Origin of the sequence: Klebsiella sp. KE9456, assembly GCF_043832615.1 — a bacterium.
Taxonomy (GTDB): domain Bacteria; phylum Pseudomonadota; class Gammaproteobacteria; order Enterobacterales; family Enterobacteriaceae; genus Klebsiella; species Klebsiella indica.
In genome coordinates, this window is sequence record NZ_JBDYQK010000014.1 from 1 (window position 1) to 57,671 (window position 57,671).

Below are 57,671 nucleotides of genomic sequence, written 5' to 3' on the forward strand. Positions count from 1 at the left end.
TCTCGACCCGCCCTCTGGCCGCCGTCCTGGCGGCCAGTCCTGGATGCGCGCCTGCGTTCCCGCCAGGTTTCCTTGATGCGCCCAACCCCCATGCGGTGAGTCCGTTATTCGTCAGGGGCTTTTCAGAAGCTGAAAGTCATAAAAAAGTTATATCCTTTATATTTCAGCCCGTATCAGCTCAGTTAGTGAATCAACCGAATCAGATTTTCGTTTAAACCACCGATTAACGGAACCGCTCAGCCAGCCATAAACACAACTGACAGCCCTTAACTGACCCGCATTACGGCAAGGCCTGGGGATCGCTACGCTCGCTTCTGGCGGACATCAACCAACGTGGGCGCGTGCAGATGGCGATGAACGGCGGCATTTACGCAAAAAACGACACGCCGCTGGGACTGTATATCGAAAAAGGACGACGGTTGGCTTCGCTTAACCGCGCCTCCGGCAGCGGCAACTTTTTTATTCGTCCTGGCGGGGTATTTTACGTGGCAGGACAAAACGCGGAGATTGTCACCTCAATAAATTTAAACCGTCTCCAGCCATAGAGTACGCGGTACAATCCGGACCGGTGCTGATTGAAAACGGTAAGATAAACTGGCGGCTGAAGCCATCCGCCGGCTCGCGCAAACTGCGTAACGGAGTGGGTATTACCAGCGATGGCAAAGTCGTGTTTATGCTCAGCGAGCACGAAACCAACTTCTATGATTTCGCCTGCTACGCACAGTCAACGCTCAACATACGCCAGATGCTCTATCTCGATGGCACCCTTTCCAGGATGTATCAGAAAGGCGGCAGCGTGCCGTGGCAGTACCATCCGTTCGTTACCATGATCGCGGTGGAGAGCAGGTAGTCGGCATAACATCGTCTGCGGTTTTGTAGCCTAGCGCGAGCTGGGGAACAAAACCGCAGTGCACCTACATCCGGCGATGCCCCCACTCACGCAGACGCTGGAACAACACGTACAGCGACGGAATAAACAGAATCCCGATCGCCGTAGCGACCAGCATGCCGCTGAATACGGTGGCGCCAATAATCCGTCGACTCTGCGCCCCGGCGCCGGTCGCAAGCATCATCGGCGCAATCCCAATAATGAAGGAGACCGCCGTCATCATCACCGCACGAAAACGGTGAGTCGCGCCTTCACGAGCCGCATCGACTATCGACATCCCCTCTTCGCGCTTCGCCCGCGCAAACTCAACAATCAAAATCGCGTTTTTTGCCGCCAGCGCAATCAGCAATACCAGACCAATCTGCACATAGACATCGTTGGCATAACCGGCCCACCATAGCCACAACAATGCTCCGCCAATGGCAAACAGCACCGACAGCATCACGCTCGCCGGGAGCGTCCAGCTTTCGTACTGGGCGACAAGGAACAACCACGCCATCACCACCGCCGCCAGCACGATCCACATCGCCTGATTGCCGGTCTGCTGCTCCTGCCACGAAATTCCGCTCCAGGCATAGTCATACCCCTGCGGTAAATGCGATTGTAAAATCTGCTCCATCACCGCCATCGCCGTGCGACTGCTAACGCCTTCGGCGGCTGAACCACTCACCGATACCGACGGGAACTGATTATATTGCTGAATAAATGGCGCGCCGATCGTCGGCGTAATTGTCACCAGGTTGCTCAAACGGACTCGCTCGCCGTTGTCGCTACGCACATACAGTTCGCTAATCTGCTCCGCCCGCTGACGCCACTGCATCTCATTTTGGATAACGACAGGGTAAACGCGGTTATTTAGGCTGAAATCCCCGGCGCGGGTGCCGCCAAACGCGGTTTGCAAGTTACTGAAAATCCTTGAAGTCGGTACATTCAGCCGCGCCGACTGATCGCGGTCAACGTTGAGCGTCAGTTGTGGCACATTGCTGCTCCAGGTCGTAAAGACCCGGCTCAATTGCGGGTGCTGATTGGCCATCCGCAGCACCTGATGCGTCACCTGCTCCAGCGCCGCCGAAGATTGCCCGGCCTGCGCCAGAATACGTAAATTAAACCCCGAAGCATTGCCCAGCCCCGGCAGCGTCGGCGGCGCAAAGGTCATAATCGTCGCTTCCGGCAGCCCCATCAACTGCCCTTGTAGTTTTTCCATCACCGCCTCCAGCGGCGGTCGCTGATGCCAGTCTTTCAGCATCACCGAAATAAAGCCGCCGTTCGAGGCGCTGGTGCCGTTAAGAATATTAAAACCGGACACCTGAATCACATCCGCCACCGCCGGATTCATCAACAGCAACTCCCGCGCCTGGGCCATCACCGCTTCGGTACGCGCCAGCGAGGCGGCTTCAGGCAGCTGCACGCTGGCGAAGAAATAGCCCTGATCTTCCTGCGGCAGAAACCCCTTCGGCATGCTGGTGAAGCTCAGCGCCACCAGCCCGGCGGCCATAACTGTTGCGGCCAGCGCCAGCCAGGGATGGCGATTCATTCCGCCAACCAGGCGGCCATAGCCGTCTCGCACGCGCTCCAGCCCGCGGTTAAAACCGCGCCAGATGGCGGCTGGCTGCGCTGGCCGCGGGCGCAACAGCAGCGCGCACAGTGCAGGCGTTAAGGTCAACGCCACAACGCTCGACAGGGTCACCGCCGTCGACAACGTGACGGCAAACTGGCGATACAGTTCGCCGACAATCCCGGACAGCATGGCTACTGGAACAAATACCGCCAGCAGCACGAGGGTCGTGGCAATCACCGGTCCGGCAATTTGCCGCAGGGCTTGCGCGGTGGCCTCCCCGCGCTCCAGCCCCTCCGCCATTTTGCTTTCAACATTTTCCACCACCACGATAGCGTCATCCACGACCATGGTCAGCGCAAGAATAATGGCGAACAGGCTCAGGGTATTGGCGCTATAGCCCAGCGAATAGAGTACGGCGAAAGTACCGATAAGCGAAACCGGGATCGCGAGAGCAACAATCAGCGTCGCCCGCCAGCTTTGCAGAAACAGCGACACCACCACCACCACCGCCAGTAGGGTTAGCATCAGCGAAACGCCGATCTCTTTGATCGTCGCCGTCACAAAGCGGGTGGTATCAAACTTCACTTCCCAGGTGAGATCGGCCGGAAATCGCGTGTGCAGCCGGGTCAACTCGGCGCGCACCGCGCTGGCGACCTGCAGCGCGTTGGCGGTCGGCGTCGGATAGATACCAAGATACGCGGAGTCTTTGCCATTAAGCTGCGCGCCGGAACGGTAGCTGCGCGCGCCCAGCTCAATGGTTGCCACGTCAGACAGACGCACCAGTTGCCCACGCTCGCCGCTTCGAATAATAATCCGTCCGAAACTGGCGGCATCGCTCAATCGACCAATACCGTTGATGGTCAGGGTCTGCTGCTGACCGTTAAATACCGGCGGCGTCCCCACCTGCCCCGCCGCGCCCTGCACGTTTTGTTCGTACAGCGCCCGGGAAATATCATCGGAGGTAATATTAAGCGCATTCATACGGTCGGGCCGCAGCCAGATGCGCATACTGTAGTCGCGGGCGCCAAACATCTGTACGTCACCAACGCCCGGCAGACGCGCCAGCGCCTCGCGCACCTGGGTACTGGCGTAGTTGCTGACGAACAACGGCGATAGCGTACCGAGCGGCGAGTAAAGACTCACGCCCATCAGCAGGTTCGTCGCCCGTTTGCGCACCTGCACGCCGTTCTGCTGCACTTCCGCAGGAAGCTGCGCCACCGCCTGCGAAACCCGGTTCTGTACATCAACCGCGGCTAAATCGGCATGGGTACCGGCGGCAAAGGTCAGGCTCAGGCTGTAGGCTCCCTCATCAGAACTGGTGGATTCCATATACAGCATATGGTCAACACCATTGAGTTGGGTCTCCAGCGGTGCGGCAATGGCCTCAGCCACATCCGCCGCGCTGGCCCCCGGCCAACTGGCGCTCACATTAATAACCGGCGGAGTAATCTGCGGATATTGTTCGACCGGGATCAGCTTCAGCGACACCGCGCCGATAAAAGTGATCAACAACGCAATCACCATGGCAAAGCGCGGACGACGGATAAAAAACGTCAGCATCCTTTCTTCCTCATTCATTCAGCCACTGCACAGCGGCGCCGTCACGCAGGCGTTGAGCGCCTTCCGTCACCACACGTTCGCCCGCATGAAGTCCTTCCGTCACTGCCAGTCGCGGCCCCTGCTGGCCGCCAGGAATAATACGCCGCATCGTTACGGTATTGTTTGCCGTCAGTATCCAGCAGTAAAAACCCTGCGCGTCCTGCTGTACCGCAGAAACAGGGATCATCGGTTTTTCCTGACCCGCCAGCGGCCGGAAGAAAATCATCACGTTGCCGCCGGGCAGCAGACGGTGTTGCGGGTTAGCAAATTCGGCGCGCAGCGCCACGCTGGCGGTACGGCTATCAATACGGTTATCGACGGACGTCAGTACGCCATCTTCACGTTGCCCATCAATATCAACCTGCGCCAGCCACGCCTGTTTCAGCGCGCTAATATCGGGATATTGTCCCGCTTTAGCAAAAAATGCCGTCTCATCGAGTGAGAACGCAATGCGAATCGGGTCAAGCTGCACAACATCGACCAGCACGCCGCTGGCGGGATTGACCAGGCTACCGACATGAAACTGGCTATGGCCGACACGGCCGGTAACCGGGGACGTTATGCGGGTATAGCCGAGGGTAATCTTCCGGGCGGTAATCCGCGCCTGTGCCTGGTCCACGGCAGCCGCGGCGACATCGCGTTGCATTCGCACGGTATCAACATCGTTGCGGCTAATCGAATGGTTATTTTTTAATTGCTGATAACGGTTCAGTAGCTGTTGGGCCTGGCGTAATGACGCCTGCGCGCTTTTCAGTTCCGCCTGCGCCAGCGCCAGTTCGGCTTTTGGTTGCGCATCATCAAGCGTAAACAGTACATCGCCTTTTTTTACATACTGCCCGTCCTGAAAATGGCGCAGCACGATTGTCCCTTCGGTGCGGGCGCGAACAGCAACGGCATGAATGGCCTCAACGCGGCCGGAAATTTGCCGCTCATTGACATGCGGCGCGTGTTCAACGGTGGCGATACGGACCGGAATCGCCGGAGCGGCTGCGACCGTTAGCGCAAAACCCGCCAGGCCGCAGGCCAGTAAGGCGGAGCGGATCATCTTGTTCATGGGAAATTCCTTACGATGGCCCGGCCTCCCTCCCCTGGGAGAAGGGAGGCCGGGCGGAGCGGACGAACTAGGCGGCTTTGCGAAAACGACGGGTCAGGCGTTTCTCCACTTCCACCACCAGGAACATCGCCATACCGCTCGCCAGGGTGATAAACCAGTAGCGCAGCGGCAGCCCTTCGGTGCCAAACATCGCCTGCATTACCGGCACGTAGATGATGACCAGTTGCATCAGCAGCAGCACGCCGCTCACCAGCCAGATCCCTTTGTTACGCAGCAGCCCCATGTTCAGCGAGAAGCTGTCGCTGCTACGGCAGTTGATCATGTAGACCCACTGCGCGGTGACCAGCATCTGCAACAGCACGGTGCGGATAAACTCCGGGCTGTGGCCCCGCGGTGCCAGCCAGGCTTCAAGAATAAAGGCGGCGACGGCGATCATCGTGCCGACAAAAGCAACGCGCCAGATAGCGAAAGCATCCATCACATGCTGACCGGTTTTACGCGGCGGACGGTGCATCACATTACGCTCGGCGGCTTCAAATGCGAGGCCGAAGGAGAGCGTGGCGGAGGTCGCCATGTTCATCCACAAAATCAGTACCGGCGTCAGCGGAATAATGTTCCCCGCCAGCAGGGCGATGATAATCAGCAGCCCCTGCGCGAGGTTGGTCGGCATAATGAACAGAATGGTCTTCTTCAGGTTGTCGTAGACCCGACGCCCCTCTTTCACCGAACTGGCGATAGTGGCAAAGTTATCATCGGTGAGTACCATGTCGGCCGCTTCTTTGGTCACCTCAGTCCCTTTGATCCCCATGGCGATACCGACGTCGGCCTGACGCAACGCCGGTGCATCGTTAACGCCGTCGCCAGTCATACCAACCACTTCACCGTTATCCTGCAGGGCTTTCACCAGGCGCAGCTTATGCTCCGGGCTGGTACGGGCAAAAATATCGTACTCAACGGCGGCTTTCGCCAGTTCGGCATCATCCATGTGCTCCAGTTGGTAGCCGGTCATCGCCTGGCGACTGTTGGCGATCCCCAACATCCCGCCAATGCTCATGGCCGTCTGGGGATGGTCGCCGGTAATCATCTTCACGCGGATCCCCGCATTCTGACAGGCGTGAATCGCGTCAATGGCTTCCGGACGCGGCGGATCCATCATCCCGGCGATGCCGAGGAACACCAGGCCTTCGCGCAGATCGTCATGGGTCAGCGTGGTGCTGCCGACGTTGGCTGGTTTGTATGCGGCGGCGACCATGCGCAGCCCCTGACGGGCAAAGCGCGCCATCTCCTCTTCCCAGTAGTGAGCGTCGAACGCCACCGGCCCCTGTTTGCTCATCTGCTGACGACACAGGGAGAAAATCACGTCCGGCGCGCCGGTAATCAGCACCCGCTCCTCATTGCCGATTTTCTGCCGGGTCGCCATATATTTATACTGCGAATCAAAGGGGATTTTCGCTACCAGTTGGGCGTCAACCGGTTCCAGTTGCGCTTTTGCCGCCAGCACTTTCAGCGCCCCTTCGGTTGGCCCGCCGGTAATGCCCCACAGACCGCGCTCATCCTGGATAATATGGCTGTCGTTACACAGGTCGATAGTGCGCAGGTACGTTTCCAGCACGCTGCCCGCTTTAATCTGCACCGGCGCATCGCTGCCCTCCAGATAGATACCGCCTTTCGGCTCGTAGCTGTCGCCTTCAACGCGATAGCAACAGTCGGCGGTGATAACCGCTTTAACGGTCATCTCGTTCATCGTCAGGGTGCCGGTTTTATCCGAACATACCACGGTCATTGCGCCCAGGGTTTCTACCGTCGGCAGTTTGCGGATAATCGCCCGCTGCCGCGCCATCGCCTGGACGCCAAGAGAGAGAATAATTGAGATAATCGCCGGTAAGCCTTCCGGCACGGCGGCAACCGCCAGGCTAATCAGAGAGAGCAGCAGCTCGCCGAGAGGAATATCGCGCAGCGCAAGGCTGAAGACAAACAGCGCCGCCATCATCGCCAGGATGATGACAAAAATCGCCTTGCCGAGTTTATCCATTTGCACCAACAGCGGTGTGCGATGCTTCTCAATGCCCGCCATCATCTGGTTGATGTGGCCAAGTTCTGTCTCCTGGCCGGTGGCGGTCACCACGCCAACGCCGCTACCGGCGCTGATGGTGGTGCCGGAAAAGAGCATATTGGTGCGGTCGCCCAGCGGCAGTTCCCCGTCCAGCACGTCGGTGGTTTTATCCACTACCGTCGATTCTCCGGTCAAAATCGCTTCTTCAACCCGCAGATTATGGGTTTCAATCAGGCGCATATCGGCCGGCACGCGGTCGCCGGCGCGCAGAATCACGATATCGCCAGGAACCAGGTCGCGCGTCGGGAGGGTTTCATGCTTACCGTTACGCTGTACGCGCGCATCGCTGGAGAGCATATTGCGGATGCTCTCCAGCGATTTTTCAGCGTTGCTCTCCTGGATATGGCCGATCAGGGCGTTGATGACCGTGACGCCAAGAATAACCAGAGTATCAACCCAATGGCCCATCACCGCAGTGAGCGCCGCGGCAACCAGCAGAACATATATCAGAACATCGTTAAAATGGGCGAGAAAACGCCGCCAGGCGGGCTTGCCCTTTTTCTCCGGCAACGCATTCGGGCCGTAAGTCCGCAAACGCTCAGCCGCCTCGGCGGCGCTGAGCCCGCCGGGATGGCTCTGTTTCTGCGCCAGCACCACATCAATCGTCTGCTGATATACCTGCCGTGGCGCAGCATTTCCCGAGGGGGTGGTATTATTTGTATTGAGCATTTTGGTCAAAATATCTCTCCCTTAAAATTCCGTGAGTCGGAAAGCCTGGCGTCATTCCGGGCAGTGAGAAAATTCAAATAAGCGCGAGAAAAATTGAGCAAACGCAATATTTAATCTCTCGCAAAATTCAAAAACTATGCTAAGTTAATTCTATGAAATAACTATTGCAGAATATGAATAAACAGTAATTAAACGAGGTTAACTATGTTTGGAATCTACCGCGGACGCCGTCTGGCGCTGTATATCCTGCTGGCGATTATTATCGCCACGTTAGTGGGATATAGCACCTATACTTTTGTAAAATCGCTGGCTTAATAATGACGCTAATTTACATTTCAGCGCAATTAACTTAATTACAAATAAGCCTCAATTAATTAACAAAGAAATTAACGAAGGGGATCATATATAATATCTTAAGGCGAAATTTAATTTCGTATGAAACAATATTGCATTCATTTCCCTTTTACCGGACAATATGTATTTAACCGATGATTAACAAATAATGAAACATCCGCTAGAAACGCTCCTGAGTGCCGCTGGCATTCTCCTGTTGGCTTTGCTCTCCTGCCTGTTGCTACCGGTGCCGTCCCCGGGACTGACGCTGGCGCAAAAGCTGGTTGAGACGTTCCACCTGATGGATCTCAACCAACTTTATACGCTGATCTTCTGCCTGTGGTTCTTAGCGCTGGGCGTAATTGAATACCTGGTGCTGCGCTGGATCTGGCGCCGCTGGTTTTCCCTTGAGCGCTAAGCCAGTAAAGTCGCGCATGCCGTCCACCAGCGCTTCGCACCAGGCGGCGTAATCGTGGCCGCTGGAAGAGGGATGGAAGCTCACCGCATAGCCTTTATCCTTCAATACCTGCTCAAATTCGCGCGTATTGACATAAATACCGCCATCCGGCCCGTGGGTTTCGAATTTACCCGCCTGTAACCAGAAGCGTACCGGATAGCGTGGCGATTGCTGATACTGTCGCGTCAACCAACTGGCCTCTTCCCCCGTTGGCGCCCACCAGTACGAGCCTGACAGACTCAACACATTGCCAAAATGCCGCGGATAACGCAGTGCCACCCATGATGCGGCCAGGCCGCCATAGCTGGAGCCTGCCACCACCGTTTTATGCCGACTCAGGCGGAGCCCCTGCCGATTCAGCCACGGTAGCAGCTCATGAGCCATAAAATCGGCAAAATGGGGATTCGGCGGCAGCTCTTTCGCCCGACGCGGATGATCGAGGCTATCGATAAACACCACGTTAATCGGCGGCAACTGATGACTGGCAATCAGGCTGTCCAGCACGTTGGCGAAGTGATATTCGTCCTGGTAAGTTTTGCCATCGAACAACATCAGGGTCCAGCGTGCAGGCTGGGGCAGACGCGGACGGTAAATCATCACTTCGCGCGTATTCTGCAAAAAGTCGCTGCGCATCTGATGACGGGTTAAAGTTCCGTAGCGCAACGGCCGTGCCATACGCTGCGCCGTGCAGAAACGCACGGGATTAAGCGCCAGCAGCGAGTAGCGATTCCAGCGGTCGTGAGCCGCATTAATGCTATGCGGGTTGAGCGGGTCCGCCTGAGCGCTGACCAGAATCGCTCGCCGCTGCTCATGCCCGCTGCCGGTCACCTGCGGCACATCCGGAGCCAGCTTATACTGCATTAAGGTATCGGCAGGGACAACATAACTACGAAACCAGACATCAGAGTCGCCAAGACGAAACAGCGCATCGTGCTCTCCCGCGGGGGAGCCGAGAATAAACACATTCCGGCTCGCTCCGCGCCACAGGAAAGTAACCCGCTTATGGGTCGCATCAACCGGTTCCACCATCGGCGTGCCTTCCTGCGCGCGTTCCAGCCAGAAACGTGCCGTAGACCCTCCCGACGCCAGCTCGCGCATCAGTTGCTGCAGGCGCGGGCTGGCCGGGTCCTGCATCTGAATTTTCGTCAGCGCGATGGTTTCGCGCATCTGCCACTGAAAGCGCCAGCGCGCCCCCTCTTCGCCATGCAGCACCAGCGAGGAAGCACGGTTCACCGGCAAAGAAAACAGTAAGGTTTGCTCCCCGTCCGGTGGCCCCCCCGCCAATAGTGTGCGCAGACGACGGTTATGTTCATCCAGCAACCGGGCATCGGTGACGCCGGAAATGATCGCCGCGACGTAGTTCTCACCCAGCCTGGGCAGGTCAAAACAGACTTCGCCGCTGGCGTCGAACTTCCCCTGTAGTTCCCCCTGTAACGAAGGAGATTCGCAGTTTATCGCCGCTGCCGGTAAAGCACTCATGCCAATCAGCAGGCCGCTCCACGCCGTCTTCATTGCCCGATAGCTCCCTGTGAGAATTTGCCAATAACGTTAATGCAAATAATAACCATTTACAATGGTGTTACCACTGTAAACAGGCGCCACCGCAGTAATCCCCTCTCAGCTCGCGTTTTTGGCGACGGCCCGGCCAGGAATAGTCATAAGAACATTTCGATAGATGAATCATGTCCATGAATTTCACGGTGTTAACGCTCAACGCAGACTCGTCGCAGCACACCGACGAGCCAGACGCCCCGCTAAAAAGAATAGCGGTAACAAAGACGCTATCGGCGACGGAAAACGACGCCCGAGATGCCCGCTAAGAGTAAATATCCGCCGACAAAAAGGCCGGCGGAGGGTTTTCAGTGAGTACGACTGTGATTCTCTTTACGATAGGCACCCGGCGGCTGATTAAACGTGCGGGTGAAGATGCGGGTAAAGGTTTGCTGCGAGTCAAAGCCGTATTTCAGGCAAATATCATAGACTCGCTGATCGGTATCGCGCAGATCCCGTGCCGCCAGCAGCAGTTTACGCGCGCGAATGTAGCGCCCCAGACTCTCCCCTTTGTACTGTAAAAACAGTCGTTGCAAATGCCATTTCGAGTAACCGGCATGGCGCGCAATATCGTCAATACGTAGCGGCTGATGCAAATTATCATCAATCCACTCGACGATCGTATCAATAACCTGAGCGGAAATAGTCATATGTCCTCTCTCCTCCAGAACCACTCTCATCGTTACCGCCACCAGGCGTTAAATGATTGCGTTTTATCAGCGACCCAGACCGGCTCACCCAACACTGGTGTCAGCAGCCGCCATGGTCGCCCTGTACTGGCCTCCGCCAGCCTTTTATACGGATCATCCCATGTGTGTTTTGCCAGCACGAAGCGCCCGGCATGGCCCGGCAGCACCGCTCGTGCATGAACATCGTCAGCGGCTTGCGCCGTCTCTTCCGGCGTCATATGGATGTACTTCCAGTCCTCGTCATACTGACCATTTTCCATAATGGCGAGGTCCACTTCGCCAAACTGTTCGCCGATAGCGTTAAAGTGCGGCCCGTAGCCGCTATCGCCGCTGTAGTAAATTTTCTGCTGCGAGGTAACCAGCATAAAGCTGGCCCACAGGGTCTGGTTACGTTTCAGGCCGCGGCCGGAAAAGTGGCGCGCAGGTAACACGTACACCGTGAGCTCATCGCTCACCGGCAAAGACTGATTCCAGTCCGCTTCGCTGATAATCGCGCTATTCATTCCCCAGTAGCGCAGGTGCGACCCGACGCCCAGCGGCGTCACCACCCGCTTGATTTTCGGCATCAGCGCCTTGATGGTGGCGTAGTCGAGATGGTCGTAGTGATCGTGCGAAATAATCAGCAGATCGATATCGGGCATCCCTTCAGCGTGCCACGGGTAATCACCAGGAAACGCCTTATTAATAAAAGAGAATGGTGCAGCATAGTGACTAAACACCGGGTCAATCAGAATGCGCTGGCCCGCCAGTTGCAGATACCAGGAGGAGTGTCCCAGCCAGACCAGAACGTCCTGACCTGGCGGCAGGCGGGCCAGGTCAGTTTTCACCAGCGGCAGCGGACCGGCGGGCCTGGCGTTTTCTCGCCTGGCGACAAGAAATGCCCACCACGCGGCCAGCATACTCTTTTTCCCGGTAAACCCCGGCGTTGGCAGCGCGTTATGAAACTGACCGTCATGATAGTGAGGCGACTGTTCCACCAGGCTGAGCTGCTCGCCATGCGGCGCCTGCCCAAATCCGGCACTGAGCGCAAACGGCAAAGTTGTTGCTGACGCTAATAACATGATGGCGACCACGCTAAAGATGACAGGGTTTATATCCTGCCCCCTGGAAACCGTTTTTCTGACGGTTTTCGCGGCAGGACTTGATTATGAGTGAGTAAGCACTCATTATTAGGGCGAAAGCTGAAAGTCGTCAAGACGATTTTCAAATTTTGACAGACACCGTTGCAGTGCCTGTATCAGACATGCTTAGATCGTCGTTTTATAACCTGTGAGGTAAAGTGTAGTGGCTCGTCCTAAGAGTGAAGATAAAAAACAAGCGTTACTGGAGGCTGCAACTGCCGCTTTTGCCCAATCGGGAATCGCGGCGTCGACCTCGGCCATTGCCCGTAGCGCGGGCGTCGCCGAGGGAACGCTGTTTCGTTATTTCGCCACCAAGGACGATCTGCTCAATGAGCTGTACCTGACAATAAAATCCGACCTGGTGAAGTCAATGATTGCCGGTCTCAATCCTGACGAACGTCGGCCAAAAGAGAACACGCGCAATATCTGGAACAGCTATATCGACTGGGGCGTGCGTAATCCGATGGAGCATAAAGCGATTCGGCGGATGGCGCTCAGCGAAAGGATCACTGACGAAACCCGCAACCGCGTCAAAGAGATGTTCCCGGAGCTAAACGAATTGTGCCAGCGTTCAATCAAGACCGTTTTCCAGTCTGACGAGTACCGTACCTTCGGCGACGCGTTATTCCTTTCGCTCGCTGAAACCACCATTGAATATGCCAGCCACGAGCCGAAACGCGCCGTACGTTTTGTTGAACTGGGTTTTGAGGCGATGTGGCAGGCGCTTGCCGAGGACAATCGCTGATGGATCCCCGCTCGCTCCACCGCCATGCGCACCGTATCGCGCTGGCGCTTCCCTTTGCCGATCACTGCTGGCCATTTGGCCCGGAGTACGATGTGTTTAAGGTCGGCGGGCGGATTTTTATGCTGACCATGACGGTACGGGGCCGGGCGCTGGTCAACCTGAAATGCGATCCGCAAAAATCGCTGCTGTATCAGGAGATTTACCGCAGCATTAAGCCCGGCTATCACATGAATAAAAAACACTGGATCACCGTGGTACCCGGCAGTGATATCAGCGAGGACCTGCTGGCTGAGCTTATTGGCGATTCGTGGCATCTGGTGGTCAATAAACTCAGCAAAAAAGAGCAGTTACGATTGCGCCCGGCCTGATTTTCAGCGTAGCGCGATAAGTGTTATCGCATTTTTACCCCTTATCATTTTCCCGGCATCGCTGTACTCTTCCCTCACCAGACGCACCCGCAAGGGGTTGTAAATAGTGAGGAAGAGTATGGATATCATATCAGTTGCCTTAAAGCGCTACTCCACCAAGGCATTTGACGCCACTAAAAAACTGACTGCCGGGCAGGCAGAAAACCTGAAAACGCTGCTTCAGTACAGCCCATCAAGTACCAACTCCCAACCGTGGCACTTTATCGTTGCCAGCACCGATGAAGGCAAAGCGCGCGTCGCCAAAGCGGCCAGCGGCACCTATGTGTTTAACGAACGTAAAATTCTCGACGCGTCCCATGTGGTGGTTTTTTGTGCCAAAACCGCGATGGATGACGCCTGGCTGAATCGCGTCGTTGACCAGGAAGAGGCCGATGGCCGCTTCGCCAATGCGGAAGCCAAAGCGGCAAACCATAAAGGCCGTACGTTCTTTGCTGATATGCACCGCAAAGATCTGCACGATGACGACCAGTGGATGGCAAAGCAGGTCTATCTGAACGTGGGCAACTTCCTGCTTGGCGTCGCGGCGATGGGCCTGGACGCCGTGCCGATTGAAGGCGTCGATTTCGCCATTCTGGACGCCGAATTTGACCTGAAAGCACAGGGCTACACCAGTGTGGTCGTCGTGCCGGTCGGCCACCATAGTGTTGAAGATTTTAACGCCGCCCTGCCGAAATCTCGCCTGCCGCAGGCGACAACCATCACCGAGATTTAATCCTCTCCTTCTGCCCCCGGGCTGCGGCGTGAATGCGTCCCGCCCGGGTTACCGATCCGCTCTCCGGCATGCCAGATACGCTCCGCATATCGGGGACCGCCAGCGCCTGCCACGCCCCCAGCGCGCGCGGAATAATACGCTGTTGCCGACGGGTAACGTTCATCAGCCCGCTTTGTCATTATTGCTTATTCAGCCACGCCAGCGCCTGCTCCCCCGCCGGGTCCATCGGCAAATAGACCAGCAGACGCGAGCCATTACGCGGGGCGGAATACCAGTACATCTGCTGTAAGCTAAATCGCCCAATCTGCGGATGTTTAAAATTTTTAACCTGATTCTCCACGCCGCGCACCTCATAGCGCTGGTGCCACAACGCCTCAAACTCCGCCGACGCGGCGAAAAAACGCGCCAGCTTATTCTCCCACGCCGGGTCACCACGGTGCTCCGCCATTGCCGCACGAAAATAAGACGCAAATGTCGCCAGTACATCGCGATTTTCGATGCGGCTTCGCCAGGTTTCATTGGTCAGATACAGATAAATGCAGTTGCGATCGTCTTCCGGGATCGTCGCGAAATCGATGCCCATCAGGCGGCAAAAGCTGTCGTTCCAGGCGACAATATCAAAGCCCGGCGTCTGAATGCTGGCGGGCTGCGGCATCAGGCTATCCAGCATTCGTCTGGCGCCGGGGCTAATACCTTCGCATACCGTGGTCTCTGTGGATTCCGGCGGCGTCAGCCCGGCCAGCACAAACAGATGCCGGGTTTCCAGTTGACTGCACTGTAGCGCATTCGCCACCCCCGCCAGCACCGTCTCCGACGGATTCACTTCCCGTCCCTGCTCCAGCCAGGTATACCAGGTGACACCGACATCCGCCAGCATCGCCACCTCTTCCCGCCGTAGCCCCGGCGTGCGCCGCCGCCCGACGCGAGGCAGCCCCAGGCGCTGCGGGTCAAGGCTTTCGCGCCGGGCGCGCAAAAATGCCCCGAGCTGTTTACGACTGTCATCGGTGATGAATCCCCCCGATTCACGTTGCGGTATTGTGGCCATAACATCTCCAGCATGGTAGTGCTGATACCAGTATAGACAGGAACTGGTACCCGTTTAATTTATCGGTGATGCTACGACCATCCGCTGAATGACGCAATGGAGAGTCTCCGATGAATTCGTCTGCTGTTTCACCCGGTCACGCCGGTTTATTCCTCCTGTTAACTGGCCTGATGTTGCCACAAATCGATACATCGATAACGAACGTCGCCCTGGATTCCATCACTCAGTCGCTGGCAGCCAGCGCCACGCAGCTGGAACTGATTGTCGCCCTGTACGGCGTCGCCTTCGCCGTGTGTCTGGCAATGGGGAGTAAACTTGGCGATAACTACGGTCGTCGCCGTCTGTTTATGTGGGGCGTGGCGGTTTTTAGCGTAGCCTCGCTGTTGTGCGGGCTGGCCACATCGATGACCACGCTGCTGATCGCCCGAACGTTACAAGGAGCCAGCGCGGCGCTGATCGTGCCGCAAATCCTTGCCACCCTGCACGTCACGCTAAAAGGTACCGCGCATGCCAGGGCCATCAGCTTATATGGCGGTATCGGCGGTATCTCTTTTATCGTCGGGCAAATGTGCGGCGGCTGGCTGGTGTCGGCGGATATTGCCGGCTTAGGCTGGCGAAACGCCTTTTTTATCAATGTGCCAATTGGCCTGCTGGTGCTGGCCTTTAGCCGCCGCTATATCCCGGAAACCCGGCGTGACGAGCATTCGCCAGTTGACTGGCAGGGCACCTTTAGCCTCGCGCTCATCCTCTGTTGCCTGCTGTTTCCGATGGCGCTGGGGCCAGAGCTGCACTGGCCTTTAACCCTGCGTCTCTCCCTCATCGCGGTATTCCCGCTGCTGGCCTGGATGTGCGTTAGCGCTCAGCGTAAACAACAGCGAGGCGAACAACCGCTGCTACCGCCGCGCCTGCTGAAAACGGGCAGTATGCGTTTTGGTATCGCGATTGCCCTGCTCTTTTTCAGCGCCTGGTCGGCGTTTATGTTTTGCATGGCGCTAACCCTGCAATCCGGGCTGGGAATGGCCCCCTGGCAGTCAGGCAATAGCTTTATCGCTCTCGGCATCGCCTATTTCCTCTCTGCGCTTTACGCCCCCAGGCTGATCGCCCGCTACAGCATCGGGCGCATATTACTGACGGGTCTTGCGGTACAGATTATCGGTCTGTTGCTATTGAGCGTCACGTTTTATCGCTTCGGTATCCACACCACGACGCTGTGCCTGATACCGTCGACAGCGCTTATTGGCTACGGGCAGGCGCTGATTGTGAATACGTTTTACCGCATTGGCATGCGCGACATTAGCGCGAATGATGCCGGGGCCGGGAGCGCAATCCTCAGTACTCTGCAACAGGCAACATTTGGCCTCGGGCCAGCACTGCTGGGATCGCTCTTTTTAAGCTTCGCCCGACGCAGCGGAGGAAGTTATCCCCTCGCCTTTATTGATTTTTTAGCGGTAGAGATGGTGATGATGGTGCTGCTGGGGATTATCGCGTTGCGCTTCCGCCGTCACCTTAACGCATGCCCGACGGCGATAACGTCGTAATTCACCTCTGCGTAACCTGAGATTTGCATAATAGACATCCAGCGGTCATCATAAGCGCTGGATGTAAAGGAGACGTTATGCAGGAATTAATCTCGGAAATCGCCGCGTTAGGCATCGAAATAACCCCAACCACCTCACTTATTATTATCTTCGGCATTATTCTTCTGACGGCGGCTGTCGTTCACCTTATTTTGCATAAAGTGGTGCTGCGCACGTTCGAAAAACGGGCGCAGGCCAGTAGCCATTTGTGGCTGCAAATTATTACGCAGAACAAACTTTTTCACCGTCTGGCCTTTACCCTGCAAGGGATAATCGTCAACGTGCAGGCGGTATTATGGCTACAAAAAGGTAGCGAGGCCGCAGAAATACTCACCACCTGCGCACAGCTGTGGGTGATGATATACGCGTTAATGTCCTTCTTTTCGCTGCTGGATGTCGTGCTTAACTTATCGCAAAAATTCGCCTCCGCCTCTCAGCTTCCGCTTAAAGGGATATTCCAGGGAATTAAGCTGGTCTGTGCGATTATTGTCGGCATTTTGGTTATCTCATTATTAATTGGCCAGTCTCCGGCGATCCTGATTAGCGGCCTTGGCGCGATGGCGGCGGTCCTGATGCTGGTGTTCAAAGACCCGATCCTTGGCCTGGTGGCCGGTATTCAGCTCTCCGCCAACGATATGCTAAAACTCGGTGACTGGCTGGAGATGCCGAAATATGGCGCTGACGGCGCGGTGATTGATATCGGCCTGACCACGGTAAAGGTGCGTAACTGGGATAATACCATCACCACCATTCCGACCTGGTCGCTGGTTTCCGATTCGTTTAAAAACTGGAGCGGGATGTCCGCCTCCGGCGGTCGGCGAATCAAGCGCAGCCTGAATATCGATACCACCAGCATTCATTTTCTTGATGAGCAGGAGCAGCAGCGCTTGATTCAGGCCCGACTGTTAAAGCCGTATATGGATTCGCGTCATCAGGAAATCAGCTTGTGGAACCAGCAAAATGCCGCTGACCAATCGATACTGAACCAGCGCAAAATGACCAATATCGGCACCTTCCGTGCCTATTTACAGGAGTATTTACGCAACCATCCCCGCATTCGACAAGATATGACCCTGATGGTGCGTCAACTGGCACCAGACGCCAACGGCCTGCCGCTTGAGATTTACTGCTTCACGAATACTGTGGTGTGGGCAGAATATGAAGGCATCCAGGCGGATATCTTCGACCATGTCTTTGCCGTGGTTGACGAATTTGGCCTGCGGATTCATCAGTCGCCAACCGGCAACGATATTCGTTCCCTGCGGGAGAGCTAATCAGGTAGACTGAGATACTGGCGCAGAAATTACGCGCCAGTCCATTTCAGCATCGACCCTTTATCTGGTCAGCACGTCATAATGCAAAAATACGAGCAGGATGCTCAAAATACATCTCTGCTCATTTTTAAAATTAATGATTAGGGATGATATCAACAATGAAATTAAACATAGCAATTATCGCACTCAGTTGCGCTCTTGCCGCGCTCGTCGGCTGCAGTTCATCAAAATCCTCACCGGAACGCCACGCGTACTATTTCGTCTCGCACCGTTCTGATTTTGTCGGTGGTAATTTCGCCACTAACCGTCAGGAAAATTACCGCTTAAACCTGCCAAACTTTACCGGGATCTATGCCAGGGGCCAACAGGACAGAAAGTCAGGCGTAAGCGAAAGCGACGCCCGCCGTATCGCCGACGGCATTAAGCAACAAATGGCGCAGGGCACCAGAATACAGCACACGTTCAACGGTAACGCCAGCGATAAGTGGGAAAACGAGATGGAGAATAAAGATGCCGTGTTACTCGGTAACGAACTGGCTGGCGCCTATCTTGACGGCTATCTTGGGGTGAAATAAATGTTAAAAGGTGCCCTTCATAAAACACACAGGGGAGTGACGTGAAAAACGCACTAACGTCGTCGGATGTCGTAGAGGGAAACGGCCCGGCGCTTCATCGTGGTTTACAGAACCGACATATCCAGCTTATCGCTCTCGGCGGCGCCATCGGAACCGGCCTGTTTCTCGGTATTGGACCGGCAATTCAAATGGCGGGACCGGCAGTCCTGCTCGGCTATGCCATCGCCGGGATCGTCGCCTTTCTGATTATGCGTCAACTGGGCGAAATGGTTGTCGAAGAGCCGGTATCTGGCTCTTTTGCCCATTTTGCGTATAAGTACTGGGGGCCGTTTGCCGGCTTTCTGTCCGGCTGGAACTACTGGGTCATGTTCGTGCTGGTGGGAATGGCGGAGCTGACCGCCGCGGGTATCTATATGCAGTACTGGCTACCGGATGTTCCGACATGGATCTGGGCCGCTGCATTCTTCATCATTATCAACGCCGTTAACCTCGTTAATGTTCGCCTGTACGGTGAAGCGGAATTCTGGTTCGCGCTCATTAAAGTGCTGGCAATTATCGGCATGATTGGCTTTGGTCTGTGGATGCTGTTCAACGGCCACGGCGGCAGGAAGGCGGGGCTCGGTAATCTGTGGGAGTACGGCGGCTTTTTCGCCACCGGCTGGCACGGCCTGATGATGTCGCTGGCGGTGATCATGTTCTCCTTTGGCGGTCTGGAGCTTATCGGCATTACCGCTGCGGAAGCCCACAACCCTGAGAAGAGCATTCCCAAAGCGGTTAACCAGGTAGTGTACCGTATCCTGCTGTTTTATATCGGCTCTCTGGTGGTTCTGCTGGCCCTCTACCCGTGGGTGGAAATCAAGTCCGACAGTAGCCCATTCGTGATGATTTTCCATAATCTTGACAGCAACGCGGTGGCTTCAGCGCTGAACTTCGTGATCCTGGTAGCATCGCTATCGGTCTATAACAGCGGCGTTTATTCCAATAGCCGCATGTTGTTCGGCCTGTCGGTGCAGGGTAATGCGCCGAAGTTCCTTGCCAGCGTCAGCAAGCGTGGCGTGCCGGTAAATTCCCTGCTGCTCTCCGGGGTGATTACCTCGCTGGTGGTGCTGCTTAACTACCTGCTGCCGCAGAAAGCCTTTGGTCTGTTAATGGCGCTGGTGGTGGCGACGCTGCTGTTGAACTGGATTATGATTTGCCTGGCGCACCTGAAATTCCGTGCCGCTCAGCGGCGAGAAGGGCGCGAGCCGAAGTTTAAAGCGCTGCTGTCTCCGGCCAGTAACTATTTATGTATCGCCTTTCTGGGGCTGATTCTGGCGCTGATGTGCACGATTGACGGTATGCGTTCATCGGCGATTCTGCTGCCAATATGGATACTGTTTCTGTTTGTCGCCTTTAAAGCTTTACGCCGCCGGGCGTAGCGCGTGACTGACCCGCCTGGCGAATGGCGCTAAACCCATTAGCATTATCCCATCGCCAGGCTGGCTTTTATTTCGCAGTCAGATCAATACGGACAACGCTGTCCGGTCCTTTCGTCGAGTGATCTTTATTAAACGCCTGTTTAACGGTGACATACAGCGTCTGACCATCGGCAGAAATCAGCAAGCTGTTGGGATTCACCGGCAGATCCCACGTCTTTTTCAGCGCATAGCTGGTGCCATCAAGGCTGATAACCTTGCCTGCTTCACGCCGGGAGATATAAATTTCGTTGCGCTCAGGGTTGAATAGCACCGCCAGCGAATCGCCCACATCCAGTTGCTTAATCACCTTGCCGCTGTGGATATCAAGCACCAGCGTGGTTTTAGCTTTTGAATTGTCGGTGACGAACAAACGACCGGTGGCGCTATCTTCAGCGATATTCAGCAGCAAGGCCGGTTTATCGCCCAGCGGCTTCCAGCGGTGTTCGATGCGGTTATTACGCGGGTTAATCACCAGGATCTCTCCGCTGCCGTTTGCCGCATACAGACGTTGGGTTTGCGCGGAATAGTGCAGGCCGGTCACCCATTTACCCGCGTTTTTGATGCGCGCTTTCAGCTTCAGGTTTTTAGCATCGACCACCCAGATGAGCGCCGGATCGGCAACAGCGCCAACATAAAGGGTGTTATCAACCAGCAGGATCTGCCGTGCGCCGTAGGGGCGATCTTTCTCATTACGCTCGCTAAACAGCAGGCGTTTTTTTACTTTGCCACTCGCGGTGTCAATGGCGCTGATACCGCCATCCAGCGAATTGGTGACGAACAAGGTGCTACCGTCCGGGCTAAGCTGTACAGCAAAGTTTTTCAGATCGGTATGGGTCATACCGGTGGTTTTCAACGTGGTCGGATCCAGCTTATATACCGCCCCGCCCTGCACATCTTTAAAGCTATCGGCGCTGGCGACGTATAGCGCATCGCCTTTCGGACTCAGCGCCATCTCATACAGCCCGTCCGCCAGCTCGCGCCTGAGTGGCTGTACGGTGGTTTCCGCGCTTTTGGCGGCAACAGGTTGAGAAACGGGAGTGGTGTGGGTGGCGGCACAGCCGCTTAAGATGGCAGAAATAACCAGCGTCAACGCCGGGAGTGTGTGTTTCATAGATCAATCCTGGACAAAATCAATGATCCGATGGTAACTCCGCGGCCGAGATTCTCTTTTCGGTCCTGCGCGAACGAGTCCCACCCTGTGCCTTCGCCGTTTCCCTGTGATCGCGCCACTGAGGCAGGTAGTTCCCTGAAACCCTGCAAACAAAAAGAAGAATGAGAACTATACGCATTACATTGTTATAAGCAAGCCCGGCGTTGTCCCGGACGAAAACATTTTATTTTTCGGGGATAGCCAGTCAGAAGACGGGGATTTGCGGAAAATAATCGGGAAATATCCAATAAAAAATACGAATAAAAAACGCCGGAACCGCGGTGGCCCCGGCATACAGGGTTACGCGCTGGCAATATCCAGTTGCGTCCGTTGTTTACTGTTCAGGCTCAACGTCGCAGCGTGGGCAAAACTTTCTACCTGAGCAATGCTGGTGGCGCTGGCGACAGGCGCCGTCACGCCTTCACGGCTCATCAGCCAGGCTAATGCCACTTCCGCCGGTTTGGCATCCAGTTGTTCCGCCACGTCAACCAGCGTATCAACAATGCGCAACCCACGCGGATTGAGATATTTAGCGATACCTGCGCCACGCAGGCTTTGCGCCAGATCGGACTGCTGGCGGTATTTTCCGGTCAGAAAGCCCGACGCGAGACTGTAATAGGTCACCACGCCAATATCACGGCTGATGCACAGATCGCCCAGCGCCCCTTCGAAGGCTGAACGATGATAAAGATTATATTCCGGTTGCAGCACCTGCCAGGCCGGCAGGCCGCTTTTACGCGACACCTCCAGAGCGGCGGAAAGCTGTTGCGCATCAAGATTAGACGCCCCCATCGCACGAATCTTCCCTGCCTGCTGTAAGGCGTGGAACGCTTCCAGGGTTTCGGCTACCGGCGTTTCCGGGTCTGGCCAATGAGCAAAGTAAAGATCGATATAATCGGTATTCAGGCGACGCAATGAATCCTCTACCGCCTGCTGGATCCACGCCTTTTTCAGCCCTTTATGACCAGGAAGGCCTAAATCGGCCCCCACTTTGGTGAAGATCTTCACCTTCTCACGCATGCCTGGCCGCGCCTGTAACCAGCGGCCGATAATGGTCTCAGACTCGCCGCCCTGATTACCGTCGGCCCAGCGGGCGTAAACATCCGCCGTGTCGATGGCGTCAAAGCCGTGATCTATAAATGCATCAAGAATGGCAAAGCTGGTTTTTTCATCAATGGTCCAGCCAAAAACGTTGCCGCCAAACACCAGCGGAGCGATGGAAAATCCGGTTTTACCTAAGGGACGTGTCATCATGCCGTTCACTCCTTATTTGCCCGCCACATGTCACGTTGCCTGTGCGTCGACGTTGGTGACCCGGCTAATCCCTGAGCCTCGCCCCTGACGGGGCGCCTGCCGGCAACCTGTCACTCCGCTCCCGGCGAATGTGTCACTCTCTTGTCGGCGCCATTCAACGCAAATATGTAGGGGATCGCTTATATTCTGTGTCCTTCTAAATCGATCAAGGGTCAGAAACAATAGTAAGAGAAAAGGAAGCCTGAAGCGGGCTGTCCATGCCCGCCACCTGCATTACAACATTATGTCCCGGAATAGACGTCAAAGCTAAAATATTTCCCTGCTAACTTTTTATAAGTGCCGTCAGCGAGAATTTTGGCAATCGCGCCGTTAATCTCCTGGCGCAGCGCGTCGTCCCCTTTGCGCAGGCCAATCGCCGCCCCCGCGCTGAATAGCGCGTCATCGCGCAATGGCCCGCCAACGAAGGCGAAATCTTTACCCTGCGGCTGCTGCAGGAAGCTGTAGTCGGCCATCATTCCGGAAAGCACCGCGCCATCAATACGCCCGGACTCCAGATCCTGTACCACACGATCGGCGCCCTGATAAGCGACGATATTAATTCCCGCCGGTCGCCAGTGCTGGTTGACGTAAGTTTCCTGCGCCGATCCCTGCTCTACGCCAATGGTTTTGCCCTGCAGTTGCTCAATGCTATTGCCGGTGAGGGTATTTTTACGCGCCACGAGGAACACCGGGCCGTTATATAGCTTATCGCTAAAGGCTATCTGCTCTTTTCGCTTCTCGGTCATATACATTCCGGAGAGGATCGCATCGAACTTACGCGCCTTCAGCGCCGGGATAATGCCATCAAAATTACTTTCCACCCACACGCACTTCGCCTGAAGCTGCTGGCAAATCGCATTCCCCAGATCAATATCAAAACCCATCAGCTTGCCCTGCGGATCTTTCCATTCAAACGGCGCGAAAGTCGGATCGACGCCAAAACGAATTTCCTTATTTTCTGCGGCCAGGGCTGAAGTTGAGGCCATCAGCGCGACCCACAGCAGAAGAGATTTTTTCATTATTTACGGACTCCAGAGTTCAACGACAGTGTGTTTCAACTAACCGGGCGAACAACGTCGCACCGGTGGAAATAATGTCATCATTAAAGTCATAGCCGGGGTTGTGCACCATACAGCCGCCCTTCCCGCCTTTTTCACCATTACCCAGCAGGAAATAGCAGCCGGGGCGCTCCCGCAGCATAAAGGCGAAATCTTCGCTGGCGTTCATCGGCGCGACCGACTCCAGCACCCCCTCTTCGCCAAACACCTCCAGCGCCAGCGCTTTGGCGAACGCGGTTTCCTCGAGGCTATTAGTGAGAACAGGATAGGAGTCAAAAACCTCGACGTCGCTACTGGCGCCGTAGCTTTTGGCAGTAAAATCAGCCAGCTCCTTGATGCGTTTTATCAACAAATCGCGGATCGCCGGCTTCATCGCCCGCACGCTGAGCTCCATTACCACCTTCTCCGGGATGACATTAGAGGCAATACCCGCCTGGAAAGTGCCGACACTCACCACCGCGGTTTCTCCCGGTGGCACATTACGCGCGACGATACTCTGCAGATTCATCACCAGCGCCGCGCCGGTCACAATCGGGTCAACGGTGCGCTCAGGGTGGGCGCCATGCCCACCGTAACCGGTAAGGGTGATTTTCACCGTATCCGCCGAGGCCATAAAGTTGCCGGCGTAAAAACCCAGTTTTCCTACCGGAAGACCGGGCATATTGTGCAGGCCGAAGATCCGTTCGCAGGGGAAGCGCTCAAACAGACCGTCTTTAATCATTAAATCCGCACCGCCAATCGCTTCTTCTGCGGGCTGGAATATCAAATGCACCGTGCCGTTAAACTGACAGGCCGGAGAGGCGATATACTTCGCTGCCGCCAGCAGGATAGTGGTGTGACCGTCATGGCCGCAGGCGTGCATCTTTCCGGCAATGGTGCTGGCCCACGGAAGATCGGTGGCTTCGACAATCGGCAATGCGTCCATATCGGCGCGCAGGCCTATAGTGCGCGGTGAATCGCCCTTGCTCAGCGTTCCCACTACCCCGGTTTTTGCCAGCCCTCGGCTCACCGTATAGCCCCACTCAGTCAGTTTCCCGGCAACCAGTTCGCTGGTATTAAATTCCTCAAGGCTTAATTCAGGATTGGCATGTAAATAATGACGGATCGCAATCATTTCATCTTCAGTGGCCTTGATTTCGGGAATTACAAAGTCGGTCATGCCGGTCTCCGGGAATAGAATTAGGTATTAAGCTTTAATAACTTAACCTGCCAGGGCGTTAATGCAAGCAGGATTTGTTATTCCGGAGAGTGTTTTATCTTATTTATTAATATTGGGTTATCGCGGATAAATTGACATAAAACTGCTATGACCATCACACAATGGCGCTTTTTCTTTTTATTTTGTTTCCTGTGTTAACTATATTGCCTCCACTTAATCAATCATTAACTTAGAGCCTATCCCACCAGGCGTTATTGGCGCAGCCAGTTTGAACACGGCCAGCGCGGAAGAACCGGAGCGTACAGGTAGTACGTGAGGATTCTGAGCACTGCCCAGGTTCAAAATGACAAGCAAAATAGCCCTAATGGAATAGGCTCTTAATGTCGAGAGCGGAAGATGAAACAACACCACAACAACCTTGCCCTGGGCGTCATGGCGGGCCTGCTAGCGCTGTTCGCACCACTGGCGGTTAACGCGGAGGCAACCATCAGCGAGATGGCCAGTAAAACTCTACCCTATCAGGAAAAGCCGCGGGTCTTCGTGCTGACCGATATCGGCAACGAACCGGACGATCAGATGTCGTTAACCCGTTTTTTGCTCTATGCCAACGAGATGAATATCGAAGGGGTGGTAGCAACAACCTCCACCTGGCAGCGGGAAAAAGTCCATACCGATATGATTGATTTGGTGCTCCGTCATTACGGCGAAGTCCAGCCTAACCTGCTTAAACACGCAGCCGGATTCCCGACGTTCAATCAGCTCAAAGCCGTCGTCGCCCCAGGCCTGGCCAGCTATGGCATGGCGGCAACCGGAGAAGGGAAAAATACCGCCGGGTCCGACCTGCTGCTTAACGCCATTGAAAAAAGCACTGATGCTAACCACCCGCTGTTTATTAATCTGTGGGGCGGCGCCAATACCCTGGCGCAGGCGCTAAAAGACCTGTCGAAAAAACATCCGGCCAGCGTCGTTAAGGCGCTGACGCGCAACCTGGTGGTTTACGCCATCTCCGATCAGGATGATGCCGGGTTCTGGGTACGCGAGCACTATCCGGAAATCACTTATATCGTCGACCCTTCCAGCCAGAACGGCGAAGATTATGCCCGTGCCACATGGACCGGTATCAGCGGCGACCGGTACTATCGCAATGCGCCGGGGGCAGACTTCACCACCGTCTCCCAACATTGGCTGGATCAAAACATCCGCAACGTCGGACCAATGGGCAAAGGTTATCTGCAATATCTGTTTATTATGGAAGGGGACACCCCGGCATTTCTCGGTCTGATCCGCAACGGCCTGGATAGCGAGCAGAACCCGGGCTGGGGCGGTTGGGGCGGGCGCTATATCGTACGCCAGCCGCAGCATGAAACGCGTCCCATCTGGACCAACGGCGGCGATTTTTATCCCGGTAGCCCCAACGCCGCCGATACGGTCACTGGCGTCGACGGCAAGCGCTATACCTCAAATCAGGCCACCATCTGGCGCTGGCGCGAGGCGTTCCAGCACGATTTCGCCGCTCGTATAGCGTGGGGAATCAAAGATTATGCCTCAGCCAACCACAATCCTCAGGTGGTAGTGAACGGCCAACAGGGACAGCAGGTAGTATATCTTGATGCCAAAGTGGGAGAGGTGCTGACATTAAACGCCGCAGGCAGCAAAGATCCTGACGGTAATCAGCTTAGCTATAACTGGTTCCGCTATCCGGAAGCCGGTTCCGCCAGCGCTCAACCGGTGGCGTTCAACGATGTGCAGGGTCGGTTCGGGGAAGATTATTTGCAGGCCCCCGCGATCCTCTCATTAAGCGACAACGGCAAACCAACGGTTAAAGTCAAAACGCTGCGCCACGGCACGGAACATATCATTCTGGCGGTTACCGATAACGGTAAACCATCACTCACCGCTTACCGACGGATTATTGTTTCCGTGAAATAACCGACTTTGATCGGCGCCGGGTGGCTCGCGTTGCCGCCCGACAATGCAACGTGGCGGTATGATGAATGCCTACGTATTCCTGCAGGCAAAGGCGAGACAGCATGGATTACAAACAGCAGATCCTCAATATATTGCATAGCGAAGCGAAATCCCGGACTGAGATAACCAAACGGCTGGGCGTGACTAAAGCGTATATCACTAAGCTGACAGCACGCCTGTTGGATGAACAGCTCATTGAGGAGCGGGAAATCAAAGATCCGACTTTTGGCCGCCCGCAGCAGCTACTGGCAGTGAAAACCGGTCAAGCCTGGAGTGCCAACATTATGCTACGTAAAGGCAGTTTCCAGGCCACGCTCAATGATTACAATACCCAGCCGCCGCCGCTGGCGACCCTGAGTTTTCCCCTGCCAGAGGAAATGACCCCAGATCAACTGATGCGCTTTATTACCGCTGGCGTGGCGCAGTTATGCGAACTGGCCAGACTGCCCCGAACTTCGCTCACCGTTGCCAGCGTTGCGCTGCAGGGCGGGATCGAACATTTCACTGGCATCGTGCGTTATTGCCCGCTTTTTCAGGAAAGCAATGTCAATCTCGCCGCCTTACTTGAGAAAAATCTCCGCCTCCCGACCCGCATCTATAACATTGCACATTGTACCAATTATCTGCTGGCTAAACGCTCACCCGGCGACGCCTACGTGGCGTTTATGCCCGGATTCGGCAGCCTCGGTTACGGTTACTGTACCCACGGTGAACCCGGGCTGGGCGAAAACGGCTTCTACCCGGAAATTGTTCATCTCCCCTGGCCCGGGGGGCTGGAACCGGCATTTAATGTTGCGGAGAACAATAAACCCGCCACCGTGCTTACCACTGCACGCGCACTCTATTTTGCGATTTGCTGTACCGCGCCGATTCATAATATTAAGCGGGTGATTGCTACCGGCGAATTATTCGAAGATTACGGCGAGGATATTCTGCCGCTTGCACAGAAAATGCTGGATGAAAGTCCTAATGCGCATATTCGTGAAATACGCATCCACCATTATAAGACCGGACACAATTACGGATGGAAGGGATTAGTACAGCTCAGTTCAGACAATATTACCAGACTGCGGGTATAGTGCGAGTATTGCGCTTCTTCCCCAGAGACGCCCGTTAACAAGGCCGGTCCGCACGATGCTGGCTGGATGGACAAACGCCCAATGCCGCCTCCGAAGAGAGGCAGCATTGCGGCGTGTATGGGAAGCCCGGAAAGCATACGCTCCCGGGGTGATAAAGGGTTAGTGGCTCAGCGCGCCGTTGATCAGGATCGAGGTAATAATCCCGGTCGCGGCGGCAATCAGCACATAGTTGCCGTCAATATATGACCAGTGCTGCCCGCTCGGCGGCGGCGGCAGTCCGCGATCGTTCCAGTCATCGACCCGATAATCCTTGCCGCGGAAACGTTGCGGAGCGGGTTGACCTTTACGGAAATCATGCCCGTTCCACGCAAAGTGATCCTGCTCATGGCGTTCCTGATGGCGGTTATCGTGCGCTCCTCTGCCGCCGGGGCCACCGCGATCCGATCCTCGATTACCGCTATTCCCTTGATGATTGTTGGCCTGCGCGCCATTACCCGGCCCCTGCTGGCGGTTACCGTCCGGGCCGCCACGTCCAGCATTCTTTTGCCAGATCTGCTGCTGACCCTGGTCGTTGCCGCCAGGGCCATCAGCCCAGGAGACAGAAGTAAACGCACAAGATAAAATAATCGCCAGTGAAAGAATTTTTTTCATAGTACACCTCCTGATATATTTCTTTTTTAACGGATAAATGTGGAGGAATAGTGAATAATAAAACATCCAGGACAATTCCTGGCATATCCGTGATGATACGTTAAGAATATTAGCCTGACGCTAAATAAGCGCTCCAGACAAAAAAGGCCGCTTTCGCGACCCGTTTGTAGAGAATTGTCAGTGATTATTCAGTGACTTTATTTTTTAACTCTTCGGCACCTTGTTTGGTTTTATCCCAGCCTTCTTTACTGACCTCTTTGGTTTTATTCCAGCCCTTCTCAGCGCCCTCTTTGGTTGCATTCCAGCCTTTCTCCGAGCCTTCTTTGGTTTTATTCCAGGCCTTTTGTGCGTCTTCGCTGACCTTGCTACCTACGCTGTCGCTTTTCCCTTCCGCAGCGTGTTTGGCTTTCAGCTTCTGCTCTTCACCCTGATGCTGGGCTTGATGCAGTTTTTCCTTCGCCGTATTGGCCGTTTCGTGAGCCGCCGCGACGGTATCGTCGGTTGCGTGTGTCGTGGCAGCAAAAACAGGTGCGGCTACCAGAATCGCAGATAATGCAATCATTGCTTTTTTCATATAATGTCCTCTCTCTAACTTACTTCATGTTATGAGTTGCATTCAGCATGGCACAAAATTCTGTTATCTGGCTTTAGGGATTGTTCTTAAAACTGGTTTTCTCCGATTCAATCGCCCTTTTCCCCGCGCTCCCCCAATTCGGGCAGCGCGAATAGATGTCAACAAGTTTGTTACATTTTATGTCATTTCCTGCTGATATACTTACCGTTTATGTTTGCACAAGAATAATTCTCAGAATCATTATATTTATACATCCTGACTAATTCGAATTGTATAAAGGCGGCACGTAAGCGAGCCCCCCGGTGCTTGACTTCCGTCATTAACTGGAATGAGTGGCAAATCTGCCGGGAGCAGATTTGAACGCCGCTTGCGACGGCCCGTGGGAGGGCCGAGTAATCCGCAGCCAACACACATGCAACTTGAAGTATGACGGGTATCAATCAGCAAACGGAACGCATATATTATGGCAAGAAAACCCGCAGCAAATTCACTCCGTCTTATTAGCGCAGCACTACTCTTCGCCCCATTTTTCAGCCATGCCACGCAATATCCACTCACCGTAACCGACCTTGCCGGCCGCAGTATTACGCTCAGCCATGAGCCGCAGCGTATCATCCTGCAGGATGGCCGCGATATTATGGCGTTGGCCCTGCTTGATCGCGATAACCCCTTCAGACGGCTGGTCGCATGGAATAACCTGGCGAAAAGACAGGATATCAACACCTGGAAAATGCTGAAAACGAAGTGGCCTCAGTCGGTTAAAATTCTCGATATGGGCTTTAGCGATAAGGGGAACGTCGACCTTGAAAGCGTGATCTCCCGTCATCCGGATCTGATGATTGCCCAGCTTCGCGCCAAACCGGCGCTGGAAGAAAGCGGTATTATCAACAAACTCAGCGCGCTGAATATTCCGGTGCTGTTCGTCGATTATGAAATCAATCCCGGCAAAGACACGGCGCCGAGCATTGACCTGTTAGGCCACGTTCTCAATCGCGAAGAAAACGCCAAAGCCTATACCGACTACTATCGTCAGCAACTGGATACCATCCGCCAGAAAACCGCGACGATCACGCCGAAAGCCAACGTCTTTGTCGAGGCGCTGGCGGGCAATAGCGATGCCTGCTGCTTTACCCACGGCCACAGCGGTTGGGGCGCACTGGTAGAAACCGTCGGCGCAAACAATATCGGCTCGCAACTGCTCCCCGGCGCATCAGGTTTTGTCTCCCTGGAAAAGGTGATCAGCATGAAACCTGACGTCTATATCATGACGGGCTCCAAACGCGGTAATAGCCAGGTACTGCCGCTGGGTTATCAGGTCAATGCGCAGGCGGTCAATCGCCAGGCGCAGGTGCTGCTGTCACGTACCGGGGTGAACGACATTCCGGCGGTTAAAGCGCAACGCGCGTACGGCATTTACCACCACTTCTACAACCATCCGTGGAATATCGTCGGCATGGAGTATCTGGCGAAGGATATCTATCCGCAAACCTTCCGCAACCTGAATCCTGACGATACCTGGCGCTACATCGTCCATCATTTCACCACCCTGCCTGACCTGCCGTTCGTTTTTTCCTGGCAACAAGGTGAGTAACGCCCCATGAGTTCAACGACTGAACCCGGTATCGGCGCGCACCGCGTCGATAGCCATGGCGTGATGGCCAACTACCGCAGCATCGTTCGTCGTCGTGTCACGATGATACTGCTGCTGGTGCTGCTGATTGCCGCCTCGCTGCTGCTTGACTTCGTCATGGGGCCGGCGGGCCTGTCGCTGCGTACCCTGTGGCAAACGCTCATTGACCCGGCCAACGCCAGTGCCGGAACCCGGGCTATCGTCTGGGATATCCGCATGCCTTATGCCCTGATGGCAATTGTCGTCGGACTGGCCCTCGGTCTCGCCGGGGCAGAGATGCAGACCATCCTCAATAACCCGCTGGCAAGCCCGTTCACCCTTGGCGTCTCCTCCGCGGCGGCATTCGGCGCCGCGCTGGCTATCGTGCTGGGGATCGGTATTCCTGGCATTCCGGGACAGTGGTTTATCCCGGCCAACGCCTTTATCTTCGCTCTGCTGGCGGCGCTGCTGCTGGATGGCATTACGCGCTGGACGCAGGTCGCCACGTCCGGAGTGATTCTGTTTGGTATCGCGCTGGTATTCACCTTCAATGCGCTGGTATCCATGCTGCAGTTTGTCGCCAACGAAGACACCCTACAGGGGCTGGTATTCTGGACCATGGGCAGTATTGACCGCGCGTCCTGGCAAAAAGTCGCGATTCTGTTCGCCGTACTGGTTGTGGTGATGCCGTTGTCGTTGCTTAGCGCCTGGAAACTGACCGCGTTGCGCCTCGGTGAAGATCGGGCAATCAGTTTTGGCATTGATGTGCGTCGTTTGCGTCTGACCACGCTGCTGCGCATCAGCATTTTATCGGCTCTTTCGGTCGCGTTTGTTGGGCCAATCGGCTTTATCGGCCTGGTTGCGCCACATATCGCCCGCTTGCTTTTCGGTGAAGATCACCGTTTTTATCTTCCGGCCAGCGCGCTTACCGGCGCGCTGGTGCTATCGCTGGCCTCGGTCGCCGCAAAAAATCTGATCCCCGGCGCGATTATTCCGGTTGGCATCGTGACCTCGCTGGTAGGCGTGCCTTTCTTCCTGAGCATTATCTTACGCCGTCGGGGGCATGTATGAGTGACCATTTATCCGGGCTGTCGCTGACCCATTTCAGCGCGGGTTATCCCAGACGACCAGTGATTCGCGATCTCACGGTACCGCGACTGCCCCGCGGCAAAATCACCGCCCTGCTCGGTCCCAACGGCAGCGGCAAATCCACGCTTATGCGAGCGATGGCCGGACTGGGGCCATCCAGCGGCGAGCTGTTGCTGGATGGCGAAAACCTGCTGGCGCTGCCCTTTGCGCGGCGCGCGGAAAAAGTGGTTTATCTGCCGCAGACGCTGCCCGCTGGCGTGCATCTGCACGTGCTGGAGTCGATAATTGTCGCCCAGCGCGCCGCCGGCGGTATGCACAATCCGGAAAACCAGACGCAAGTCATGTCGCTGCTGCGCCAGTTAGGCATTGCGCATCTGGCGCTAAGCTACCTTGACCAGTTGTCTGGCGGACAGAAGCAGCTCGTCGGTCTGGCGCAATCGCTTATCCGCCAGCCAGCCCTGTTACTGCTGGATGAACCGCTCAGCGCGCTGGACCTGAACTATCAGTTCCACGTAATGGATCGGGTACGCCAGGAGACGCAAACGCGCAATATCATTACTCTGGTGGTGGTTCACGATATTAATATCGCCCTGCGTCATGCGGATCATGTGTTGATGCTGAAAGAGGGGCAATTGCTGGGGGATGGTACGCCAGCCGAGGTGATTACCCCGCAGACCTTAGCCGCGGTTTACGGCGTGCGCGGACGCATCGAACCCTGTTCTCAAGGGGTGATGCACGCCATTATTGATGGTCTGGACACGGCGGGTGTTTAAACCTTACGGTTTTTATGTTTCAGCATGGTATAAGCCGCTCGCATATTCTCCCGGGCAGCGGCGCATTACGCCTTACCCGGCAACAAAACCCGGAACCGCAGTGCACGTTGCTTCAGCAAGCATAGCCAATTCCCGTTTTTTGCCCTGGCTCGCACTTTTCCGCATGTGACATTCCCCTTCCCCTGCCGCTATGTTTTAATAAGCTAAACCGGTTTAATTAAGTTTAGCTTTGGAGAAATACCCGCATGAATGCAAAAGTTTGGGTTCTGGGCGACGCGGTGGTCGACCTGCTGCCGGAAAGTGAAGGCCGCCTGTTGCAATGCCCCGGCGGCGCGCCGGCTAACGTGGCGGTAGGCGTCGCCCGCCTGGGCGGAGACAGCGGTTTTATCGGCCGCGTCGGCGACGATCCGTTCGGTCGCTTTCTGCGTCATACCCTGCAGCAGGAACAGGTCGACGTCAGCCATATGTTGCTTGATAGCCAGCATCGTACCTCTACCGTGGTGGTTGATCTTGACGACCAGGGCGAGCGAACCTTTACCTTTATGGTGCGCCCCAGCGCGGATCTGTTCCTGACAAAGGACGATCTGCCCGAGTTTACCGCCAGTCAGTGGCTGCACGTTTGTTCCATCGCGCTCAGCGCCGAACCCAGCCGCAGCACGACTTTTGCGGCAATGGAAAAGATCAAACTCGCCGGTGGTCGGGTCAGCTTTGACCCCAATATCCGCCCGGACCTTTGGCAGGATCAGGAACAGTTGCACGCCTGCCTCGATCGCGCCCTGCGCCTGGCAAACGTGGTAAAACTCTCCGAAGAGGAGCTGGTATTGATCAGCGGCAGCGATGATCTCAGCCAGGGCATCGCCAGCGTAAGCGAGCGCTATCAGCCTGAATTACTGCTGGTGACTCAGGGAAAGGCGGGCGTACTGGCCGCGTTTCAGCAACAGTTTATCCATTTCAGCGCCAGGCCCGTTGTCAGCGTAGACACCACCGGCGCGGGCGACGCCTTTGTCGCCGGACTGCTTGCCAGCCTTGCCGCCAACGGGATGCCGACGGATATCCACGCCCTGGAGCCCACTCTAACCCTGGCGCAAACCTGCGGCGCACTGGCCACCACGGCCAAAGGCGCGATGACCGCGCTCCCCCGGCAGCGCGATCTTAATCGCCAGTTTTGATCCTTCCGGCCGCCCTGCGCGGCCCACTTTGTTGCCTCCATCACAATTATTAAATCGGTTTAGCAATTTATATTCCCTGATGTTAAAGATCATGTTTAACATAGTGACTAAACCGGTTTAGCAAAAACATAGTCTTTTCATTTTACCTTTGGGATGCAACCAGTATGTACAAAAAAAGCACACTCGCGGTTCTTATCGCTTTGCTAACCGGCGCCGCCTCAGCCCACGCGCAAACGGATCTCAGTAGTATCGAAGCACGTTTGATAGCGCTGGAAAAACGCCTGCAGGATGCTGAAAACAGAGCGCAAACGGCGGAAAATCGCGCCGAGTCGGCGGAGAAAAAAGTCCAGCAGCTCACCACGCAGCAGCAAAAAACGCAGGCGAATACGCAGGAAGTCGCCCAGCGTACCGCCAGACTTGAGAAGAAAGCCGATGAAAAAAGCGGTTTTGAGTTCCACGGTTATGCCCGTTCCGGCGTGCTAATGAATGATTCCGCCGCCAGTACCAAATCCGGCGCGTATATGACGCCAGCAGGGGAAACCGGCGGGGCTATCGGCCGTCTGGGGAACCAGGCTGACACCTATATCGAAATGAACCTTGAACATAAACAGACGCTGGATAACGGGGCGACGACCCGCTTCAAAGTGATGGTCGCCGACGGGCAAACCACCTACAACGACTGGACGGCAAGCACCAGCGATTTGAACGTTCGTCAGGCCTTCGTGGAACTGGGGAACCTGCCCGCCTTCGAAGGGCCGTTCAAAGGTTCAACCCTGTGGGCCGGGAAACGCTTCGACCGCGACAACTTTGATATTCACTGGGTCGATTCCGATGTGGTATTCCTCGCCGGTACCGGCGGCGGTATTTACGACGTGAAGTGGAACGACAGCCTGCGCAGTAACTTCTCTCTGTACGGACGCAACTTCGGCGATATTGATGATTCGAACAATAGCGTACAGAACTACATCCTCAGCATGAACAACTTCATCGGCCCGGTGCAGGTGATGGTGAGCGGGATGCGGGCGAAAGATAATGACGAGCGAAAAGATACCAACGGCAATCTGGTTAAAGGCAACGCGGCAAATACCGGGGTACATACGCTGCTCGGTTTGCACAACGACAGTTTTTACGGTCTGCGTGAAGGGAGCAGCAAAACCGCCCTGCTTTACGGCCACGGGCTGGGCGCAGAAGTGAAAGGCATCGGTTCCGACGGCGCGCTGCGTTCAGGAGCGAACACCTGGCGCTTCGCCAGCTACGGCACCACGCCGCTCAGTGACAACTGGTTTATCGCCCCGGCGGTACTGGCGCAGAGCAGTAAAAACCGCTACGTGGATGGCGACAGCTACCAGTGGGCGACCCTCAACATGCGTCTGATTCAGGAGATCAACCAGAACTTCGCCCTTGCCTGGGAAGGCAGCTATCAGTATATGGATCTTAAACCCGAAGGCTATAACGACCGCCATGCGGTAAACGGTAGCTTCTATAAACTCACCTTCGCGCCCACCTTTAAGGTCGGCAGCATCGGTGATTTCTTCAGCCGCCCGGAGATCCGCCTCTATACCTCATGGATGGACTGGAGCAAAAAACTGGATAACTACGCCAGCGATGACGCTTTAGGCAGCAGCGGTTTTAAATCGGGCGGCGAATGGTCGTTCGGTATGCAAATGGAAACCTGGTTCTGACGGTAAAACCTGCCGACGGAAACAGCCGGGGCGATGACGCGCGTTTCATCGCCCCGGACACAATCACGACTCAGAGATTGCGCCCCGCCACCGCGGGAGCAAAACACACGAATTATTACGCATTCAGAGGGTACTATGGATTTTGAACAAATTTCCCGCTCGCTGCTTCCCCTTCTGGGAGGCAAGGAAAATATCGCCAGCGCCGCGCACTGCGCCACACGCCTGCGTCTGGTGCTGGTAGATGATTCTCTGGCCGACCAGCAGGCCATCGGTAAAATCGAGGGGGTTAAAGGCTGTTTCCGTAACGCCGGGCAGATGCAGATTATTTTTGGTACCGGAGTGGTAAATAAGGTCTATGCCGCCTTTATTCAGGCGGCGGGGATTGGCGAATCCAGCAAATCGGAAGCCGCCGACATCGCAGCGAAAAAGCTGAATCCATTCCAGCGAATCGCCCGTCTGCTGTCGAATATCTTCGTGCCGATTATCCCGGCAATCGTCGCCTCCGGCCTGCTAATGGGCCTGCTGGGAATGGTCAAAACCTACGGCTGGGTCGACCCGAATAACGCCATCTACATCATGCTGGATATGTGCAGCTCGGCGGCGTTTATTATTCTGCCGATTCTGATTGGCTTTACCGCCGCCCGCGAATTTGGCGGTAACCCCTATCTTGGCGCGACGCTTGGCGGCATTCTGACCCACCCGGCGCTGACTAACGCCTGGGGCGTGGCAGCCGGTTTCCACACCATGAACTTCTTCGGCCTTGAGATTGCCATGATCGGCTATCAGGGCACGGTGTTCCCGGTATTGCTGGCGGTGTGGTTTATGAGCATCGTTGAGAAACAACTGCGCCGCGTGATTCCCGATGCGCTGGATTTGATCCTGACGCCGTTCCTGACGGTGATCATTTCCGGTTTCATCGCCCTGCTGATTATCGGCCCGGCCGGTCGCGCCCTCGGCGACGGTATCTCGTTTGTCCTTAGCACCCTGATTAGCCATGCGGGTTGGCTGGCCGGACTGCTGTTTGGCGGTCTCTACTCGATTATCGTAATTACCGGTATTCACCACAGCTTCCACGCTATCGAAGCCGGGCTGCTGGGTAACCCATCCATCGGCGTCAACTTCCTGCTGCCAATTTGGGCCATGGCCAATGTCGCCCAGGGCGGGGCCTGTCTGGCGGTGTGGTTTAAAACCAAAGATGCCAAAATCAAAGCGATTACCCTGCCATCCGCATTTTCTGCCATGCTGGGGATCACTGAAGCGGCGATCTTTGGTATCAACTTACGCTTTGTGAAACCATTTATCGCGGCGCTGATCGGCGGCGCGGCGGGCGGCGCGTGGGTGGTATCAGTACACGTCTACATGACCGCGGTTGGCCTGACGGCTATTCCCGGCATGGCTATCGTGCAGGCCAGCTCGCTGCTGAACTATATTATCGGGATGGCCATCGCTTTTGGCGTCGCCTTTGCAGTCTCCCTGGTGCTGAAATACAAAACGGACGCTGAATAATGTCACTTCCATCACGCCTGCCTGCGATTTTGCAGGCCGTTATGCAGGGCCAGCCGCACGCGCTGGCCGACAGCCACTATCCTCGCTGGCACCATGCGCCAGTGACCGGGTTGATGAACGATCCCAACGGTTTTGTTGAATTTGCCGGGCGCTATCACCTGTTCTATCAATGGAACCCGCTTGCCTGCGATCATAAATTTAAGTGCTGGGGACACTGGAGTTCAGCCGATCTGCTGCACTGGCGACACGAACCCATCGCCCTGATGCCCGACGAAGAGTATGACCGCAGCGGCTGCTACTCCGGCAGCGCGGTGGATAACGACGGTACCCTCACCCTGTGCTATACCGGCAACGTAAAATTCGACGACGGCAGCCGAACCGCGTGGCAGTGTCTGGCAACGGAGAATAGCGACGGCACCTTCAACAAACTGGGCCCGGTCTTGCCCCTGCCGGAGGGGTATACCGGTCATGTGCGCGACCCGAAAGTCTGGCGGTATGAAGGTCGCTGGTACATGGTACTGGGGGCGCAGGATCGGCAAAAACGCGGCAAGGTACTGCTGTTTAGCTCCGCCGATCTCCATCAGTGGCGCAATGAAGGCGAAATCGCTGGCTACGGTATCAATGACCTGCACGACGCGGGCTATATGTGGGAGTGTCCGGACCTGTTTCCGCTCAGCAACCAGCATGTTCTCATTTGCTGCCCGCAGGGGATCGCCCATGAGAAAGAGCGCTACCTGAATACCTACCCGGCGGTGTGGATGGCCGGAACTTTCGATTACACCAGCGCCGCGTTCAGACACGGCGAGCGGCACGAGCTGGACGCCGGGTTCGAGTTTTACGCGCCGCAAACCATGCAGACCAGCGATGGCCGCCGCATTCTGGTCGGCTGGATGGGCGTGCCGGATGGCGAAGAGATGCGCCAGCCGACGCTGGCCAACGGCTGGATCCATCAGATGACCTGTCTGCGCGAACTGGCGTTGATCGACGGTAAACTTTATCAGCGACCGCTGCGTGAACTGACCGCCCTGCGCGGCGACGCCCACGGCTGGCAGGGAGCGCCCCTGCCGCTGGCACCGATGGAAATCGTGCTGGAAACCGCCGCCAACGATACGTTAAACATCGATTTCGGCGGCGCGTTAACCCTGGAGCGCGATACCCGCGGTATCCGCCTGGCGCGGCGTAGCCTGGCCTGCGACGAAACGCACTATCGCTACTGGCGCGGCGAAGTTCGCTCGCTGCGGATTTTCATCGACCAGTCGAGCGTGGAAATTTTCATCAACGAAGGCGAAGGGGTGATGAGCAGCCGCTGTTTCCCGGACTATCCGGCGCAACTGGTTTTCACCGGCACAACGCCAGGCGCATTCTGCTACTGGCCGCTGCGGACATGCATGGTAGAATAAGCGTTTTGATTTCAGGCTCATGGCGTCGTGATGAAAACCAAACGCGTTACCATTAAAGATATCGCCGAACTGGCGGGGGTTTCCAAAGCCACCGCCAGCCTGGTGCTGAACGGACGTGGCAAAGAGCTGCGCGTAGCGCAGGAAACCCGCGAGCGCGTGCAGGCAATTGCCCGCGAGCAGCACTATCAGCCGAGCATTCATGCCCGCTCGCTGCGCGATAACCGCAGTCATACCATCGGGCTGGTGGTGCCGGAGATCACCAACTACGGCTTTGCGGTATTTTCCCATGAGCTTGAGATGCTGTGCCGCGAGGCGGGCGTTCAGCTGCTTATCTCCTGTACCGACGAAAATCCCGCTCAGGAGAGCGTGGTGGTCAGTAATATGATTGCCCGTCAGGTAGACGGGCTGATCGTCGCCTCCTGTATGCATAACGATGCCGATTACCTGAAACTCAGCGAGCAGTTGCCGGTGGTGCTGTTTGACCGCTGCCCCAATGAAAGCGTGCTGCCGCTGGTGATGACCGATTCGGTGGCGCCCACGGCAGAGCTGATCGCCCGCATCGCGCCTCAGCATAGTGACGAATTCTGGTTTTTAGGCGGCCAGCCGCGACTCTCTCCGTCCCGCGATCGTCTGGCGGGATTTACGCAAGGTCTGGCGCAGGCGGGTATTGAACTGCGCCCGGAATGGGTGATCAACGGCAACTACCATCCCAGTTCCGGTTATGAAATGTTTTCCGCGCTCTGCGCCCGTCTCGGTCGGCCGCCGAAGGCGCTGTTTACCGCCGCCTGCGGGTTGCTGGAAGGCGTGCTGCGCTATATGAGCCAGCACCATTTACTGGATTCCGATATCCATCTGGCAAGCTTCGACGATCACTATCTGTACGATTCGCTGTCGCTGCGTATCGATACCGTGCAGCAGGACAATCGTCAGCTAGCCTGGCACTGCTACGATCTGATAAACCAGCTGATTGATGGCAACACGCCTGAGCCGCTACAGCGCTATCTGCCCGCGACGCTGCAATTTCGGCATCGTTGATTCACAAACAGTTTTTAAAATGCCCCACCAGAATGAGATATTGCGCGCGCAGCTCTTCCGGGTGGCGGCTGATGCCTTACCCGGCCTACAAAACCCATAATATCCCCCAGGCGATGAGTTTTCCGTAGGCCCGCGCAAGCGCAAGCGCCGCCGGGCAATTCCGGAAAAGCGCACTTTGTCAGCCATCTGCGACGACTTTCGTCATGTCATTATCTCTTCTGGCGCGCATGAAAAAATGAAAAGGATATTTTCCAGGTCATCTGGACCGTTTCGAGATAATGAGTCAACTCAGTCAACCATGTTCCATAAAAGAATAAAAAAGAGCTATTCCCCCCTATTAATAGAACACGGTCATGCATCCAGGCCTGCTATCCGCACCAGATGCACGGTAAGCCACAGTAGCTCGTTACCGCCGAGGGCGATATCGAGCTGGGTTTTAACATAATCGCGGATCCGTTGTGCGCAGCGGTAGGCTTCCGGATACTCCTTGATCACCTGCGCCAGCAGAAAACTGTCCCGCGCACGATCCAGTTCCCCTTCCTGCAAACGCTGGAGGAAGAACTGCATATGGACCAGAAAACGCGAGTAGTTAATCGATTCGGTGTCTATCTCCTGCTTAAAGTGGTACTGCACGAGATTAAAAATATCCTTCAGCATTTTCACCGACTGCATAGCCTGCGCCACGTCGTCGCCCTCGCTCTGGCCGTTCACCAAATGAAAAGCGATATTACCGGCTTCCTCTTCCGGCAGTTCGATGCCGTACTGCTGACGAATAATCGTCACCGCCTCGCTGGCGACGCGGAACTGCTGCGGATAAAAGCGCCTGACTTCCGGCAGCAGACGGTTTTGAATAGCGATGCCTTTGCGACTGCGCTCAATGGCAAACGTCAGATGATCGGCGAGGGTAAAGAAAATCTGCTCGCGCACCTTACTGGCAAGCTGCATATTGGCGCGGGAAATAATCATGGCGGCCATTTCGATAACTTCATCCGGGATGGCGGAGAGCGCATCAAGATAACCGCTGCGTTTACCGAGCGTCCGGGTTACAAACAGCTTCTCTATCTTCTCCGGGGCAATTTGATCCCCCGGCCTGCTATTGAAGCCAATGCCTTTTCCCATGACGATAACATCCCTGTTATCGTCATCCAGTGAGAGCACCAGACTATTATTAAGCACCTTCTGAACAATCATCTCTAAGACTCATCGTGGTTACCGTTCTGCGCGATGACATCCTTATACCACCAGAAGCTACGTTTGCGGATCCTTTGCAGACTCTTGAGATCATCTTCGCCGCGATCGACATAAATAAAACCGTAGCGCTTGGCGTATCCCTGATGCGTGCTGACAACATCAATCGCCGCCCACGGACAGTAGCCCATCAGCTCGACGCCATCGGCAATCGCCAGGCGCATTTGCTCAATATGCGCCTGCAGGAAGGCAATACGGTAATCATCGTTCACCGTACCGTCTTGCTCCAGCTTATCCGGGGCACCCATGCCGTTTTCACTGATCAGAATCGGCAGGCCGTAGCGCTCGCACACTTTACGCAGCGTCAGGCGCAGGCCAACCGGGTCGACCACCCAGCCGTAGGGCGTTTTGCCGACCCACGGATTTTCCGCGGGCCGATACACGCCCTCCTCGCCCAGCATGATTTGCTGGTCGCCCGCACGGGGGGCAACATCCCCGCCATCACCCCGGCTGGCGGCAATAGTCGCGGTCGAGTAGTAGTTGATGGCAATAAAATCCGGTCGTCCCTGCTGCAAAATCAACGCATCCTCTGACTGGACGTCCGGCGCGAGGCCGCGATCCTGCATATAAGCCCATGCCAGGGCGTTGTAGCGGCCATGCACCGCAACATCAAGAAAACTCCAGCAGCGTAGCGTTTCCCAGTTATGCGCGGCGATAGCGTCTTCCGGTTTGCAGCTTTCGGCATACATTGAAGTGGTATTGATCGCCGGGCCGATGCGCAGCCCGGGAAACTCGCGGTGACAGAGCGCAAAAATCCGCGCCTGAGCCAGCATCATATGGTGATTCTGCTGGTACAGCGCCTTCTTATCCGGCAGTTCGCGATCCGCGGGCACGCCAATTGCCCCCGGATGCAGGATCATGGTGTTCTGTTCGTTGATCGTCAGCCATAGCGGGACTTTATCAGCAAACTCGCTGAACAGCAGCCGGGCATAGCGCACGAATGCGTCTCCCGTCTTACGGTTCAGCCAGCCGCCTTTCAGCTCCAGCGCCCAGGGTAAATCAAAGTGATACAGGGTGACAATCGGCGTGATCCGATGGCGAATCAGGGCGTCGATCAGGCGGTGATAAAATGCCAGCCCGCCAGGATTTACCGGACCGTCACCGTCCGGGATCACCCGCGACCAGGCGACCGAGAAGCGATAGGCCTTCAGCCCCATCTGCGCCATCAGGGCGACATCCTCCTCCACGCGATGATAGTGGTCGCTGGCGATACGAAAGTCCGCCGTTCCCGGCGGATGGCTGAGCATATCCACCACCGACGGCCCTTTACCGTCTTCATTCCACGCCCCTTCAACCTGATAGGCCGACGTCGACGCGCCCCACAGAAAATCGTCCGGGAACCGGGCCTGTTGCTGATAGATCATACTTGCGCCTCCTTAACGGATTGCACCATCAGCCGATCGCCGAAATCGACCTGTGCGGCAGCGGTCACACTCAGGGTGTACTGCTCATCGCCGTTCACCACAACCACCGGCGTAATCAGGTCATAACCCGCCTGCTCAATCGCGGCGATATCAAAGCGAATCAGTTCCTGCCCGCTTTCCACCTTATCGCCCACCTTCAGGGATGAACTAAAGTGCTGACCGTTAAGATTAACGGTGTCGATACCAATATGAATCAACAACTCAAGACCGCTTTCGCTTTGCAGGCCAACGGCGTGGCAGGAAGGCAGGAACATCATCACCGTGCCATTAAAGGGGGCGCGCAAGATCCCTTCCTGCGGACGAATCGCCACGCCCTGTCCAAGCAGACCGCCGGAAAAGACGTCGTCATTCACTTCGCTTAGCGCCACAGTCTCGCCGCGCAGCGGGCTCAGTATTTCAGTGTCACCTTCACTTTTTGGCGTAACGGCGGGCTGCGGAATCTCACTCACCTCTGCTTGATCCTCTGGCGTATCTTTAAAGGCAATAAACCAGGTCAGGATAAAAGTCACCACAATGGAAATCGCGCAGGTCACCAGCGCGTGAACAATGTTCATCGGGTTTTCACCGATAAACGCGGGCAGCGCCGCAAGCCCAGGGGAAACAAACGCGTAGCGCACCAGCCCGCTCACGCCGGCATATACCCCGGCGCAGCCGCCGCCGATCATCGCGGCGATCAGCACGCGACGGTACTTGAGCAGTACCCCGTACAGCGCCGGTTCAGTGATCCCCAGCAGCGCGGTAAAGCCTGATGACGAAGCCAACTGGCGCAGGCTGCTATTTTTAGTCTTCAGCGCCACACAAAGCGTCGCGGCGCCCATCGCCACGTTTGACGCCAGCATGCCCGGCCCGTTAATCATTTCGTAGCCGTTTTTACTCAACTGACCGGTCGCGATGGGCGTCATCGCCCAGGCGGTGCCGGTAATAATCAGGAAGGGTTGCAGGGTGCCCATCAGCATCGGGATTAACCAGCTGGCGTGGCGATCAATAGCGCCTGCGCCCGCCGCCACCAGATCGTTCAGCAAAATACCCGCCGGGCCGACAACCACCAGCGCCAACGGCGCGGTGATCAGCAGAATCAACATCGGCTTAACAAAGAACTTGATAATCGACGGCGAGACCTTTTCGGCAAAGCGCTCAATCCACGACATCAGCCATACGGTCAGAATGATCGGCAGCACCGACCCGGCATAATCGGAAAGCAGAACATGAATACCGACGAAATCGACGGCTTTCCCCGCCGCCAGCATCTGGCCAATTCCCGGATGCAGCAGCACGCCAGCCAGGGTCATCGCCAGAATCGGGTTACATTCAAACTTCAGCGATGCGCCATAGGCCAGCAGAACCGGCAGGAAGAAGAAGGCGGCATCGGCAATAATATTCAGCAGTTGATATGTCGAACTGGTCTCGTTGATCAACCCGGTCAGCTTCAGGATCGCCAGCAGCGCCTTAATCATCCCCGCGCCGGTAATCGCCGGGATAACCGGGGTGAAGGTGGTTGAAATAACGCTGATAATGCGCGCGACGATGCCGTTGGGTTTGGCGTTTTTATCCCCTCCGCCCGGACTTTTTTTCTCCGGCAATGCTTTGTTGAGCAGGCGAAAAACCTGCTGCACCTCATTGCCGATCACAATCTGGAACTGGCCACCTTTCTCCACCACGCTGATCACGCCGGGGATAGTGCCAATCTGCGCATCATTGACCTTCGCGCGATCATTAAACTCCATGCGCAACCGGGTCGCGCAATGGGTGAGCATACGGATATTTTCCGCCCCGCCCACCGAGTGAAGGATTTTGTCTGCTGTTTCGTTATAGTTCATAGTGTTCCCTGGTGTTGGAGCAAAAAAAAAGACCAAAACAGAGACGCTCCCCTTAACGGGAGAGCATTTCTATTTTGGTCTTGCCTGCTTTCGCAGTAGCACGCCATCATAAAAATGGGTTATTTCGGCGAATTATCTTAGCGGCCTTTGACTATTTCAACGGCAGCCGCATAAAAATGTGAGCCAGGTTAAGTAAATTGTCAACAACTACATCGCTGGAGAGCGTCGCCAATGCATCTGATCTCGACGCGACGTCAATCGCTAAATAGCCCACGGCAATTCAGCCCGCGGGCTATTTCACCTTAATGTTTTTTGCGATTACGCCGCATATCGATGGTCACCGCCGCGACGATAATAATGCCTTTGATAATGTCCTGCACGTAGGCGTCAACGCCAACAAAGGTAAAGCCGCTTTTAATCAGGCCGAGGATCATCGCGCCAATTAAGGTTCCGGTAATTCGCCCTACGCCGCCCATCAGACTGCTGCCGCCGATGACCGCCGCGGCGATAGCGTCCAGCTCATAGGACACGCCCATGTTCGACTGTCCGCTGCTGACGCGCGCCGCCAGTACCACGCCCGCAAGACCGGAAAGCCCTCCGGCGATGGTATAGACGATCACCAGATATTTATTGACGTTGATGCCGGATACTTTTGCCGAAGTCATATTGCCGCCGATGGCGTAAACGTATTTACCATAGCGGGTGTGTTTGAGGGTGATATGGAAAATCGCGGCGACAACGAAGAAAATAATGACCGGCATCGCGCCCTGGCCGATAGCCGTAAAGCTGTCGGATAAAAAGCTGACCGGGTTACCCTGCGTGTAGTACTGCGCCAGGCCGCGCGCGGAAACCATCATCCCCAGCGTGGCGATAAACGGTGGGATACCGGTGCGGGTGACCAGAAAACCGTTGGTTAATCCACACAGCAGACCAACGCCGATCCCGGCGCAAATGGGGATTACCGCGGGTAGATTAACCAACGACGGAAACATCGGCGACAGGCTGTCGGAGGTTTGCGCGAGGCTCGCCGCAACCACCGCGGCCAGGGCAATTACCGAGCCCGATGAGAGGTCAATGCCCGTCGTAATAATGACCTGCGTGACCCCAACGGCGATAATACCGATAATCGCCACTTGCAGAACAATTAATACCAGACGATTGGTGTTTAATAAAAAGGACTGGTCGCGCACGTACCAACCGGCGATTTCAAAAATCAGGGCAATCACCAGCATAACGATAAATATCCCGGTATCTTTCGGCAGCTTGTGGCGTAATTGCGCAACGAAATTGGTTTTTTCATTGACCGGGGTCGCTGTTAATTTCATATTACTCATTCTTTGTGCCTCAGTGGGATGCCAACGACAAAATGGTTTCCTGGTCGGCATCCTCTTTATCAAGAATGCCAGTAATACGCCCTTCATGCATGACCATCACCCGATCGCTCATGCCAAGTATTTCAGGTAATTCAGACGAAACCATAATCACCGCCACGCCGCGGTTCGCCAGTTCGCTGATCAAATGATAAATTTCCGCCTTCGCGCCGACGTCAATACCGCGCGTCGGCTCATCGAGAATTAATATTTTTGGCTGAGCTAAAAGCCAGCGAGCAATAAGCACTTTTTGCTGATTACCGCCGCTGAGGTTATTAATAATCTGATCCATCGTTGGCGTTTTAATATTCAGGCGGCGGATCTGCTCCATGCAATCTTCAGCCATTTTCAGGTGCTGAACAAAACCCGTTTTACCAATATATTCCGGCATTTTAACGATACTCATATTCTCCAGTACCGATAACACCAGGAACAGACCGGATTTTTTACGATCCTCGGTCAACAGCGCCATGCCTTTTTCAATCGCCGTTGAGGGAGAATCAATCGTGACCGGGATACCGTCAATCAGCACCTCGCCGCTGTCGACTTTTTCCATTCCAAACAGGCTTTCCATCACTTCACTGCGCCCGGCTCCCACCAGACCCGCGACGCCAAGAATTTCTCCGCGTCGCACGTTAAAGTTGATATCGTGAAACACCCCCTTACGTGACAAATTACGAACGGTTAACACCTCTTCGCCGATGGTGTTATTAAATTTGGGAAATAGCTGGGTCAGCTCCCGTCCGACCATCTGGGTAATAAGCGACTGGCGGGTAAATTCCGCGGTCTGTTTACTGCCGACCCCGGTCCCATCGCGAAATACGCTAATTTCATCGGTAATCGTGAAAATTTCATCCATCTTATGGCTGATATAGATGATGGCTTTTCCCTGCTGGCGTAAGTCACGAATAATTGTAAACAGGTGCGCCACTTCGCTTTCGGTTAAAGCTGAAGTCGGCTCATCCATAATCACAATATCGGCGTTCCACGAAACCGCTTTGGCAATTTCCACCATCTGCTGAGAGGCGATGCTTAAATCCCCCACCAGCCGCTCGGCAGATAAACGGATATTCAGTTTATTCAGCAGTTCCTGAGTCTGGCGGTTAAGCTGACGATGATCGACAAAACCGTATTTCATCGGCTCACGACCCAGCCAGATATTTTCCGCTACCGTCATGTGCGGCACCAGGTTAAGTTCCTGGTGAATCATTGAGATCCCGGCTCGCAATGCATCCATCGTATCCTGAAACTGAACCGGTTCCCCTTTAATACGGATCGCCCCTTTATCGGGGCGATAGATCCCGATAAGGCATTTCATTAACGTCGATTTCCCGGCACCGTTTTCGCCCATCAACGCATGCACCGTCCCTGGGCGCACGCGTAATGAGACGTTATCGAGCGCTTTCACGCCGGGGAAGAATTTGCTGATACCTTCGGCTTCAAGTGCAAAAGCGTTCATGCATCTACCTCCGTACCACTGAACGATTATTTCTGGTTGCGGTTCACAAACTCAGCCATGTTGTCTTTGGTGATCAGCTGGTAAGGAATATCAATGATTTTTTCCACTTTCTCGCCGTTGGCCAGCTTCACGGCGGCCTCCACTGCGCCTTCGCCCTGCCCTTTCGCATCCTGGAAGATGGTGGCGATCATTTTGCCGTTTTTCAGCATTTGCAGCGCATCGGGGGTACCATCCACCCCGGCGACAAGGATATGATTCGGGTTCCGGCCTAACGCCTGCAGCGCGCCAATCGCCATTTCATCATTGTTGGAGGCGATGGCCTGAATATCTTCGCCGCTGGTCATCCAGTTGCTGACCACGTCAACGGCATCATTACGAATAAATTTGGCCGTCTGTTTTTGCACAATTTTGATACCAGGGTATTTAGCCACCACCTCTTCAACCCCTTTGGTCCGGTCGCGGGTCGATTCATTCGCCAGATCGCCGAGCAGGATGGCGACGTTGCCTTTGCCGTGCATCGCTTTCGCTAACGCTTCCATCTGTAAGCGTCCCGCCAGCACGGAATTGGAGCCGACATAGGCCATTTTGTCGGTCAGTTGCGCCTGGGGACGACGGTTGACAAAGACCAGTGGAACGCCCGCTTTAGTGGCCTGGTCCATAATCGGTTTCACCGCATCGGTGTCTACCGGGTTGACGATAATGGCATCAACGCCCTGGCCAATAAAATTCTGCACCTGCTGTAACTGCTGTGAGACATCGCCTTTGGCATCTTCCACCTGCGATTTAACCCCCTCTTTCTGCATCTCTTTTTGCATTGCGGTACGCAGAATAGTCAGGAAATTGTCATCGAATACCGCCATAGACACACCGATCGAAATATCTTTCGCCATCACAACCGCTGGCAACATGCAGGCCATTAAAGAGACAACAACCGTTTTCTTGATATTCATAGTTGATCCTTTATTCACAGGTACATCGGTTAGGTAAGGTAAAATGAAAATTTAATTTCATTAATATCGTTTTAAACGCCTGTTTTTTCAGCACCACGAAAAAGTTCCCTCGCGGTACAGCGCTCTGTTTTTGACAGAAATCACAAAATAAAGTTATTTTTGAGTAGTTTTTAAAACATCAGTCCATTTGTTATGGATGAAAATTTCAGATTATTTATTTCATTAATGTTAAACATGAAACTTTTATAATTAAATAACTGAAATGAAAATTTTAAAACCGCGCATTAACAAAATTTTGACACACATCTAACATTGACGCATAAATGCGCAAAAAATGAGAGGCAGACGACGGTTTGAAGGGAGGAGTGCCATTATCAACAACGGTCTAAAAGGGGGAAATTTGACGAATGCCGATCGGTTAAGCGAGTCATCGGTGTTGTCTTCTGTATCATTTGCCTGCGGGGAGCGCTTCTTTCGGGGAAGTCTGGCGATAGCTCTCCAGGCGCTGTCGCCCATAAAACCCGACGATGTTGTCAGGCCTGCAACCACATCAAGCTTTTGCCAAAACCACCGATTAACCGGACCGCTCAACCAGCCACAAAAATGGGTGACGCCGCGTTAACTAAGCCGCATCAGGGAATTTGACGCGATAAATTTCAGGGTATCCGCAACGTGGCCCCGAAACGTTCAGTCCACGTTTTCCGCACTATAAAGGATGAATTCGACCTTTCCGTCATGAAAGAGATGCGGTTGATAACCGGTTTCCAGGTGGCGCAGGGCCAGATCCACCGCCAGTTGAGCATGCTGGCGGGGGTTTTGATCGATCGTTAGCGCCGGCCCGCCACGTGCCAGTTGTTCGCGGGTGGTACCGTATCGTTCATGGGTAATCCAGCAGCACTCGCCGTAGCGTCGGTGGCGAGCCAGCGCCTGCGCCACCTGCGTATTGCCAAGACCGGTATTGTAGATGCCAGCCACATCGCCGCCACGGTTCAGCGCCGCCTCCAGCAAACGCTCAATTTGCTGCCGGTTGTCCTCCCCCGCCAGTACCTCTCCTGGCTGTAAATGAGGAAAACGCTGGCTGATCACCTCACGAAATCCCTGAATTCGCGAACGATGCGCGCTAAAGTCCTGACGTCCTCTGAGCATTATCACTTCTCCGGGTCGATGCGTCATCAGTCCCATCATCATGCCTGCGGTGCGCCCCGCCTGCCGCTGATCGATCCCTACGTGACAGAGTCTCTGCGCGTCAGGAAGGTCTGTCACCAGGGTAATGACCAGCACATTCGCCTCGCGGCAGTGGCACAATGCCTCGTAGACCAGCGGATGTTCATTGCCAAATACCACGATCGCATGGCGCGTTTTACTGCTGCGGATAATGCTTTTCGCCAGCTTTTCTGGCTGCGATTCCGCCACCAGCGTGCGGTACAACGTTAGCCGACGATAACCAAACGTGTCCGCCACCTCGGCGAAATCCTGCGTCAGACGGGAGAAAAAACGCGAGTCGTTACTACTCAGAAAAACTTCAATTTGCCAGGGAAGACGCCGCTCTTCCGGCAAAATTCGCTTCAGCCCCGCCTCACGCGCAGCCTGCAACACCCTGCGCGTGGTTTCCGGCGACACGCCGCCGCGTTCGTTAAGCACCCGATCAACGGTCGCCACGCCGACGCCAATCCGTTTAGCCAACTGTTCCAGCGAAATGCTTTTCATCGTTCCTCTCAGATGATGGAAATCCATCAAAACGCCTGTGTCGGTCAGTGTAGCAAACGGATTACTTTGGCAACGGCAAATCCCTCATTCCGGAGAAGAAAATGCGCTGTATTCGTTTTGCGTTGTTAGGCAGCGGCTTTATCGGCCAGGTTCACGCCGCTAACCTTGCTCACCATGAACAAACCCGTCTGGCTCTGGTCGCGGACATCGATCCCGAGCGAGCGAAAACGCTGGCCTCCCGTTACGGAGCACAAACGGCAACCGTCGCGGAGGCCATCAATTGCGATACCATTGATGCAATACTGATCGCCAGCTCAACACCTTCACATGCAGAGCTGCTGGAGGCCGCCGCCCGCGCCGGGAAAGCCGTCTACTGCGAGAAGCCGATCGATCTTTCCCTGGCCCGCGCACGCGATGTCGTCAGCAAAGTGCTGCCGCTTAACGTGCCGGTTACCGTTGGTTTTAACCGCCGCTTTGACGCCAGCCACCAGCAGCTACGCCGCCAGCTTGAGGCGGGCATTATCGGTAAAATCGAGCTGGTACAGATGGTGTGCCGGGCATCGGTGATGCCGCCGCTTGAGTATCTGCGAAGCTGTGGCGGACAGATGCGTGACCAGGCGATTCACTTTTTTGATCTGCTGCGTTTTCTTACCGGCGATGAAGTGACAACCGTCGCCGCCATGGGCGACGCGCTGGCGCAGCCGGAGATCGCTGAGTCTGGCGATGTCGACACCTCAATTTTACTGCTACGGATGCGCGGCGGCACGCTGGCGCAACTGGACAATACCCGGCGCACCGGCCACGGCTATGATGAGCGCATAAGCCTGCTTGGCCCGGATGGCGTGATAGAGTCCGGGAGTCAGACATCCCGCGGCGTGACGCTATGGCAAGGAGAACGCTGCATTCAGCCCGGCCTGTATCCCGACTGGTTCAGCCGCGTCAAAGATTCGTACTATCGGCACCTGGATGCCTTTGTCCGGTCATTACACGGGGAAGCGGTACCCGATCTGCCGGGATTGCTCGACGGTTTGCAGGCGCAGGCTATCGCCGAAGCCGCCGTCATCTCATTGCAAAAGGGGCAATTTGTTAACGTTGAACAACTGGCGTAAAAAATCCCCGTATGCAGTCAGGCATACGGGGATTGCTCTGCGCTGTCAGCGCTCCTCGTTAAATACAACGCCAACCTGCCGTCGCACTTCGTCCATCACGTTAAGATTTTCCAGCACCCTGGATAACGGGCGAATCGGCGAATCCGTCACACCCCTGCCGACGCACCAGGCAAAATGTTCTGCCTGATAAAATAGCTGATCGTAACGGTTCCGCGGCTCCTCCCAACGCAGAACCTGCCCGCCCTGGCTGGCGGCGAGGGTAAAATTCCCCGGCGCATAAAATTGCCCGTCGATGATCAGCGTCGCATCGCGCCCGGCCACCACCGCGCCGCCAGGCGTATTACTGAACAACGTGGTGTTCAGTAAGGCCTGTAAGCCGTTTTCCCAGTTAAATATCATCGAAATCTGTCCGTTAATGCCTCTCTGAGCGGGGCGGCCACGGGCGATAATATCCTGCGGCGTACCACCGACCATCACGCTGAAAGAGGTCAGATAGCTGCCGAGATCCATCATTGGCCCCCCCGCAAGATCGGCATTAAAAATGCGATGATCCGGAGTAAAAAACTCGCCGTGATCGGCGAGCAGCGTATGCAAATCGCCTAACACACCGTCATTCAGCAACTGGCGAATCACGTCATATTTTGGCGCATAATCGCACCACATCGCCTCCATCGCCAGCTTCCTCTGCTTCGCCGCTTCCGCCTTCAGCGCCATCCCTTCCCGCCTGTTCAGCGCGAAAGGTTTTTCAATCAACACATGTTTTCCCGCCTGTAATACCCGCAGCCCATCGGGGAAGTGATGGTTATGCGGCGTGGCAATATAAACCGCATCTATATCCGGGCGCGCCAGCATTTCATCCACCTGAGAATAAGCCTGGGCAATGCCCCACCGTGCGGCAAAACTGTCGGCCTTTTGTTGCGTCCGCGAGGTCACGGCGACGACACGCTGACGACTGTACTCTTTTAGCGACTTCACAAAACGTTCGGCAATCCATCCGGGACCAATAATCCCCCAACGCAGCGAGGGGATCGCCTGCGCGGAATGATGGCGCGGTTTCGGTAACTGTGACGGGAACATAGCGGATCCTTTTTATTTATCTTTACGCAGATACTATAAGCAGGCGCTAAAGAGGAGGAGTAACGAATTTATGATGGAATTCCATCATTGACTTATTGTTTGTCAAAATATGCATCGTTCGGTCGCGAATAGTTCTGATAGCTTGTATTAGCTCAGATCTGATCTGGCACTCTTCCGGCACAGAGCCGGACCCAACCTGACAGTCCGCTCTGTGCCCAAGTTGTGTAAAAACTCGATTCTTGCCATATCTGAGTACTACTTAGTACCAAAAAGTGATCAGCAGTTTTCACACAGCCTGTGCCAGAAGCGGACCTTGTATTAGTGGAGAAGAGACCTGCTCCCTACTCTTTATTTACGATGCCACACATACCAACGTTTTAATTTTTTCTGTGCACCCTGCTAAACCAGAGCAAAACACCAACACCTCCCAGACTGAACAGAGAAATGCTGTAAAGAGCAGTAAAAGCACCGAAGTTCTGCGCTATCACGCTGGTTATCCCGGTAGAAATAGCAGCGGTCAGAACCTGTCCACGCCATGTAATTGCACTGGCTTTGGCAACCTGAGTTTCTGCAAAGTTTTTAAGCACCCCGAAAGTACCTATAGCAAACACAATATTCGAAGCCATGTGTGCACTGAAAATCATAATAAGCGCGGCGTATGGAAATGCGGCAGAAAGAGGTAATAAAAAATAACCTCCAATGTATCCGCTAAGGCATACCAGCAACATCCAGTTATTAGCGGAATAGCGCTGCAATTTACTAGCATCAAGCATTAGCGGGCCACAGAGTTGTCCGAGGCTACGCGCAAAAAGGAGTGGAAGTGCCAGCCCTGCTGAATCTTCAGCCCTGATTTCCTGCGCAAGAGCAGGTAAAAGCGCCATTGCGGGTGAGCCCACAGCTGCAAGAGCAGGTAAAAGCACCACGCTTCTTTTTTGCAATGGAGATAAACACCGCCAAAATAACTTCTGTGCGACAGCCACTGTTTTTTCAGTTTGCAGTTCTATCACCTGAAAAACAGAGGCTGATGTCAGAAGTAAAACAGTGGAAGCGGCAAAGCTCAGGGCATCAATGGCGAGGAGATTTAAAGGGGAGATCAGGTCGAACAATAAAACGCCCAATCCGGTACCGAGTAAAACCTGTGAGGCAAAAATTATCGTTTCCATGGCGGTTGCTGCAGGTAGTTCGTCATGCCGTAATCCGCGTTTAAACAACAGAGTCAAAGCCGGATAACTCATTCCGCTGAATAGCGCTTCCGAGCATTGCACCGCAAGCAAAGCCGGAACGTTATGATGCAACAAACCATATAACGGAAAAACAAGTGCAAGCAGGCCGAGTAGCTCTGTAAAAATCAGGATTCGGAGTGGTGAAACTTTATTACACAGAGCTTCGCCGCAGATGCTCCCTATAAAACTGGGCAGCATTGACAGCATATAAATTATGGTCAGAGTCGCGGGAGAAGCCTGCCAGTGTAGAAGTTGTCCAAAAACAATCACCTGAGTAAGTCCATTACCCAATGATGACAGGACATAGGCAAAACCAAGGAAGCGCAGCCAATCGTGGCTGCGTAGTGCGCAAATCAGCGCAAACAGTAAAGTATTCATGCAGAAAGATTCTCATCTTAAATAACAGAGGCCCACACAGCCGACAGGCAATGTGGAAAGTAAAAACTGTTAGAAGACAGAATCGCTACATCGGAAAACTTACTCTCACGGAAACGGATACAACACTGTACCACAAAAAGTAGGCAGTATTATCGAAGCCTTAACGTCTGTTTTTCGCTCGAAGCAAATTGTCAGATTTAATTGTGTGCTACAAGTGAAAATGTCAGGTCAAGTTTGAGCTAATACATTTTGATGTATACAATTTAAAATTGTCTCTTAGACTTAAGCCCCAAAGTTCTTGCAAACAAAGGGGCCAGATTTTCACCGGGACTTACTTCTGCGGACGCATCGCCGGGAACAGGATCACGTCGCGGATAGTGTGACTGTTGGTGAACAGCATCACCATACGGTCGATGCCAATGCCCAGCCCCGCCGTTGGCGGCAGACCGTGCTCCAGCGCGGTAACATAGTCTTCGTCGTAGAACATCGCTTCGTCGTCTCCGGCGGCTTTCGCCTTCACCTGCTCCTGGAAGCGCTGCGCCTGGTCTTCCGCATCGTTCAGCTCGCTAAAGCCGTTACCGATTTCGCGGCCGCCAATGAAGAATTCAAAGCGGTCGGTAATTTCCGGATTCACGTCATTACGGCGCGCCAGCGGCGACACTTCTGCCGGATATTCGGTGATGAAGGTCGGCTGAATCAGGTGCGCTTCCGCCACTTCTTCAAAAATCTCAGTCACGATACGGCCCAGACCCCAGCTCTTCTCAACGTGAATGCCAATACTTTCCGCAAGCGCTTTTGCGGAATCGAAGTTATCCAGATCGGCCATATCCGTTTCAGGACGGTACTTCTTGATCGCTTCGCGCATGGTCAGTTTTTCAAACGACTTGCCGAAGTCGAAAACGTCATCGCCGTAAGGCACTTCGGTATGGCCGAGAACATCATGCGCCAGGGTGCGGAACAGGGATTCGGTCAGCTCGATCAGGTCTTTATAGTCCGCATAGGCCATATAGAGTTCCATCATGGTGAACTCTGGGTTATGGCGCACGGAGATACCTTCGTTACGGAAGTTACGGTTGATTTCAAACACGCGCTCGAAGCCGCCAACTACCAGACGCTTCAGGTACAGTTCCGGCGCGATGCGCAGGTACATGTCCAGATCCAGCGCGTTGTGATGGGTGATGAACGGACGGGCGGAAGCGCCACCGGGGATCACCTGCATCATCGGAGTTTCCACTTCCATAAAGCCGCGGCCGACCATGAACTGACGAATGCCCGCCAGGATCTGCGAACGCACTTTAAAGGTATGGCGGGATCCATCGTTAGCGATCAGGTCCAGGTAGCGCTGACGATAGCGCGCTTCCTGATCCTGCAGGCCGTGGAATTTGTCCGGCAGCGGGCGCAGGGCTTTAGTCAGCAGACGCAGTTCGCTACAATGGATGGAGAGTTCACCGGTTTTGGTTTTGAATAGCTTACCGCGCGCCGCGATGATGTCCCCGAGGTCCCATTTTTTGAACTGCTCGTTGTAGACACCTTCCACCAGATCGTCACGGGCGATATACAGCTGAATGCGGCCGCCGACATCCTGTAGCGTCACAAAAGAGGCTTTCCCCATGATACGACAGGACATCATACGGCCAGCAACGGCAACTTCAACGTTCAGCGCTTCCAGCTCTTCGTTTTCTTTCGCATCGAACTCAGCGTGCAGTTGGTCAGAGGTGTGGTCACGACGAAAATCATTCGGGAACGGGATACCCTGCTCACGCAGTGCAGCCAGCTTTTCACGGCGGGCTTTCAGTTCATTATTGAGATCAAGTGCCTCATCGACACCTTGTACTTGTTGTTCAGACATATTGGTTCCTCATAACCCTGCTTGCAAGCTTGTTTCGATAATTGAACCAGTTCACTATCCGGCGAGATCTGTTTCTGGTGCCATTATTACGGAACAATCTTAACGAGACAGGTTTCACTTCTGGCTGATTTCACTCAACCATGGATTTATTATTTTTGTATTAATATTCAATACAATAAGTGATAATTCACGGCAGTTCAGACCCCAGTTTTGAGTATTAACGCCTGCATCAGCATCCCGGTACCATGACGCCGTCTCCAGGACATTCCCGGATAGCCGTACCGTGTATACCCACGCGACAAGCAACGACGGTTAACAAAGCGAGAATGAACACGCCGACGCGCTGCTGCTCAGCGGTATCAACCCCCTGAACCGCATATCAGGCCGTCTCAGGAAAGCGATATACCACAGCGCGTGGTTGCAAATATGTTCTCCTTGCCCCTTGAAAAAAGGGAAGCGATAAACCACCTTCCTGTTAAACATCAATTATTTATTGTTCTCTTCTTTCAATACTTTGACAGTATATCGGCCATCTGCCTGACGATAGGCGCCGTGAATATCAGTTTCGAATCCCGGATAATGAGCACCGATTTCACACAGCATCTGCAGGAATTCCAGTACAGGGCGACTCTCTTCAGTAATCATTTCACCCGGCATAACCAACGGAACACCAGGTGGATACGGCAGGATCATATTCGCGTTGACGCGGCCCACCATCTCTTCGAGATAAACTTCTTCAGTCTGACCGTGCAACTCCTCCTGGAACGCGGCGTATGGCGTAATCATCATAGTTGGCAGTACCTCAAACGCGCGGAACATCAGATCCGGAAGGTTATGATGCGCAACCAGTCGGTGAATACGCTCCGCGAGTTCCTGAACACGTATATTTTCATAGAATTCAGGATCTTCCCGATACAGTGACGGCAACATGTTTTTCACCCGCAGGTTGAGATCGAACGCGCGTTTAAAATCGGTGAGCGCACGTAACAGACTCAGCGCTTTCGTTTTGTCGATACCGATACTGAACAGGAATAACAGGTTATACGGACCGGTTTTTTCCACCACGATGCCATGTTCGTCGAGATATTTCGCCACAATGCTGGCCGGGATCCCGAACGCATCCATAGTGCCATCTTTCTTCATCCCCGGAGTCAGCAGGGTGACTTTGATTGGGTCGAGATACATATGTTCGTTGTCGATGTTTTTAAAACCATGCCATGCGCTATCAGAACGTAACGGCCAACATTCAGGATCATCAATGTGTTCCGGCTGCCAGACGTCAAAGAACCAGCCTTCAGACTCGCCTTTCAGGCGTTTAATCTCTTTGCGGAATTTGATTGAACGCTCTATAGAACCGTTAATCAGGCGCTTACCGGCGTTGCCCTTCATCATTGCCGCAGCGGTTTCCGTGGAAGCCACTACACCATAATGCGGAGACGTGGTGGTATGCATCATGTAAGCTTCATTAAAGGTTTCTTCGTTAACATCACCTTTCACATGAATCATGGAAGCCTGAGAGAATGCCGCCAGCAGTTTGTGCGTGGACTGGGTTTCGTAAATCACTTTCCCTTCGACGCGGTCGCCGCTCATCCCACATTTACCTGCGTAAATTGGCGAGAAGTTGGTGTAAGGCACCCATGCAGAGTCAAAGTGAATAGATTTCACATCCAGGTTTTTTTTGATGTAATCAGTGTTGTACAGCAGGCCATCGTAAGTGGAATTCGTGATCACCGCATATACCGGCCAGGTGGCGTTTGGCGTCTCTTTCACGCGTTTAGCAATAGTCGCGTGCAAGAACTCACTCTGCGGAATGCCGCCAAGAATACCGTAAGCATTACGGGTAGGACGGAAGTAGATTGGCGTAATATCGCTCATCATCATTAGATGGGTCAACGATTTGTGGCAGTTGCGGTCAATCAACACGGTGCTACCCGCTGGCGCAGAGTACATTCCAACAATTTTATTGGCGGTAGAGGTGCCATTGGTCACCATGTAGCTGCGTTCCGCATTAAAAACGCGAGCGATATACTCTTCAGCTTCTTTGTGTGGGCCGCTGTGGTCCAATAAAGAACCCAGTTCGGAAACCGAAATCGAGATATCGGATTTCATGGTATTAGAACCAAAGAAATCGTAGAAAATGCTACCTACCGGGCTTTTCTGGAACGCGGTACCGCCCATATGGCCGGGAGTACAAAAGGTGTATTTGCCTTCACGTACATATTTAAACAGCGCTTTAGTCAGCGGCGGCAGAATTGTATTAATATACTCATCAGTATTTTGTTTTATTTTGCTGGCGATATCTTCCGCTGCACCTAACGCATATTCAAAAAAACGCACCTGCATACGCAAATCATTCAGGCTCACATCCAGCGTAGAGTAAGTATTAGCAAAGGCATACAATGGCATATATTCGTTCATTTTGCTGATGTCTTCACACAACTCAAGATTATATTTATCCCAGTCAAAAATAACGCCACACAGTCGCGCATTGTTTTCAATAAGTTTCAATAAATCATCACGATCATTCGGATAAACAATACGGAAATCAAGGTGTTCAAGCGCGCGATGCAATTCACGGATGGGCTCTTCTTTGAAGTAAACGCCCATGTGATTCATAATAGCAATAACGTTCATAGTCAAATCTCCGGATATAGAATCCCCCTCCCGCCACGTTGTGGCAGATTATGGAAAGGGCCTCAGGAATAGGGTTACTTTACTGATTAATGCGCGCTGGCAGCGTTGTTATCAGTGGAATTGTCGCTACTCTGGCGCTGATGCATTTTGCAACCGTAAAACATCAAGATAATCAGACTGACGATAAAAGTACCCGCCAGCTCAAAGGAACTTGCCCCCATTAGCGCGATAAAACAGAATACACAGCCCAGAATCGAGCAAATCAGGCTGACAAAGTTGCGAATGTTAATACCTTCAAAACGAATCAGATCAACACAGGAATAAAAATAAGGCAGCATGGTCAGTAACACCGCGATGCCGGTCAGCTCCCCGAATAAATCTGACG

The 57,671-nt window shown here is 54.6% G+C and carries 45 protein-coding genes and 1 pseudogene (1 of these 46 running past the window's edge); 21 read left to right on the forward strand and 25 right to left on the reverse strand.

What is annotated here, in order from left to right; genetic code table 11:
- Positions 1 to 215 (forward strand): hypothetical protein (locus tag ABK821_RS15210; protein ID WP_395033976.1); only part of this gene is annotated, 215 nt, incomplete at its 5' end.
- Between the two features lie 66 nt (positions 216 to 281).
- Positions 282 to 850: pseudogene (locus ABK821_RS15215) on the forward strand (phosphodiester glycosidase family protein); the annotation flags it as partial.
- 64 nt (positions 851 to 914) lie between these two features.
- Here the strand turns inward: ABK821_RS15215 and ABK821_RS15220 are convergent.
- From ABK821_RS15220 to ABK821_RS15230, 3 genes are all read right to left on the reverse strand, one after another.
- The gene (locus tag ABK821_RS15220) at positions 915 to 4,007 is read right to left on the reverse strand and encodes an efflux RND transporter permease subunit (protein WP_395033977.1); all 3,093 of its coding nucleotides are present in this window, start codon (positions 4,005 to 4,007) and stop codon (positions 915 to 917) included.
- Between the two features lie 10 nt (positions 4,008 to 4,017).
- Positions 4,018 to 5,100: an efflux RND transporter periplasmic adaptor subunit gene (locus tag ABK821_RS15225; protein ID WP_138359094.1), complete on the reverse strand. Its 1,083-nt coding sequence runs from the start codon at positions 5,098 to 5,100 to the stop codon at positions 4,018 to 4,020.
- 67 nt (positions 5,101 to 5,167) lie between these two features.
- On the reverse strand, positions 5,168 to 7,891 hold the full coding sequence (locus ABK821_RS15230) for a cation-transporting P-type ATPase (RefSeq protein ID WP_171034810.1): 2,724 nt from the start codon (positions 7,889 to 7,891) through the stop codon (positions 5,168 to 5,170).
- 493 nt (positions 7,892 to 8,384) lie between these two features.
- Between ABK821_RS15230 and ABK821_RS15235 the strand changes: the two genes are divergently transcribed.
- Positions 8,385 to 8,633 (forward strand): DUF1158 domain-containing protein, encoded by a 249-nt coding sequence (locus ABK821_RS15235; RefSeq protein WP_138359096.1) that lies wholly within the window; start codon positions 8,385 to 8,387, stop codon positions 8,631 to 8,633.
- Here ABK821_RS15235 and ABK821_RS15240 read toward each other — a convergent pair.
- The 3 genes from ABK821_RS15240 to ABK821_RS15250 all read right to left on the reverse strand — a co-directional run bounded on the left by ABK821_RS15240 (position 8,562) and on the right by ABK821_RS15250 (position 11,973).
- Positions 8,562 to 10,184, reverse strand: coding sequence for an alpha/beta hydrolase-fold protein (locus ABK821_RS15240; RefSeq protein WP_343178444.1), 1,623 nt, complete (start codon positions 10,182 to 10,184; stop codon positions 8,562 to 8,564). The two genes, ABK821_RS15235 and ABK821_RS15240, sit on opposite strands and share 72 nt — an antisense overlap.
- Before the next feature lie 347 nt (positions 10,185 to 10,531).
- Entirely contained in the window at positions 10,532 to 10,873 is a 342-nt protein-coding gene (locus ABK821_RS15245) for a RamA family antibiotic efflux transcriptional regulator (protein ID WP_138359100.1), read from the reverse strand.
- Between the two features lie 32 nt (positions 10,874 to 10,905).
- Positions 10,906 to 11,973 carry an MBL fold metallo-hydrolase gene (locus ABK821_RS15250; RefSeq protein WP_308563501.1) on the reverse strand — a complete coding sequence of 356 codons (1,068 nt, stop codon included), beginning with the start codon at positions 11,971 to 11,973 and terminating at the stop codon, positions 10,906 to 10,908.
- 223 nt (positions 11,974 to 12,196) lie between these two features.
- On the opposite strand from ABK821_RS15250, the gene ABK821_RS15255 reads away from it, so the two are divergent.
- The 3 genes from ABK821_RS15255 (at position 12,197) to nfsB (ending at position 13,918) form a co-directional block, all read left to right on the forward strand.
- Positions 12,197 to 12,778 carry a TetR/AcrR family transcriptional regulator gene (locus ABK821_RS15255; RefSeq protein WP_138359104.1) on the forward strand — a complete coding sequence of 194 codons (582 nt, stop codon included), beginning with the start codon at positions 12,197 to 12,199 and terminating at the stop codon, positions 12,776 to 12,778.
- A complete protein-coding gene (locus ABK821_RS15260) occupies positions 12,778 to 13,146 on the forward strand; it encodes an MmcQ/YjbR family DNA-binding protein (protein ID WP_138359106.1) in 369 nt (122 codons plus the stop codon). The genes ABK821_RS15255 and ABK821_RS15260 overlap by 1 nt, the downstream gene beginning before the upstream one ends.
- 118 nt (positions 13,147 to 13,264) lie before the next feature.
- Positions 13,265 to 13,918, forward strand: coding sequence for an oxygen-insensitive NAD(P)H nitroreductase (gene nfsB / locus ABK821_RS15265; RefSeq protein ID WP_138359108.1), 654 nt, complete (start codon positions 13,265 to 13,267; stop codon positions 13,916 to 13,918).
- A gap of 178 nt (positions 13,919 to 14,096) precedes the next feature.
- Here the strand turns inward: nfsB and ABK821_RS15270 are convergent, their stop codons facing one another.
- Positions 14,097 to 14,963 (reverse strand): helix-turn-helix transcriptional regulator, encoded by an 867-nt coding sequence (locus ABK821_RS15270; RefSeq protein ID WP_138359110.1) that lies wholly within the window; start codon positions 14,961 to 14,963, stop codon positions 14,097 to 14,099.
- A gap of 110 nt (positions 14,964 to 15,073) precedes the next feature.
- Between ABK821_RS15270 and ABK821_RS15275 the strand changes: the two genes are divergently transcribed.
- The 4 genes from ABK821_RS15275 to pheP all read left to right on the forward strand — a co-directional run bounded on the left by ABK821_RS15275 (position 15,074) and on the right by pheP (position 19,807).
- Positions 15,074 to 16,501 carry an MFS transporter gene (locus ABK821_RS15275; protein WP_138359112.1) on the forward strand — a complete coding sequence of 476 codons (1,428 nt, stop codon included), beginning with the start codon at positions 15,074 to 15,076 and terminating at the stop codon, positions 16,499 to 16,501.
- 77 nt (positions 16,502 to 16,578) lie between these two features.
- Entirely contained in the window at positions 16,579 to 17,814 is a 1,236-nt protein-coding gene (locus ABK821_RS15280; protein ID WP_138359114.1) for a mechanosensitive ion channel family protein, read from the forward strand.
- 158 nt (positions 17,815 to 17,972) lie between these two features.
- The gene (locus tag ABK821_RS15285; protein WP_138359116.1) at positions 17,973 to 18,389 is read left to right on the forward strand and encodes an Exc2 family lipoprotein; all 417 of its coding nucleotides are present in this window, start codon (positions 17,973 to 17,975) and stop codon (positions 18,387 to 18,389) included.
- 41 nt (positions 18,390 to 18,430) lie between these two features.
- Positions 18,431 to 19,807, forward strand: coding sequence for a phenylalanine transporter (gene pheP / locus ABK821_RS15290; RefSeq protein WP_138359118.1), 1,377 nt, complete (start codon positions 18,431 to 18,433; stop codon positions 19,805 to 19,807).
- 67 nt (positions 19,808 to 19,874) lie between these two features.
- Here the strand turns inward: pheP and ABK821_RS15295 are convergent, their stop codons facing one another.
- The 4 genes from ABK821_RS15295 to ABK821_RS15310 all read right to left on the reverse strand — a co-directional run bounded on the left by ABK821_RS15295 (position 19,875) and on the right by ABK821_RS15310 (position 24,506).
- Positions 19,875 to 20,957: a YncE family protein gene (locus ABK821_RS15295; RefSeq protein ID WP_138359120.1), complete on the reverse strand. Its 1,083-nt coding sequence runs from the start codon at positions 20,955 to 20,957 to the stop codon at positions 19,875 to 19,877.
- A gap of 339 nt (positions 20,958 to 21,296) precedes the next feature.
- On the reverse strand, positions 21,297 to 22,250 hold the full coding sequence (locus ABK821_RS15300) for an aldo/keto reductase (protein ID WP_138359122.1): 954 nt from the start codon (positions 22,248 to 22,250) through the stop codon (positions 21,297 to 21,299).
- Positions 22,251 to 22,531: 281 nt separating this feature from the next.
- Positions 22,532 to 23,308 carry a lysine/arginine/ornithine ABC transporter substrate-binding protein gene (locus tag ABK821_RS15305; protein ID WP_138359124.1) on the reverse strand — a complete coding sequence of 259 codons (777 nt, stop codon included), beginning with the start codon at positions 23,306 to 23,308 and terminating at the stop codon, positions 22,532 to 22,534.
- A gap of 19 nt (positions 23,309 to 23,327) precedes the next feature.
- On the reverse strand, positions 23,328 to 24,506 hold the full coding sequence (locus ABK821_RS15310; RefSeq protein WP_343178445.1) for a M20 aminoacylase family protein: 1,179 nt from the start codon (positions 24,504 to 24,506) through the stop codon (positions 23,328 to 23,330).
- Positions 24,507 to 24,902: 396 nt separating this feature from the next.
- On the opposite strand from ABK821_RS15310, the gene ABK821_RS15315 reads away from it, so the two are divergent.
- Entirely contained in the window at positions 24,903 to 26,435 is a 1,533-nt protein-coding gene (locus tag ABK821_RS15315; protein ID WP_343178446.1) for a nucleoside hydrolase-like domain-containing protein, read from the forward strand.
- 101 nt (positions 26,436 to 26,536) lie between these two features.
- Positions 26,537 to 27,553 (forward strand): ROK family transcriptional regulator, encoded by a 1,017-nt coding sequence (locus tag ABK821_RS15320; protein WP_138359130.1) that lies wholly within the window; start codon positions 26,537 to 26,539, stop codon positions 27,551 to 27,553.
- Between the two features lie 159 nt (positions 27,554 to 27,712).
- Here the strand turns inward: ABK821_RS15320 and ABK821_RS15325 are convergent, their stop codons facing one another.
- Positions 27,713 to 28,204: an RcnB family protein gene (locus ABK821_RS15325; protein ID WP_343178447.1), complete on the reverse strand. Its 492-nt coding sequence runs from the start codon at positions 28,202 to 28,204 to the stop codon at positions 27,713 to 27,715.
- A 184-nt stretch (positions 28,205 to 28,388) separates the two neighbouring features.
- Positions 28,389 to 28,778: a hypothetical protein gene (locus tag ABK821_RS15330; protein WP_138359134.1), complete on the reverse strand. Its 390-nt coding sequence runs from the start codon at positions 28,776 to 28,778 to the stop codon at positions 28,389 to 28,391.
- Between the two features lie 463 nt (positions 28,779 to 29,241).
- On the opposite strand from ABK821_RS15330, the gene ABK821_RS15335 reads away from it, so the two are divergent.
- The 8 genes from ABK821_RS15335 (at position 29,242) to ABK821_RS15370 (ending at position 39,041) form a co-directional block, all read left to right on the forward strand.
- A complete protein-coding gene (locus ABK821_RS15335; protein ID WP_138359136.1) occupies positions 29,242 to 30,369 on the forward strand; it encodes an ABC transporter substrate-binding protein in 1,128 nt (375 codons plus the stop codon).
- 60 nt (positions 30,370 to 30,429) lie between these two features.
- Complete coding sequence (locus ABK821_RS15340; protein WP_171034811.1) at positions 30,430 to 31,458, forward strand: iron ABC transporter permease; 1,029 nt, start codon at positions 30,430 to 30,432, stop codon at positions 31,456 to 31,458.
- Positions 31,455 to 32,249 (forward strand): ABC transporter ATP-binding protein, encoded by a 795-nt coding sequence (locus tag ABK821_RS15345; protein WP_138359140.1) that lies wholly within the window; start codon positions 31,455 to 31,457, stop codon positions 32,247 to 32,249. Before ABK821_RS15340 ends, ABK821_RS15345 begins: the two co-directional genes overlap by 4 nt.
- A gap of 245 nt (positions 32,250 to 32,494) precedes the next feature.
- Positions 32,495 to 33,418 carry an aminoimidazole riboside kinase gene (locus ABK821_RS15350; RefSeq protein WP_138359142.1) on the forward strand — a complete coding sequence of 308 codons (924 nt, stop codon included), beginning with the start codon at positions 32,495 to 32,497 and terminating at the stop codon, positions 33,416 to 33,418.
- A gap of 164 nt (positions 33,419 to 33,582) precedes the next feature.
- Positions 33,583 to 35,100, forward strand: a complete 1,518-nt coding sequence (locus tag ABK821_RS15355) for a carbohydrate porin (RefSeq protein ID WP_343178448.1) — start codon at positions 33,583 to 33,585, stop codon at positions 35,098 to 35,100.
- Between the two features lie 135 nt (positions 35,101 to 35,235).
- Entirely contained in the window at positions 35,236 to 36,606 is a 1,371-nt protein-coding gene (locus ABK821_RS15360; protein ID WP_343178449.1) for a sucrose-specific PTS transporter subunit IIBC, read from the forward strand.
- On the forward strand, positions 36,606 to 38,006 hold the full coding sequence (locus tag ABK821_RS15365; RefSeq protein WP_343178450.1) for a sucrose-6-phosphate hydrolase: 1,401 nt from the start codon (positions 36,606 to 36,608) through the stop codon (positions 38,004 to 38,006). Before ABK821_RS15360 ends, ABK821_RS15365 begins: the two co-directional genes overlap by 1 nt.
- Positions 38,007 to 38,036: 30 nt before the next feature.
- Positions 38,037 to 39,041 carry a LacI family DNA-binding transcriptional regulator gene (locus tag ABK821_RS15370; protein WP_138359150.1) on the forward strand — a complete coding sequence of 335 codons (1,005 nt, stop codon included), beginning with the start codon at positions 38,037 to 38,039 and terminating at the stop codon, positions 39,039 to 39,041.
- A gap of 351 nt (positions 39,042 to 39,392) precedes the next feature.
- Here the strand turns inward: ABK821_RS15370 and licT are convergent, their stop codons facing one another.
- The 7 genes from licT to ABK821_RS15405 all read right to left on the reverse strand — a co-directional run bounded on the left by licT (position 39,393) and on the right by ABK821_RS15405 (position 49,016).
- Positions 39,393 to 40,232 carry a BglG family transcription antiterminator LicT gene (gene licT / locus ABK821_RS15375; RefSeq protein ID WP_138359152.1) on the reverse strand — a complete coding sequence of 280 codons (840 nt, stop codon included), beginning with the start codon at positions 40,230 to 40,232 and terminating at the stop codon, positions 39,393 to 39,395.
- Positions 40,233 to 40,234: 2 nt separating this feature from the next.
- Positions 40,235 to 41,653 carry a glycoside hydrolase family 1 protein gene (locus ABK821_RS15380; RefSeq protein ID WP_138359154.1) on the reverse strand — a complete coding sequence of 473 codons (1,419 nt, stop codon included), beginning with the start codon at positions 41,651 to 41,653 and terminating at the stop codon, positions 40,235 to 40,237.
- Positions 41,650 to 43,530 carry a beta-glucoside-specific PTS transporter subunit IIABC gene (locus ABK821_RS15385; protein ID WP_138359156.1) on the reverse strand — a complete coding sequence of 627 codons (1,881 nt, stop codon included), beginning with the start codon at positions 43,528 to 43,530 and terminating at the stop codon, positions 41,650 to 41,652. The genes ABK821_RS15380 and ABK821_RS15385 overlap by 4 nt, the downstream gene beginning before the upstream one ends.
- Positions 43,531 to 43,832: 302 nt before the next feature.
- Entirely contained in the window at positions 43,833 to 44,855 is a 1,023-nt protein-coding gene (locus tag ABK821_RS15390) for an ABC transporter permease (protein WP_171034812.1), read from the reverse strand.
- 19 nt (positions 44,856 to 44,874) lie between these two features.
- Positions 44,875 to 46,359 (reverse strand): sugar ABC transporter ATP-binding protein, encoded by a 1,485-nt coding sequence (locus ABK821_RS15395; RefSeq protein WP_138359160.1) that lies wholly within the window; start codon positions 46,357 to 46,359, stop codon positions 44,875 to 44,877.
- A gap of 26 nt (positions 46,360 to 46,385) precedes the next feature.
- Positions 46,386 to 47,309 carry a sugar ABC transporter substrate-binding protein gene (locus ABK821_RS15400; RefSeq protein WP_138359162.1) on the reverse strand — a complete coding sequence of 308 codons (924 nt, stop codon included), beginning with the start codon at positions 47,307 to 47,309 and terminating at the stop codon, positions 46,386 to 46,388.
- A 687-nt stretch (positions 47,310 to 47,996) separates the two neighbouring features.
- Positions 47,997 to 49,016, reverse strand: coding sequence for a LacI family DNA-binding transcriptional regulator (locus ABK821_RS15405; protein WP_343178451.1), 1,020 nt, complete (start codon positions 49,014 to 49,016; stop codon positions 47,997 to 47,999).
- 101 nt (positions 49,017 to 49,117) lie between these two features.
- Between ABK821_RS15405 and ABK821_RS15410 the strand changes: the two genes are divergently transcribed.
- Positions 49,118 to 50,125 carry a Gfo/Idh/MocA family oxidoreductase gene (locus ABK821_RS15410; protein ID WP_343178452.1) on the forward strand — a complete coding sequence of 336 codons (1,008 nt, stop codon included), beginning with the start codon at positions 49,118 to 49,120 and terminating at the stop codon, positions 50,123 to 50,125.
- Between the two features lie 45 nt (positions 50,126 to 50,170).
- Here ABK821_RS15410 and ABK821_RS15415 read toward each other — a convergent pair whose 3' ends face one another.
- The 5 genes from ABK821_RS15415 to cadB all read right to left on the reverse strand — a co-directional run.
- Complete coding sequence (locus ABK821_RS15415; protein WP_343178453.1) at positions 50,171 to 51,202, reverse strand: Gfo/Idh/MocA family oxidoreductase; 1,032 nt, start codon at positions 51,200 to 51,202, stop codon at positions 50,171 to 50,173.
- A 377-nt stretch (positions 51,203 to 51,579) separates the two neighbouring features.
- Entirely contained in the window at positions 51,580 to 52,803 is a 1,224-nt protein-coding gene (locus ABK821_RS15420) for an MFS transporter (RefSeq protein ID WP_343178454.1), read from the reverse strand.
- A 331-nt stretch (positions 52,804 to 53,134) separates the two neighbouring features.
- A complete protein-coding gene (lysS, locus tag ABK821_RS15425) occupies positions 53,135 to 54,652 on the reverse strand; it encodes a lysine--tRNA ligase (protein ID WP_343178455.1) in 1,518 nt (505 codons plus the stop codon).
- A gap of 486 nt (positions 54,653 to 55,138) precedes the next feature.
- Positions 55,139 to 57,286 carry a lysine decarboxylase CadA gene (gene cadA, locus ABK821_RS15430; protein WP_138357869.1) on the reverse strand — a complete coding sequence of 716 codons (2,148 nt, stop codon included), beginning with the start codon at positions 57,284 to 57,286 and terminating at the stop codon, positions 55,139 to 55,141.
- A gap of 86 nt (positions 57,287 to 57,372) precedes the next feature.
- Positions 57,373 to 57,671 carry the end of a cadaverine/lysine antiporter gene (gene cadB / locus ABK821_RS15435; RefSeq protein WP_138357871.1) on the reverse strand. It continues 1,039 nt past the right edge of the window, so only the last 299 of its 1,338 coding nucleotides appear in the window; its start codon lies off the right edge, out of view — the gene reads right to left on this strand; it ends in the stop codon at positions 57,373 to 57,375.

Coding starts and splice junctions, on each gene's coding strand:
- ABK821_RS15315 (WP_343178446.1), top strand. CDS start 24,903: ATGAAACAACACCACAACAACCTTGCCCTGGGCGTCATGGCGGGCCTG.
- ABK821_RS15390 (WP_171034812.1), bottom strand. CDS start 44,855: ATGAAATTAACAGCGACCCCGGTCAATGAAAAAACCAATTTCGTTGCG.
- cadA (WP_138357869.1), bottom strand. CDS start 57,286: ATGAACGTTATTGCTATTATGAATCACATGGGCGTTTACTTCAAAGAA.
- ABK821_RS15300 (WP_138359122.1), bottom strand. CDS start 22,250: ATGATGACACGTCCCTTAGGTAAAACCGGATTTTCCATCGCTCCGCTG.
- ABK821_RS15245 (WP_138359100.1), bottom strand. CDS start 10,873: ATGACTATTTCCGCTCAGGTTATTGATACGATCGTCGAGTGGATTGAT.
- ABK821_RS15235 (WP_138359096.1), top strand. CDS start 8,385: ATGAAACATCCGCTAGAAACGCTCCTGAGTGCCGCTGGCATTCTCCTG.
- ABK821_RS15250 (WP_308563501.1), bottom strand. CDS start 11,973: ATGTTATTAGCGTCAGCAACAACTTTGCCGTTTGCGCTCAGTGCCGGA.
- ABK821_RS15385 (WP_138359156.1), bottom strand. CDS start 43,530: ATGAACTATAACGAAACAGCAGACAAAATCCTTCACTCGGTGGGCGGG.
- ABK821_RS15310 (WP_343178445.1), bottom strand. CDS start 24,506: ATGACCGACTTTGTAATTCCCGAAATCAAGGCCACTGAAGATGAAATG.
- ABK821_RS15410 (WP_343178452.1), top strand. CDS start 49,118: ATGCGCTGTATTCGTTTTGCGTTGTTAGGCAGCGGCTTTATCGGCCAG.
- ABK821_RS15350 (WP_138359142.1), top strand. CDS start 32,495: ATGAATGCAAAAGTTTGGGTTCTGGGCGACGCGGTGGTCGACCTGCTG.
- ABK821_RS15320 (WP_138359130.1), top strand. CDS start 26,537: ATGGATTACAAACAGCAGATCCTCAATATATTGCATAGCGAAGCGAAA.
- ABK821_RS15395 (WP_138359160.1), bottom strand. CDS start 46,359: ATGAACGCTTTTGCACTTGAAGCCGAAGGTATCAGCAAATTCTTCCCC.
- lysS (WP_343178455.1), bottom strand. CDS start 54,652: ATGTCTGAACAACAAGTACAAGGTGTCGATGAGGCACTTGATCTCAAT.
- ABK821_RS15415 (WP_343178453.1), bottom strand. CDS start 51,202: ATGTTCCCGTCACAGTTACCGAAACCGCGCCATCATTCCGCGCAGGCG.
- ABK821_RS15370 (WP_138359150.1), top strand. CDS start 38,037: ATGAAAACCAAACGCGTTACCATTAAAGATATCGCCGAACTGGCGGGG.
- ABK821_RS15380 (WP_138359154.1), bottom strand. CDS start 41,653: ATGATCTATCAGCAACAGGCCCGGTTCCCGGACGATTTTCTGTGGGGC.
- licT (WP_138359152.1), bottom strand. CDS start 40,232: ATGATTGTTCAGAAGGTGCTTAATAATAGTCTGGTGCTCTCACTGGAT.
- ABK821_RS15305 (WP_138359124.1), bottom strand. CDS start 23,308: ATGAAAAAATCTCTTCTGCTGTGGGTCGCGCTGATGGCCTCAACTTCA.
- nfsB (WP_138359108.1), top strand. CDS start 13,265: ATGGATATCATATCAGTTGCCTTAAAGCGCTACTCCACCAAGGCATTT.
- ABK821_RS15285 (WP_138359116.1), top strand. CDS start 17,973: ATGAAATTAAACATAGCAATTATCGCACTCAGTTGCGCTCTTGCCGCG.
- ABK821_RS15355 (WP_343178448.1), top strand. CDS start 33,583: ATGTACAAAAAAAGCACACTCGCGGTTCTTATCGCTTTGCTAACCGGC.
- ABK821_RS15280 (WP_138359114.1), top strand. CDS start 16,579: ATGCAGGAATTAATCTCGGAAATCGCCGCGTTAGGCATCGAAATAACC.
- ABK821_RS15335 (WP_138359136.1), top strand. CDS start 29,242: ATGGCAAGAAAACCCGCAGCAAATTCACTCCGTCTTATTAGCGCAGCA.
- ABK821_RS15270 (WP_138359110.1), bottom strand. CDS start 14,963: ATGGCCACAATACCGCAACGTGAATCGGGGGGATTCATCACCGATGAC.
- ABK821_RS15365 (WP_343178450.1), top strand. CDS start 36,606: ATGTCACTTCCATCACGCCTGCCTGCGATTTTGCAGGCCGTTATGCAG.
- ABK821_RS15330 (WP_138359134.1), bottom strand. CDS start 28,778: ATGAAAAAAGCAATGATTGCATTATCTGCGATTCTGGTAGCCGCACCT.
- ABK821_RS15240 (WP_343178444.1), bottom strand. CDS start 10,184: ATGAAGACGGCGTGGAGCGGCCTGCTGATTGGCATGAGTGCTTTACCG.
- ABK821_RS15275 (WP_138359112.1), top strand. CDS start 15,074: ATGAATTCGTCTGCTGTTTCACCCGGTCACGCCGGTTTATTCCTCCTG.
- ABK821_RS15400 (WP_138359162.1), bottom strand. CDS start 47,309: ATGAATATCAAGAAAACGGTTGTTGTCTCTTTAATGGCCTGCATGTTG.
- ABK821_RS15360 (WP_343178449.1), top strand. CDS start 35,236: ATGGATTTTGAACAAATTTCCCGCTCGCTGCTTCCCCTTCTGGGAGGC.
- ABK821_RS15405 (WP_343178451.1), bottom strand. CDS start 49,016: ATGAAAAGCATTTCGCTGGAACAGTTGGCTAAACGGATTGGCGTCGGC.
- ABK821_RS15325 (WP_343178447.1), bottom strand. CDS start 28,204: ATGAAAAAAATTCTTTCACTGGCGATTATTTTATCTTGTGCGTTTACT.
- ABK821_RS15225 (WP_138359094.1), bottom strand. CDS start 5,100: ATGAACAAGATGATCCGCTCCGCCTTACTGGCCTGCGGCCTGGCGGGT.
- ABK821_RS15420 (WP_343178454.1), bottom strand. CDS start 52,803: ATGAATACTTTACTGTTTGCGCTGATTTGCGCACTACGCAGCCACGAT.
- ABK821_RS15295 (WP_138359120.1), bottom strand. CDS start 20,957: ATGAAACACACACTCCCGGCGTTGACGCTGGTTATTTCTGCCATCTTA.
- ABK821_RS15220 (WP_395033977.1), bottom strand. CDS start 4,007: ATGCTGACGTTTTTTATCCGTCGTCCGCGCTTTGCCATGGTGATTGCG.
- ABK821_RS15260 (WP_138359106.1), top strand. CDS start 12,778: ATGGATCCCCGCTCGCTCCACCGCCATGCGCACCGTATCGCGCTGGCG.
- ABK821_RS15345 (WP_138359140.1), top strand. CDS start 31,455: ATGAGTGACCATTTATCCGGGCTGTCGCTGACCCATTTCAGCGCGGGT.